Annotated in this window: 45 protein-coding genes (1 of these 45 running past the window's edge); 18 read left to right on the top strand and 27 right to left on the bottom strand. The window is 45.2% G+C overall.

Annotation, left to right across the window (positions count from 1 at the left end; genetic code table 11):
* A protein-coding gene (locus AB4209_RS20185) for an alpha-amylase family glycosyl hydrolase (protein ID WP_372057096.1) crosses the window boundary here: on the bottom strand, window positions 1-483 show its 5' end (the start). 1290 nt of this gene lie to the left of the window's left edge; only the first 483 of its 1773 coding nucleotides appear in the window; its start codon is at window positions 481-483; the stop codon falls past the left edge of the window.
* 156 nt (window positions 484-639) lie between these two features.
* Between AB4209_RS20185 and AB4209_RS20180 the strand changes: the two genes are divergently transcribed.
* On the top strand, window positions 640-1029 hold the full coding sequence (locus AB4209_RS20180; RefSeq protein ID WP_017064222.1) for a DUF1294 domain-containing protein: 390 nt from the start codon (window positions 640-642) through the stop codon (window positions 1027-1029).
* 55 nt (window positions 1030-1084) lie between these two features.
* On the opposite strand, the gene AB4209_RS20175 is transcribed toward AB4209_RS20180, so the two are convergent.
* On the bottom strand, window positions 1085-1669 hold the full coding sequence (locus AB4209_RS20175; protein WP_017064223.1) for a LysE family translocator: 585 nt from the start codon (window positions 1667-1669) through the stop codon (window positions 1085-1087).
* A 140-nt stretch (window positions 1670-1809) separates the two neighbouring features.
* On the opposite strand from AB4209_RS20175, the gene AB4209_RS20170 reads away from it, so the two are divergent.
* Window positions 1810-2250: an Lrp/AsnC family transcriptional regulator gene (locus AB4209_RS20170; RefSeq protein WP_009845852.1), complete on the top strand. Its 441-nt coding sequence runs from the start codon at window positions 1810-1812 to the stop codon at window positions 2248-2250.
* Window positions 2251-2276: 26 nt separating this feature from the next.
* The gene (locus AB4209_RS20165; protein WP_017064224.1) at window positions 2277-3206 is read left to right on the top strand and encodes a LysR family transcriptional regulator; all 930 of its coding nucleotides are present in this window, start codon (window positions 2277-2279) and stop codon (window positions 3204-3206) included.
* A 143-nt stretch (window positions 3207-3349) separates the two neighbouring features.
* On the opposite strand, the gene AB4209_RS20160 is transcribed toward AB4209_RS20165, so the two are convergent.
* The 5 genes from AB4209_RS20160 to dsrO form a co-directional block, all read right to left on the bottom strand.
* Complete coding sequence (locus tag AB4209_RS20160) at window positions 3350-4411, bottom strand: c-type cytochrome (RefSeq protein WP_372057094.1); 1062 nt, start codon at window positions 4409-4411, stop codon at window positions 3350-3352.
* 9 nt (window positions 4412-4420) lie between these two features.
* A complete protein-coding gene (locus tag AB4209_RS20155; protein WP_017058844.1) occupies window positions 4421-5062 on the bottom strand; it encodes a c-type cytochrome in 642 nt (213 codons plus the stop codon).
* Between the two features lie 526 nt (window positions 5063-5588).
* Complete coding sequence (locus tag AB4209_RS20150; RefSeq protein ID WP_372057092.1) at window positions 5589-8669, bottom strand: tetrathionate reductase subunit A; 3081 nt, start codon at window positions 8667-8669, stop codon at window positions 5589-5591.
* Window positions 8670-8683: 14 nt separating this feature from the next.
* Window positions 8684-9832 (bottom strand): NrfD/PsrC family molybdoenzyme membrane anchor subunit, encoded by a 1149-nt coding sequence (gene nrfD / locus AB4209_RS20145; protein ID WP_372057090.1) that lies wholly within the window; start codon window positions 9830-9832, stop codon window positions 8684-8686.
* Window positions 9829-10665, bottom strand: coding sequence for a sulfate reduction electron transfer complex DsrMKJOP subunit DsrO (gene dsrO / locus AB4209_RS20140; protein ID WP_372057088.1), 837 nt, complete (start codon window positions 10663-10665; stop codon window positions 9829-9831). The genes nrfD and dsrO overlap by 4 nt, the downstream gene beginning before the upstream one ends.
* Window positions 10666-10922: 257 nt before the next feature.
* On the opposite strand from dsrO, the gene AB4209_RS20135 reads away from it, so the two are divergent.
* The 3 genes from AB4209_RS20135 to AB4209_RS20125 all read left to right on the top strand — a co-directional run bounded on the left by AB4209_RS20135 (window position 10923) and on the right by AB4209_RS20125 (window position 14972).
* A complete protein-coding gene (locus AB4209_RS20135; RefSeq protein ID WP_372057086.1) occupies window positions 10923-12794 on the top strand; it encodes a PhnD/SsuA/transferrin family substrate-binding protein in 1872 nt (623 codons plus the stop codon).
* Window positions 12795-12805: 11 nt separating this feature from the next.
* A complete protein-coding gene (locus AB4209_RS20130; RefSeq protein WP_372057084.1) occupies window positions 12806-13408 on the top strand; it encodes a response regulator transcription factor in 603 nt (200 codons plus the stop codon).
* Window positions 13409-13751: 343 nt separating this feature from the next.
* Window positions 13752-14972 carry a tetratricopeptide repeat protein gene (locus AB4209_RS20125; RefSeq protein ID WP_372057082.1) on the top strand — a complete coding sequence of 407 codons (1221 nt, stop codon included), beginning with the start codon at window positions 13752-13754 and terminating at the stop codon, window positions 14970-14972.
* Window positions 14973-15164: 192 nt separating this feature from the next.
* Here the strand turns inward: AB4209_RS20125 and sstT are convergent, their stop codons facing one another.
* The 7 genes from sstT to malT all read right to left on the bottom strand — a co-directional run bounded on the left by sstT (window position 15165) and on the right by malT (window position 24392).
* Window positions 15165-16379: a serine/threonine transporter SstT gene (sstT, locus tag AB4209_RS20120; protein WP_004732110.1), complete on the bottom strand. Its 1215-nt coding sequence runs from the start codon at window positions 16377-16379 to the stop codon at window positions 15165-15167.
* A gap of 459 nt (window positions 16380-16838) precedes the next feature.
* Window positions 16839-17903 (bottom strand): ribosome small subunit-dependent GTPase A, encoded by a 1065-nt coding sequence (rsgA, locus tag AB4209_RS20115; RefSeq protein ID WP_151416782.1) that lies wholly within the window; start codon window positions 17901-17903, stop codon window positions 16839-16841.
* A gap of 504 nt (window positions 17904-18407) precedes the next feature.
* Window positions 18408-18866, bottom strand: coding sequence for a copper chaperone PCu(A)C (locus tag AB4209_RS20110; protein ID WP_102541082.1), 459 nt, complete (start codon window positions 18864-18866; stop codon window positions 18408-18410).
* A gap of 82 nt (window positions 18867-18948) precedes the next feature.
* Window positions 18949-19545, bottom strand: coding sequence for an SCO family protein (locus AB4209_RS20105; RefSeq protein WP_004732104.1), 597 nt, complete (start codon window positions 19543-19545; stop codon window positions 18949-18951).
* Window positions 19542-19982 (bottom strand): hypothetical protein, encoded by a 441-nt coding sequence (locus AB4209_RS20100; RefSeq protein ID WP_372057079.1) that lies wholly within the window; start codon window positions 19980-19982, stop codon window positions 19542-19544. The genes AB4209_RS20105 and AB4209_RS20100 overlap by 4 nt, the downstream gene beginning before the upstream one ends.
* Window positions 19983-20185: 203 nt before the next feature.
* Window positions 20186-21106, bottom strand: a complete 921-nt coding sequence (locus AB4209_RS20095) for a DUF368 domain-containing protein (RefSeq protein WP_372057077.1) — start codon at window positions 21104-21106, stop codon at window positions 20186-20188.
* 577 nt (window positions 21107-21683) lie between these two features.
* The gene (gene malT / locus AB4209_RS20090; protein ID WP_017061867.1) at window positions 21684-24392 is read right to left on the bottom strand and encodes an HTH-type transcriptional regulator MalT; all 2709 of its coding nucleotides are present in this window, start codon (window positions 24390-24392) and stop codon (window positions 21684-21686) included.
* 567 nt (window positions 24393-24959) lie between these two features.
* Between malT and AB4209_RS20085 the strand changes: the two genes are divergently transcribed.
* From AB4209_RS20085 to glgB, 3 genes are all read left to right on the top strand, one after another.
* A complete protein-coding gene (locus AB4209_RS20085) occupies window positions 24960-27413 on the top strand; it encodes a glycogen/starch/alpha-glucan phosphorylase (protein ID WP_372057075.1) in 2454 nt (817 codons plus the stop codon).
* A 185-nt stretch (window positions 27414-27598) separates the two neighbouring features.
* Window positions 27599-29779 carry a 4-alpha-glucanotransferase gene (gene malQ / locus AB4209_RS20080; RefSeq protein WP_017067441.1) on the top strand — a complete coding sequence of 727 codons (2181 nt, stop codon included), beginning with the start codon at window positions 27599-27601 and terminating at the stop codon, window positions 29777-29779.
* 174 nt (window positions 29780-29953) lie between these two features.
* The gene (gene glgB, locus AB4209_RS20075; protein WP_372057073.1) at window positions 29954-32134 is read left to right on the top strand and encodes a 1,4-alpha-glucan branching protein GlgB; all 2181 of its coding nucleotides are present in this window, start codon (window positions 29954-29956) and stop codon (window positions 32132-32134) included.
* An 80-nt stretch (window positions 32135-32214) separates the two neighbouring features.
* On the opposite strand, the gene AB4209_RS20070 is transcribed toward glgB, so the two are convergent.
* The 6 genes from AB4209_RS20070 to AB4209_RS20045 all read right to left on the bottom strand — a co-directional run bounded on the left by AB4209_RS20070 (window position 32215) and on the right by AB4209_RS20045 (window position 37822).
* Entirely contained in the window at window positions 32215-32685 is a 471-nt protein-coding gene (locus tag AB4209_RS20070) for a TetR/AcrR family transcriptional regulator (RefSeq protein WP_372057071.1), read from the bottom strand.
* Window positions 32686-32908: 223 nt separating this feature from the next.
* The gene (locus AB4209_RS20065; protein ID WP_372057069.1) at window positions 32909-33748 is read right to left on the bottom strand and encodes an energy-coupling factor transporter transmembrane protein EcfT; all 840 of its coding nucleotides are present in this window, start codon (window positions 33746-33748) and stop codon (window positions 32909-32911) included.
* Complete coding sequence (locus AB4209_RS20060; RefSeq protein ID WP_372057067.1) at window positions 33745-35439, bottom strand: ABC transporter ATP-binding protein; 1695 nt, start codon at window positions 35437-35439, stop codon at window positions 33745-33747. Before AB4209_RS20060 ends, AB4209_RS20065 begins: the two co-directional genes overlap by 4 nt.
* Window positions 35440-35445: 6 nt before the next feature.
* Window positions 35446-35994 (bottom strand): ECF-type riboflavin transporter substrate-binding protein, encoded by a 549-nt coding sequence (locus AB4209_RS20055; protein ID WP_017066579.1) that lies wholly within the window; start codon window positions 35992-35994, stop codon window positions 35446-35448.
* Between the two features lie 302 nt (window positions 35995-36296).
* The gene (locus AB4209_RS20050) at window positions 36297-37427 is read right to left on the bottom strand and encodes an HlyD family secretion protein (RefSeq protein WP_372057065.1); all 1131 of its coding nucleotides are present in this window, start codon (window positions 37425-37427) and stop codon (window positions 36297-36299) included.
* Complete coding sequence (locus AB4209_RS20045) at window positions 37427-37822, bottom strand: DUF3302 domain-containing protein (RefSeq protein WP_017061875.1); 396 nt, start codon at window positions 37820-37822, stop codon at window positions 37427-37429. The genes AB4209_RS20050 and AB4209_RS20045 overlap by 1 nt, the downstream gene beginning before the upstream one ends.
* A gap of 250 nt (window positions 37823-38072) precedes the next feature.
* Here AB4209_RS20045 and AB4209_RS20040 point away from each other — a divergent pair, with 250 nt between their 5' ends.
* Window positions 38073-38975, top strand: coding sequence for a DMT family transporter (locus tag AB4209_RS20040; protein ID WP_017061876.1), 903 nt, complete (start codon window positions 38073-38075; stop codon window positions 38973-38975).
* Between the two features lie 32 nt (window positions 38976-39007).
* Here AB4209_RS20040 and AB4209_RS20035 read toward each other — a convergent pair whose 3' ends face one another.
* The 4 genes from AB4209_RS20035 to deoD all read right to left on the bottom strand — a co-directional run bounded on the left by AB4209_RS20035 (window position 39008) and on the right by deoD (window position 44506).
* Complete coding sequence (locus AB4209_RS20035) at window positions 39008-40588, bottom strand: diguanylate cyclase domain-containing protein (protein WP_372057063.1); 1581 nt, start codon at window positions 40586-40588, stop codon at window positions 39008-39010.
* Window positions 40588-42057 (bottom strand): hypothetical protein, encoded by a 1470-nt coding sequence (locus AB4209_RS20030; RefSeq protein WP_372057061.1) that lies wholly within the window; start codon window positions 42055-42057, stop codon window positions 40588-40590. Before AB4209_RS20030 ends, AB4209_RS20035 begins: the two co-directional genes overlap by 1 nt.
* A gap of 186 nt (window positions 42058-42243) precedes the next feature.
* Window positions 42244-43713, bottom strand: a complete 1470-nt coding sequence (locus AB4209_RS20025) for a lactate dehydrogenase (RefSeq protein ID WP_017061879.1) — start codon at window positions 43711-43713, stop codon at window positions 42244-42246.
* 82 nt (window positions 43714-43795) lie between these two features.
* The gene (deoD, locus tag AB4209_RS20020; protein ID WP_017061880.1) at window positions 43796-44506 is read right to left on the bottom strand and encodes a purine-nucleoside phosphorylase; all 711 of its coding nucleotides are present in this window, start codon (window positions 44504-44506) and stop codon (window positions 43796-43798) included.
* Between the two features lie 346 nt (window positions 44507-44852).
* Between deoD and AB4209_RS20015 the strand changes: the two genes are divergently transcribed.
* The gene (locus AB4209_RS20015; RefSeq protein ID WP_029235199.1) at window positions 44853-45827 is read left to right on the top strand and encodes a L,D-transpeptidase family protein; all 975 of its coding nucleotides are present in this window, start codon (window positions 44853-44855) and stop codon (window positions 45825-45827) included.
* Window positions 45828-45984: 157 nt separating this feature from the next.
* On the opposite strand, the gene AB4209_RS20010 is transcribed toward AB4209_RS20015, so the two are convergent.
* Entirely contained in the window at window positions 45985-46251 is a 267-nt protein-coding gene (locus AB4209_RS20010) for an Lpp/OprI family alanine-zipper lipoprotein (protein ID WP_017061882.1), read from the bottom strand.
* 361 nt (window positions 46252-46612) lie between these two features.
* Here AB4209_RS20010 and AB4209_RS20005 point away from each other — a divergent pair, with 361 nt between their 5' ends.
* Entirely contained in the window at window positions 46613-47944 is a 1332-nt protein-coding gene (locus AB4209_RS20005; RefSeq protein WP_017068928.1) for a DEAD/DEAH box helicase, read from the top strand.
* Window positions 47945-48059: 115 nt separating this feature from the next.
* On the opposite strand, the gene AB4209_RS20000 is transcribed toward AB4209_RS20005, so the two are convergent.
* The gene (locus AB4209_RS20000) at window positions 48060-49307 is read right to left on the bottom strand and encodes an SGNH/GDSL hydrolase family protein (protein WP_372057100.1); all 1248 of its coding nucleotides are present in this window, start codon (window positions 49305-49307) and stop codon (window positions 48060-48062) included.
* Between the two features lie 528 nt (window positions 49308-49835).
* On the opposite strand from AB4209_RS20000, the gene AB4209_RS19995 reads away from it, so the two are divergent.
* Together AB4209_RS19995 and AB4209_RS19990 are read left to right on the top strand one after the other, a co-directional pair.
* Window positions 49836-50777 carry a lipase family alpha/beta hydrolase gene (locus tag AB4209_RS19995; protein WP_372057059.1) on the top strand — a complete coding sequence of 314 codons (942 nt, stop codon included), beginning with the start codon at window positions 49836-49838 and terminating at the stop codon, window positions 50775-50777.
* 38 nt (window positions 50778-50815) lie between these two features.
* Window positions 50816-51703, top strand: coding sequence for a lipase secretion chaperone (locus AB4209_RS19990; protein ID WP_017060037.1), 888 nt, complete (start codon window positions 50816-50818; stop codon window positions 51701-51703).
* A gap of 107 nt (window positions 51704-51810) precedes the next feature.
* Here the strand turns inward: AB4209_RS19990 and AB4209_RS19985 are convergent, their stop codons facing one another.
* Window positions 51811-53454, bottom strand: coding sequence for a methyl-accepting chemotaxis protein (locus AB4209_RS19985; protein ID WP_017064253.1), 1644 nt, complete (start codon window positions 53452-53454; stop codon window positions 51811-51813).
* Window positions 53455-53934: 480 nt separating this feature from the next.
* Here AB4209_RS19985 and AB4209_RS19980 point away from each other — a divergent pair, with 480 nt between their 5' ends.
* The 4 genes from AB4209_RS19980 (at window position 53935) to pstB (ending at window position 57516) form a co-directional block, all read left to right on the top strand.
* On the top strand, window positions 53935-54756 hold the full coding sequence (locus AB4209_RS19980) for a phosphate ABC transporter substrate-binding protein (RefSeq protein ID WP_017064254.1): 822 nt from the start codon (window positions 53935-53937) through the stop codon (window positions 54754-54756).
* Window positions 54757-54867: 111 nt separating this feature from the next.
* Complete coding sequence (pstC, locus tag AB4209_RS19975; protein ID WP_017064255.1) at window positions 54868-55797, top strand: phosphate ABC transporter permease subunit PstC; 930 nt, start codon at window positions 54868-54870, stop codon at window positions 55795-55797.
* Window positions 55798-55812: 15 nt separating this feature from the next.
* A complete protein-coding gene (pstA, locus tag AB4209_RS19970) occupies window positions 55813-56676 on the top strand; it encodes a phosphate ABC transporter permease PstA (RefSeq protein ID WP_017064256.1) in 864 nt (287 codons plus the stop codon).
* Window positions 56677-56766: 90 nt separating this feature from the next.
* A complete protein-coding gene (pstB, locus tag AB4209_RS19965) occupies window positions 56767-57516 on the top strand; it encodes a phosphate ABC transporter ATP-binding protein PstB (RefSeq protein ID WP_004737715.1) in 750 nt (249 codons plus the stop codon).
* Window positions 57517-57671: the final 155 nt, after the last annotated feature.

The raw sequence follows: 57671 nt of genomic DNA, 5'->3' as shown, positions 1-57671 counted from the left end.
CAGTGTAGTGTCATCTTGAGCACCAAAGTCACTGACTCCCTCTGGGTTATTTAAGCCTTGATAATGACGCGCAACGTGATTCGGTACGATATCGAGGATCACTTTTAAACCGTTGTTGTGGCTCCTTTTGATTAGTGCCTCAAATTCTTCTACACGGCGCTCAGGGTTCTCAGCGAGGTCTGGGTTCACTGAGTAATAGTCTTTGACTGCATAAGGTGAGCCTGCGCGTCCCTTTACTACGCTCGGGTGATCGTCTGAAATCCCGATGTGTTTGTAATCATTGATGACGGCGTGATGTGGCACTCCGGTATACCAAATATGCGTAATGCCGAGTTTGCGGATTTCCGATAGCGCTTTGTCTGTAAAGTCATTGAACTTGCCGACGCCATTTTGCTCGATTGTGCCCCACGGAACATGTTGGGTGTTTTTATTGCCAAATAAACGCGTAAAAACTTGGTAGATGGCGTACTTTTGGTTGTACATATTTATAATTCCTTTAACTTCCATCATGTTATGTAGGGATGAAAGGGCTTGTTTATTCTTTACAGGCTAACCGAATTACAATATGCCTTACTCATCCTTATCAAAATCTACAGGGCGTAATTGCTACAGTATGTGAGCTGTTGCTCAAAAGGAGTCATGTTGTCTTCATCTATTCAAATCGTTATCACTTATTTGGTTCTGGTGGCGGTGTCTGTGTTGTTTGCGGAAAGTTCTAAAGCGCTGTTGGTGTGGTATTTGGTTATCGGTTTCGTGACGTTTTTTGTGTACGCTAAGGACAAGCGAGCAGCGATCAATGGCAATTGGCGTGTGCCAGAGAAAACTCTGCATATTTTTTCTGTTGCTGGTGGCTGGCTAGGGGCGTTGATTGCTCAAGATAAGCTGCGTCATAAAACGCAGAAGCAGCCGTTCAGAGCCATATATTGGGTGACAGTGGCAGTGAATGTTGCGGCGTTTGTGTGGACGTTAACGCCGAGCGGGCAGACGATGTTTGGTCGTTGGCTTAGTGAACTTGTGGGTTATTTATAAAGAGAATAACGGTTAGCACAGGAGTACCAACCGTTAAAATACAGAAGTTATTCGACTAGAGCATCGGAATGGTCGATGCTAGAAGCAAGCCAGCCATACCGTAGTTGAAGCTTTTAATGCGGACTGGTGTTGTTAACCAGTGTTGTAGTTGCTTGCCTGCTGCCGTCCAGAAGGTCACAGAAGGCAAGTTGGCTAGCGTGAAGATACCTGCGATGATTGCAAGCTCCCACCATGAACTGCCGCTGCTATAAACTGAAATCGCAGTTAGCGCCATTGACCAACCTTTAGGGTTCACCCACTGAAAACTGGCAGCGCCGAGGAAGGTCATTGGTTTAAAAGCTTCAGTACTTTTCGCTTTGCCGCTCAATGCTATCTTGATTGCAAGGTACACGAGGTAAGCAAGGCTCAGGTATTTCAGTATTTGGTGAGTAACTGGGTACGCGTTGAAAATGCCCATTAAACCGAAGCCAACCAGCAGCAACATGGCTGCAAACCCTAGAGCAATGCCAAGCATGTGTGGAATAGTACGGGCAAAGCCAACATTTGCTCCTGATGTCATGAGCATGATGTTATTTGGACCTGGTGTGAAGGTCGAGACGAACGCAAACAAGGCAAGTGCGCTAAGTTGTTCTAAAGGCATTATGGTTCTCCAGCAAAAAATGAACGAAGTGACTGACCGGTCATGACTTTCACGTGTTGAGAAACATAGTAGGTGGAAAGTGAGGCAATTATGTGCTTTTATTTCCTCTATTATCACTAAATGCACAATAATAAGTACTTATGGATAGATTTGACGAAAGGATATTGCAAGAGCTTAAATTGGACGGCAGAATCTCCAATATTGAGCTCTCTGAACGAATTGGTTTGTCGGCTTCAGCGACCTTAAGGCGAGTACAAGATCTCGAGCGTAAAGGGATCATTCAAGGTTACCGTGCAGTTCTGGATAATGGCCTGATGGGCGTTGGCTTTATTGCTTACGTTTCGATTGGTTTATCGAGCCACAGCAAAGCGGCTCAACTAGAGTTTGAACAGCATGTCAGTATGGAAAAAGAGGTGGTGGAGTGCCACAACATTACCGGTGCCAACGAGTACTTGCTAAGGGTAGAAACCAAAGATCTACCGGGCTATAAGAAGTTTCATGCCGATGTGCTTGGGGAATGTGCTCAGGTGCAATCTATTACGACTATGGTTGTGATGGATACCCCTAAAGACGAACGCTAGTCGAGTTTTATTTCAGGAGAGGCGCAGTGCCAAATACCAATCAGTTGTTATTGTTCTTAGATGTGGTTCAACAAGGGTCGTTTACCAAAGCGGCAACCTTACATGATATGGACAACTCATCACTCTCTAAACAGATCAAAAAGCTCGAGCAAGATTTAGGTGTTCAGCTGCTGAACCGCTCTACACGCTCGTTTTCGTTGACGTCGGCAGGGGAAGATATTCTCGCACAAACCTATGTACTGAAAGACACCATCAATCAGATTCAAGGCATTGCAGATTCATACCAGTCAGAGCCAAAAGGCGTGCTACGAATTACTTCACCGATCTATTTTGGGCAGCAATATCTGCAACCTATCATCACTCAGTTCATGAGAAAGTACCCAGATGTTCAGATCGTACTTTCACTAGACGATAAGATCGCCAATATCATTGCAGGGCAGTTTGATATCGCGTTTCGCTTCAGTAAGCTTGTTGAATCGAATTTGATTGCCAAGAAGATTGCCGACAGTAATTTCATGTTGGTCGCGTCAAACGATTTTGTGAAGCAGCACGGTGAACCGAAAACGCCACAAGATCTACTCGCTCTACCTGCGGTGATTTATACCAATGGTGATATGACGGTCGACCATCTGCGCATTAGTGAAGAGCCGGGAGGTAATACCTTCCAGAGCCTAACGATTCGTGGCAACTATAAGGTGAGTGATGTTCGTACTATGGTGTCTTGTGTGAAAGATGGTCTAGGTTATGGCTTCCTTGATCAATCAAACCTGTATGCCTCAATGAAAGAACTTGGCTTGGTCACTTTACTGCCGGATTATCCGATCTCTACGATTGATACCGCAATCTACGCTGTCTATCCGCACCGTAAGCAAACCAAACTAGTCAAAGAATTCATCACTACGGTTCAAGACTATATTGGCTCTCCGACCATTTGGGAAAAGATGCAGCAAGATTAGCTGAATCTCTAATCGTTCAAACATAAAAAAGGAGCCAGAACGTCGAACGATCTGGCTCCTTTTTAATTGTTCCGGCTATCACTGATTTACAATGTAAAGCTTAGCTATAGCTGGCGTGAACGGCTCATATTCACTAATACCTATTAATGCTCATGAATCACTTCTTTACCACTCGGATAAGCTTTGGTACCTAGTACATGACCATCAACTTCTTTGCCATAGTAACCTTGGTGATTGTGGTAGCGCTTAGCATTGCTAGCAACATCACCCTTGTATCGAGGATCTTGTGGGCGTTCATGACTATTCACAAATGCAGCTACATCCCATGCATCCTGAATTGAAAGCTGTTGGCTCTTTCCAAGCGGCATATTTTCGTAGATGAAGTAAGCTGCTGTATTTACACGGTGCATACCTGCGCCCCAGTTATACGCATTTTCCCCCCACAGTGGTGGGAAGTATGAACGGCCGTCTGATCCTTTAATGCCTTCACCATTTTGACCATGACAGGTTTGGCAGTTGGTTTGGTAAACCTTTTCACCACGCGCTATCGATGGCTCTTGTTCAGGATTATCAATCTTAGGATAGCCACGCCCTGCCAACTTACTGCGGCCATCGATTGGGTATTTGCTTAACAGCTCTTCAGGGAGAGGGAAGCTTTCCGCTTTACCACCGACTTGTAAGTCGGCATCGCTAATCTCAGGAACGGGTGTATCTTGCATGCCGTTCTTGTCTAAGATGCCGCCCATCGCCAGCCAGTATGAATACGCCGTCAGTGCGACCATCTCTTTTGAACCCTCAGCCGGTGGCAGACCATTCATTGAGTAGGTGAAGCAACCTTGGATACGTTCTGCGTAGCTGTTTACCTTGTCATTCTTAGAACGATACGCAGGGTAGGCCATGTACGCACCCCAAAGAGGGGCAGCGTTAGGCTTCATGCCCGCTTGCATGTGGCAGTTGACACAGTTTTGTTCATTGCCGACGAACGTACCACGCATCTGTTGTGAATCGACAAACAGGGAATAGCCCAGTTTTACTTTGTCACCAAATTCCCCATCAGGAATATCTACCAAGTCGCGTGGCACCAGATATTTATTATCTTGTGGTTTTTCAACGGCGGGCAGTTCGGTTTGGCGATCGGGTAACTCACCTTCGGCATAAGCCATTCCAGAGGCAAGGGTTGCGGTAATTAGAAATAATGTTTTCATGCGAGCCCTTTAGTATCGGAAAGATGCGAAGTAGTAAGAGAGGTTTTTGATCTCATCGTCGGTCAACTTGCCGGCGATATTGCCCATCATGTTTAAATTATCACCCTTACGAGTGCCGTTTTTCCAAGCGTTGAGCTGAGTCTGAATGTAGTCGGCATGCTGGCTTGCTAGGCGAGGAAATTTGTCTACGCCCATACCACTTGGTCCATGACAGGTAGCACAAGCAGGAATGTTTCGATCCCAATCACCTTGGAATACAAGTTTACGATACGGGTTATCGATATCGGCTTGTGAGCCGCGCTGCTCTAAATCGGTAAATTCGTATGAAGGTAGTGATGCAAAGTATTCTGCGACCTCACGACGAACAGCGGGATCAGATACACCGTCAGCCATTCCCTTCATGATCGCGCTTTGACGCTCACCACTTGAGAACAGAACCAGTTGATGTTCTAGATAGTCAGCATTGAGCCCTGCAAGCATAGGGGCAATGTTGGGCATGCCTTTACCGTCGGCTTGATGGCAGCCGCTACAAGTTTCTGCGGCTTCTGGCATTGGATTGGGTGCTGCTTGTGCAAAAGCGGATAAAGAAAGGCTTCCTAGAGCAGCGATGCAAAGCGTTAGAGTTTGAGTTTTAATTGTCAGCTTAGTCATGAGGCGTCGCTATTGGTTGTAATGCACGCATTTTCGACATAATTGGTTGTTCGCGCTATTGTGGATTTCCACATTAATTCACTTGGAACTTGAGGTGAGTCTCACATTAATAACCTCAGTTACCATAATGGTATTGATGTGAACTTCTATAGGTTGATCCAATTGCCGTTTATGAAATGCAAGGGAACTGCCATGTTCGCCTCGGTATAACTGCTTGTTAAGGCTCTTTTATGGCACCGATTGTATAAGCATAGCTGCTTTATGGATGCGGGCTAAAAAAGTTGTGGTGAAATGAAGATTACCTAATGGCTTTGGGTTGATTACTCTATCTAGAGCGGATGCTTTATCTAGATTGGGTACTTTATGTAGATTGGACGTTTATCCAAATAGGCTGCTTTTCTAGATCAAGGGGACGAAAAAGCAGAGCAACTTCGAATGACGAAGTTGCCCTGTTGTGTTCTCATCTGCAAATCAGATAAGGAAGTGTTTTGAATCAGTGATTAAGTTATAGCTTGCTGAGTTTAAGCTAGACCTTGTAGATCTTAGCCGGAAGCGCTTGTCTGGCTGCTGCTCCTACAACCCAATCTAACATGACGCCTTTGCCTTCTCTCGTCGGGTCAATCAAGCCTATATCATTGATGTTAACGCCATCGTTCGACTTCATCTTCACTGGTTGTTGTGCGTCACCAATCCAGTGTGCGCGTTCACCGAGCTCTTTGTGTCCAAAGCCTAATGTGCCTTGTTTGATGCCATCAATCACCATCGCCAACGCGTGTGTGGTTGAACTCGGTGTTTCAATGGCAAATACGTCGCCTGTTTTGATACCAGCAGAAGAGGCGTCTTGCGGGTGAATGTAAACTGGGTTCACTCCTTTGATCGACTCTAAGCGTGGTGATAAGTTAGACACCGCACTGTGAATGTTGGATTTAAAGTTGGTCAGAGTAAATGGCCAATCTTTGGTCGGGAACTGCTCTGCTAAAGGTGTGCCGTCTGCGAGTTTTTGTGGATACCATGTAGGGCAACCCATGTACTGCTCGCCACTGATGGTGTTGCGAGAGGTACCAAGCTTTTCATTCCAAATAGCCAGTGGTTTGGTCCATTTGTACTTCATGGTTTCATTGGTGTAGGCATTGGTTGCGTCTTCGAAACGACCGCCACGCGCAAAGATATACGCCACTTTGAGCATCTCTTCTGGTTTAAGCGTTTTGTTCATCACAGGCACTAGGCGTTCTAGACCAGACCAAACGATATCTTCGGCGTCTACATTCGGCACGCCACCTTTTACGAACGCCAAGTTAGCAGCCGAGCGCAGGTAGAAGTCTTCAGCGCTATGAATACCGTGCCAGTTACCTTGGTTGTCTTTGATTACGTTATCGCCAAAGCCACCTAAGCCCAGAGTTTTCGCCACATCAATAAAGAAGTTCTCTAGGTTGATGGCGCGCCCGTCTTGAGTGCGTGAGGTTTTAGGCTCAACAATCGGCCAGCGAGCAGTGATCGCTTTGGTCGCGACGCCATGCCACGGGGTTGCCATGCCCCAGCTTTCGTAGGTCACCGTGTCTGGCACTAGGTAATCCGATAAGGCAGTCGTTTCATTGATGAAGGCATCGATAGAGACGATCAAGCCAAGCTGTTTTGGATCCTTAAGCTTTTCACCCAGCAAGTTGTTTAAACCCGGAACACCATAAAGTGGGTTCGCCATGTGGTTGATCCATGCCTTTGCGCGGTAAGGATAGCCATCAATAGCAGCTGATAAGTGCTCGGTTAACAGCGGCGCTGAGATTGGGTACCACGGAGCGCGTGTCGGGTAAGGTGACTCACCTGCGGCAACGCGACGTTTGTATTCGCTGGTTTTTTGATACGGGAACTTGCTGCGGGACAAGAATACACCTTGAGGCTTAGTCTTACCCTTGAACTTGGTAAAGTCGTAACGTGGACCTGCAACCGAAGTTGGGTAGCCGCCCGCTTTCGCCATCGCGCCACCTTTCGCGTTGATGTTACCGATCAGCGCGTTTAGCATCAGAATAGAGAACGAGTTGTAGAAGCCGTTGGTGTGCATGTTGCCACCGTGAGTATCCACGACTGCTTTTGTACCGTAGCTGGTGAAGCGTTTTGCCAACGCAATAATCTGGTCTTGTGGGATTTCACACTGCCCGCTGTAGTAAGCAAGGTCATATTTGAAGGCTTCTTCTTTCAATCTTTGTAGGGAAGACTTAACACGAACAGTCTGACCATTGATTTCTACGTCTTGATCGACGAACAAAGCCGCTTCATTCACCTGAATATGTGATGATAACAGTGACGTTGTCACATTAAGTGCGATAAATCCGTCATCGTCAGACATCGGTTCGCCTGTTTCTAGCAACCCTATATCCGATGCACGAAGCATACGCCCATTTTGTGGGTGCGACTCGTCACTGATCACTAGGTGTGAAGCATTACACCAATGCGTGGTGCCTGCTTTTTGCATCGCTTGTGCGCTTGGGCGAGACAAGAAGTCGTGATTGTAGCGTTGGTTTTCGATGATCCATTGGATCATGCCAAGAACTAATGCTGAATCGGTGCCCGGTTTGATCGGTAGCCAGTTGTTGCGGTCGCCCGCTGCAAGGCTTGATGATCCTGCAGGAAGGCTCGGCGTCACTATGGTGTAGCTCAGTTTTCCGTTGGTACGAGCCTCAGCCAGTTGTCTTGCTTGGCGCTTAAACGGGTTACCCGCTTGAGCCGGAGACATACCGATGAAAAGAATGAACTCTGCGTTATTGAAGTCAGGCTTTAAGTGCGAAAATTTGTCTAGATCATTCATGATCGCACCTGAACCTGCGCGGAACGCGTAGCCACAGTAAGAACCGTGATGACCAAAGTTGCGAGTGCCGTAGCTGTTAAATGCAAAGCGCTTCAAGATATCGTCACGCCCTTCATTACCGGCATTGGTCACAAGCAGTTGGTTGGCTTTTGGTCCGTATTCAGGGTTGTTTGGATCGAGTGGTGTTTCGATGTCGCGAATCGATCGTAAGCCTTCCACTTCGCCCTCTCCGAATAAGTCACCGCCTTCGGTGATCTCAGAGATAAGTTGTTCGTAGCTGATTGGCTCCCACTTACCTTCACCACGTTTACCAACGCGTTTGAGCGGTTGAGTGATTCGGTATGGACTGTTTTGAATCTCTAACATGCCGTTACCGCGTGCGCAGGCTGTCGAACGGTTATGGATACCGGATTCACCAGACAAGCCAATGTAGGCGTCTTTTACCGGTGTTTTGAACGGGATCTGTTGGTCGCTTGATAGTGGGTGATACGGGTTGCCCGAGATACGTAAGATCTCGTCATTGCGATTATCGATACGTACACGCAAGCCACACAGTGTCCAGCAACCAAAACACATTGATGGTGCCACGCGTTGGTTCGGATTCGGTGAGATCTTACCTTGCTCATCGACTCTGTATTCCGTCTCTAACGAATTACCGTGATGGATGTGATTGGTTTTCTTACCTGCGGTGCCATCGATAGCACCGTGAACCATGTGCTTTGTGGTTGTCGCATAACCTGCGGCAAAAGCTCCAACACCACCGGCAGCAAGGCCTGTTTTCAAAAATTGACGACGTTTGTTATCCATGATGATTCCTCAGACTACAAGCTATGTGAGCGGTTAAGTGGTGATGATGTGTTTTGGTTTGGCTTAGATGCTGTCTTTGTCGCAGAGCCAGTTGTTCTTGACGATCCAGCAGACACGATTTCAGAGGTGAACAACGCAAGTGCTAGCCAAAGGCCGCACATGCCAACGATGCCAAGTAACCCAGCACTACCCATTGGTAATTCATAAGGGAATGGACCCACATCAAAACGGGGAATGGTTTGAACTTCCATCATGGTGACCCAACGTACCGCCCATGCTGAAACGATGGTCGCAAGCGCAACACAGACAATTCCTAGCTTACTTTGCGATAGGCGTTGCAGTGGTAGAACCAAGATCATGCACAGCAAAATGCTGGTGGTCATGATGCCTAAATTGATGCCCCAAGCGTCGTTCTCATACAGGCTGAAGTGACCATGGTTAGATGCCCAAATCGACGTAAGAATGATGGCAAGGCCACCCGTTAAGGTAATGGTTCTTTGTACTAGAGCGAGGTCTGTTGGTTTTAAGCTTGGCTTGCTTGAAGGCAGTAGAGCCCAAATCAATAGGGTTAAACCCGTTGCAGCAAAGAACGCTGTCGTAAACCAAAGCAGCGGAGAAGCCGGTTGATGCCAAAGCGGTCGGCTCGCCAAAATCGCAATCTCTGCACCTGTATAAAGCGCGATGCTTAGCCCTGATAACGCAGTTGCAGCGGCTAATGCAATCATCACTTTTTTCGATACCTGCCAATGACCCAGTGTTAACCAAGACAGGCGTTTTAGAAGTGGGTTTTCACTCTCTTTGAGCTGTGCGATGTCGTCACGCAGGTAAACCCAAGCTGTCGCAACAGCCAGACCAGAGAACAAAGGTAGGAATAGAGAGCCTAACGACATCCATGACCAAGGCGTAATGTGAGCATAGAAGTGCCAAGCACGTCCCGGTTGGTGCAAATCACCGGTTAATGCTAATGGCCCAACAATCGCGCCGATGGCCATCACAAGCACAAGGGCAGAACGGAATTGATGGCTGGTTGAGTTTTTGAATATAAGTGAAATCAAGAACAGAATAGCCGCTGCGTAAGCTGAACCAATGTAGAAGAAATATTGAACCGCCCACGGTAGCCAAGCGATCTCTTGAGCGGGAACTAACACCTCAGTGATATTCATGCTGTCTCTCCTTGTTTGCCTTGTGTCGCGATTGCCAATTCTTGTTGGCTAGAGGATGAGTTATCGATGGCGGCGGGATCATAAATCGCAGGCTGACCTTCAATGTGGCTAACGAATCGCTCGTTCATGCCGATATAGAAAACATGGGGGTTGGTGTTCTGCTCTGGTTTAAGCACCTTGATGTCGTCTTGGTTTTCATTGAGCAGGCGGTTAATTTCGCTGTTTGGATCTTTAAGGTCACCAATGACACGCGCACCACCAACACAGGTTTCTACACAGGCGGGCAGCAAGCCGTCTTCAAGGCGGTGTGCACAGAAGGTGCATTTGTCTGCGGTAAGGGTGTCGTTATTAATGAAACGAGCATCGTAAGGACAAGCTTGAACACAGTAAGCACAGGCTACGCAGCGTTCATTGTCGACCATGACAATGCCGTCTTCGCGTTGGAAGGTCGCTTGAACTGGACAAACCTTGATGCAGGGAGCGTTGTCACAGTGATTACAGAGGCGAGGTAACATGAAAGATTTCACGTCTTGTTGAGCCGTCGAACCATCATCAAGGGAGACTTCATACTGTTTTACGGTGGTTCTGAACTGGCCAATTGGTACTTGGTTTTCAACGCTACAGCCAACAGTGCACGCCTGACAGCCAACGCACTTACGTAAATCAATCGCCATGGCGTAGCGTTTACCTATTTCGCCTTTGCGGTCAGGTTGGTTGTTATTGCGAATGGCTGTGCTTGCGACTGCGGTGTTGATCCCGGCAATGGGAATGAGCGCAGCACCAGCGGAAACCTTGCCGAATTGGCTGAGAAACCGTCTTTTCAATGAGTCCATGTTGGTACCTATAAATGGGTATTCTATCTGTTGGGCTTATTGTCAGATTTTGACTGTTCACGGGGTATTGTGGATTTCCACATACCCAGATCAAAGTTGATCTAGAACAAATGTGGTTTTACCAATCTAGCTGTTATGCTTTGTTTTAGAGGCTTATTTAAGGCGCTCACGCATGAGCTAAGCGCGAAACACGCCGCTGACATAAAATGAATCGAGAATAAATTGAATAAACAGTCCGTTTGGAGAAAGAGATTTCAGTGACAGTCAGAAACCTAATGACAATCGTTGGCCTTTGTTGGTTGAGCCTAACCGCAGGCGCGTGTTTAGCGGCTCAATCGGAGCAAGAGATTGCAACGACAAACACTGTTGAGTCTGAGCAAATCATAGAGGTTGGCGTGTTGGCGACTCGAGGTAAGCTTTCCGCTCAACAGCGTTGGCAGCCGACAATGGATTGGTTGTCTGAGCGCACTCCCGGAAAACACTTTGTTCTCAAGCCTTTCAACTTGGAAGAGATGGCCGAAGCGGTAAAAGATGTGACTGTTGATTTTGTTATCACCAACCCCGGTCAGGCGGTTCGATTAGGACGCCAGTATGCGCTTTCTTGGATGGCAACCATGACCAGTCATAACTTTGAAGCTCAAGGCACCAGTAATACACGCAGCATTGGTTCCGCCTTGGTGGTGAGAAGAATGTCGCCTTATATCTCTCTCGAACAACTTAGCGGTAAGCCGATTGCGGCAGTCTCTGAAAATGCTTTTGGTGGTTACCTCACTATGCGTTACCAAGTGATGCAACAAGGGCTTAATCCCAACCACTTTTTCTCTAATACTCAGTTCTTAGGTTTCCCTATTGATGCTAGCTTGTATCAACTGCGTGAAGGACACATTGAAGCTGCGGTGGTGCCTGCGTGTTTGGTCGAGAGCATGATCAGCGAAGGTTTGCTGGTGGCGGGTCAATATCGTGTTATCGAGAATCAAGCACCAGAAGGGTTCCAATGTCAGGTGTCTACGCCGTTGTACCCTAACTGGTCGTTTGCCAAAACAGAGCGAGCGTCTTCGGCACTGGCGAAACAAATGAGTCAGGTGTTATTTGCTATGCCAAAAAGCAGTGCGCCAGCCATTGCAGCGAATGCATCGGGCTGGACGTCACCGACAAGCCTGCTGTCGATCGATAAGCTATATCAACAACTCGACATGCATCCACTACAACAACCTTGGTGGAAAGAAGCGTTAATCTGGCTCAAGTACAATCAACAGTGGGCATGGGCGTTCTTTATTCTTGTCGTGTCTCTAAATGCTTACCATTTCTGGCTAGAATACAAATTCAGTCGCAGCAAAAAGCAACTAGAAGCGACGCTGTATAAGCTGAAAAGTAAGAGTGAACAACTAGAGCACTCACAGCGTATCGCGGTAGTTGGTGAACTAGGGAGTAGCTTGGCACACGAGATCAATCAGCCTCTGGCAGCCATTAGGAATTATAGCGAAGGTGGTTTACTGCGGATTTCGAAGAACAAACCGCTGACTGACATAGAGCCTGTATTTGAGAAGATCCAGTCGCAAGTGGACCGTGCTGATGCGATTATCCAACGCTTAAGAAACATGATCAAAAAGCGCTCATCAGATAAATCTCAAATTGATATAGAAGCGCTTCTTACAGATACCATCGAGCTACTGCAATTTCGATTACATAAACACAAGATAACCATTGAACGTTATGTTGTGGGTACACCTATCAAGCTACATGTTGACCCTGTCGGACTGCAGCAGGTGGTTGTAAATTTGATCAACAATGCGACTGATGCGTGTAATGCTCAGATGCATCGCGAACAAAGCGCTACGTCTGATATTGGTAACAAAAACAACGAACCATCGACAATTAAAGTGATTACCGAGTATCAACCGGATAAAATGATGCTGTCGGTTATCGATAACGGCACCGGTTTAGATTTTACCGAGCAACAAGTCACTCAAGCCTTTGTGAGTAGCAAAGAAAACGGCTTGGGGTTAGGGCTTGCGATTTGCCAAGATGTGATTGAAGACCACAGTGGCAAAATGAGCATCACTTCACTGACTCCTCATGGTTGTCATGTCGCGGTGACACTGCCTTCCTCTATTTCAAATGACTCATAAGGAATCTTGTTATGCCTGAACTTCATCAAACGTTGCCGGTCTATGTGGTTGATGACGATGAGTCGATGCGTGACTCATTGGTGTTCTTATTGGAAGAGCACGATTTCAAGGTGACAGCCTATGAAGATGGCCCGAGCTTTTTGGATGCCGTGGATCTGAGTGTTCCAGGATGCGTGGTATTGGATAGTAGAATGCCCGAAATGAGAGGGCAGCAAGTTCATGAGTTGATGGTGAAGGCGCAGAGCCCACTGTCGGTGATCTATCTGACGGGTCACGGTGATGTACCAATGGCGGTCGAGGCATTGCAAGCCGGTGCGGTGAACTTCTTTCAAAAGCCAGTTAAAGGTAATGAGTTAGCTGAGGCGATCAAGCAAGGTTTGGACGCTTCAGAAAAGCACTTACACATGAATGTGTATCGCCAAGCGTACGCGTCGTTAACCGAGCGTGAGATAGACATCCTCAAACAAATTATCGACGGTAAGCGTAACCAGAAAATAGCCGATGAATTGTGCATTGCCATGAGAACAGTGGAAGTACACCGAGCAAGCTTGATGAAGAAATTCTCAGCGAAGACGGTTGCCGAGTTGGCTTACATATACGGTCAATTGACCTAGGTATAGAGCTATTCCTGTAAGAGAGTTGTACGGCAGTTGCACGAAATTGTTGATGGGAAAAACATCAATTTCGTCACCAAGCTTTAGGACTTTCCTGATGAAAGGCAGCCTTCATAATTTATCTATATTGAAGCAAGATCACATCGTCTATGGACTGCATACGGATTGAACCTCCTAGGCTTCTTATCGCAATGTAATCCTGAGATACTGAACTAAGTTCATTTTAAGGCGGAACGTGCCAGTAACTGCACTTTTCCCTGTAATTCGAAACATAACATTCACTATGGGTAGAACACACTCTCAACGTCGAGTCTTGTATCTGCCGAGTTAGGTTAAATATTTTATGAGTACAATGGGAATCGCAATTGGTGCGACCGCTCTTTCGTTAATACTTGTTGCTGTGTGGCTGATTTCTTTATCACTAAGAAAGCAGCGCTTGGAACAAGAACGTAAAGCGCGAGCTGTCGCTTACCGAAAGGCGATTGAAAAAGCACGTATCCAAGAGCAAAAAGAGCGCCACTTTAAAGCAGAAACAGGGCATGTCCCGTCGATTCTATATTTAGCGAAAGAGGCTGAACGTAACAATATCAAGGAAGCGTTATATTGGTACGATAAAGCGGCGCATTTGGATAACGTCAACGGCATGTACGGCATTGTTCGCTTAAGTATGAAGCGCAAAGAAGATCTGATCTTGAGAGAACAAGCCAACTTTTGGCAGCTTGCGATCTCTGCCTTAGATAACGATATGTCGGCGAAATTTGAGATGGGTAAAGCCCTGGTTCATGGACGTGGGACCGTGAAGAACATCCCCAAAGGCTACACCTATATTGAAGAGTCTGCCGCTGGTGGTAATACCGAAGCGATGCTATTCATGGGTGACTGGTGCCTAGACAAAGAGAATCCAGATTACTCGGCTGAAAGCTCTGTCGAGTGGTACCAAAAGGCCGCTGAAAAAAACAACCTAGACGGCAAGATCAAACTGGGTATGAGCTATTTGAACGGTGTTGGTGTTGAACCGAATCACGGCGAAGCGGTGTACTGGTTTGAAACTGCCGCAGAAAAGAACAGTGCAGAAGCCATGTTTAGAGCTGGCGAAGCTTGGATTGACCATGGTGAACACGGCAACGCGATTGCTTATATCTGGCTATTTTTGTCTGCTCATTTTGGCTACTCAGAAGCGAAGCATTTGCGGGATAAAGTTGGTGGTGAACTGGGTGTCGATGCCGTCGTGGGCTTACAAGCTCTGACTAAGCCGATCATGACTAAGTTGACTCAAGAAGCGATCACTAAGCATTCAATCATTAAAGCGCTCAATAAGCTCTACAAGCGCAATATACCGATCCCTAAGAAAGTGAAAGAAGCGTCTGATGAAGAAGGTGAGGCATTAAAAGTAGATGCGAGCCATCTAGATACTCAAACGGCGAGTGCTCAAGATACGAATGTTGATTACAGCCAACAACCTAATTCCGAGCAAGCATCAACAGAGAGACAAGCGACCCCAAATAGTGACCCTCTAGACTTCAGTCAGGCAGCCGTGGATCCAAGCTGGAAAAGCAACCACTAAAACGTGTTGGTTAGCTTTGATGAGTTAGACAAAAATGACTGAAGCTATAAATCTATAAACCTATATAGCTTCTAACCGTAATCTAGAAAACCAAGACAACAAAAAAGGGAAGCGAATGCTTCCCTTTTTATTTGTGTGCTATTTGCTTTTAGAGCTTAGAGCTTAGAGCTAAAGCCTAATACCCAAGAGCTGTTAAGCTTTGTTTTGCTCAGCTTTACATACAGCCGCAGTGAACACTACGTCAGTTGAGCTGTTAAGTGCTGTTTCAGCCGAATCTTGAATCACACCAATGATGAAACCAACCGCTACAACCTGCATCGCTACATCGTTTGATATACCGAATAGGCCACAAGCTAGAGGAATCAGTAGCAGTGAACCACCGGCAACGCCTGATGCGCCACATGCTGAAATTGCAGCAACAAGGCTTAGTAGAATCGCAGTGAAGATATCAATCTCAATACCCATTGTGTGTACAGCTGCAAGCGTTAACACAGTGATGGTGATTGCAGCACCCGCCATGTTGATGGTTGCGCCTAGAGGGATTGATACAGAGTAAGTATCTTCATCTAGCTCTAGCTTCTTACAAAGGTTCATGTTCACTGGGATGTTTGCAGCGCTTGAACGAGTGAAGAATGCCGTTACACCAGATTCACGAATACATTGCAGTACAAGTGGGTATGGGTTCTGTTTTGTCTTTACAAAGACAAGCAGTGGGTTAACGACAAGAGCAATGATCAGCATTGAGCTTAGTAGAACCGCTAGCAGTTGACCGTAGCTTGCTAGTGCATCGAAGCCCGTTGTTGCGAATGTAGTCGAAACAAGGCCGAAGATACCGAATGGCGCAAGACGAATAATGAAGCGAACAATGTGTGAAACACTGTGGCTAAGGTCTTCGAAAACCGCTTTGGTTGTTGCAGATGCGTGGTGCAGTGCAAGACCAAGGCCGATAGCCCAAGCAAGAATACCGATGTAGTTAGCGTTCATTAGTGCGCTAACTGGGTTATCTACAAGCTTGAATAGAAGCGTATGAAGAACTTCTGCAATACCTTGAGGAGGGTTAGCACCTTCAGCGCCAGCAACCAGTGTCAAAGTGGTTGGGAACATGAAGCTCAGTACTACAGCAGTCAGTGCTGCAGAGAACGTACCAATCAGGTAAAGCACAATGATTGGACGCATATGAGTATGCTGACCTTTCTTTTGGTTTGCGATAGAAGCTGCAACAAGAATGAATACTAAAATTGGGGCAACAGCTTTCAGAGCACCAACAAACAGACTACCTAATAGGCCTGCATCTTGAGCTGCTGAAGGAGAAACCATGGCGAGAACGACACCGAAAACAATACCAGCAAGGATCTGTAGAACGAGATTTCCACGAGCGATGCGGGCGAGCATGTTGTGATTTTGCATAAAATACCTGCAATTGTTAATTTATTATAGTGATGTATTTTTTTATAAAGTTGTACCAAATCCAACTATACACTAGTGGAATGGGCGGTCATATTAGCGGGATCTAAGAGGGTGTCTAGGAATAGTTTACTTTTAGGGTGATTGTTTGCGCTACGTGGTGTTTTTAGAGCTAAATGTTAAATTTTTGTACTCTTGTTGAGATATAAATCTGCATGATAATACTCATTCGGGTCAATGTTCTGGCTCTGGTGTCGTCAGAGTCGATTAGCAAGATCATTGTGTGCAGAAATGATCTCATCGAATTCCTATTGATACAAAGAAGACCTGTTAATACAAAGAAGCCTCGCTGATACAAAAAAGCCCCAGCCCAATGCATTAAAGAGCTCATGAATTAATGAGCTAATACGCGATAGGGACATAGGGCTTATTTACGTGTTGTAAACCTAATCCAATAATCGGCTATTTAGACGATTTCTTGATATTACGGCTCTCTGACTGCACGGTTTTGTACATTTTAGAAAGCTGTTTACTGTTCGCTCTCTGCTCTGCCAATGAGGCTCCATTTCTTGCTTGCTCTCTGAGTAGCTTCTCATAGTTAGAGAATCGTCTTTCAGAAAGCTCACCGCTTTCAATGGCCTTGCGTATTGTGCATCCTGGTTCTGACTCATGGCTGCAATCAGAAAAGCGACAATGCATCGCTAACTCTTCCACATCAGAAAAAGTTTCACTTACTCCTTCAGCACAATCGGCGAGTTGTAACTCTCGCATACCGGGAGTATCGAGCAATAAACCGCCCGACGTTAGCAAGTGGAGCGATCGTGACGTGGTTGTATGACGGCCTTTGCTGTCGTCTTCACGAATACCGCCCGTTTCTTGTTGAGTCTCCCCAAGCAGCGAGTTGACCAGCGTCGATTTCCCGACACCAGACGAACCCATCAAAGCCACCGTTTTGCCCGTTTTACACCAAGGTGACAATACTTGAGTAGAGTCTTGATCTAGGCTATTAACGGCTTCGATCATCAGCATTGGGTCTAAGCTTTGCACTTGCTGTACTTTGTCTTGGTAGTCGTCACACAAGTCTTTCTTGGTAAGTACGATAACCGCTTCAACCTGTGCTTCATTGGCGAGTGCTAGATAGCGCTCGATGCGGCTTAGATTAAAGTCGTTATTTAACGAAACCACGATAAATACGGTGTCAATATTGGCTGAAATGTACTGTTCTGCCACACGACTGCCTGCTGCTTTACGGCTGAAGAGAGACTGACGCTCAAGTAAGCGGTCGAATTGTAAATCAGCGTTTAATATCACCCAGTCGCCAACCGTCATTGCGGGTTGGTTTTGATGAACGGGTAGAACGATTTCGCCTTGTTCTGACGCAAGCGTATAGCCGCTGCGATGGTGCGCGGTAATGCGAGCAATGACGGAATGATCATAGTCTTCGAGTGTCAGTTGTTGTTGAAATACAGGTTGCCATCCAAGCTGTTGGAGTGACATTGGATGAGAAAATGCGTTTTGTGAATTCATGTCTATTTACCCAGACGTGCGAGCTTTCTTTTTTATAAGAGCATTAAAGTCTTATGAGAGCATTAACTTCTTGTGAGCTCTCTTATTGTTGATGAGATCAAAAGAGTTAATGAGACCAAAAAGAGTTGCTGAGATTAAAAAGCGTCGAGACGTCAAAAATGTTTTGAGCTTGGGTCGAATTCAAATAGATAGGACCCCGGATTTAGTCATGCGCTATTGGGCATGCAGATATTGATCACTTGCGATCAATCGTAAACCGGGTAAAAGTGTGCGGTCGTCACGGATGACGAGATGTCGGTCGATCGGTATTTCAGTTTGATTAACCAAACAAATTAACGCGTTACTTTTACTGCCAGTTTTAGTGTTTTCATTACAATCATCTTCTATTCTCCTTGGGTTATTTATGTGTTCAGGCTTTGAATAAAAAGCGAGCTCAGTTTAGCAAAAAGCCACGATGGCGAGAAGTCATCGTGGCTTAAATTATTTTATCAATTGTGAATACGATTAATGATGATCGTGATTCATCTTCTTCATGCCGCTCATCACTTTCTTAACCGGCGCATCGAAGGTCTGCGTTTCACCATTGGCGAAAGTCAGTGTCATCTCGATTTTATCACCTTCTTTTAGGCTGCTTGCTAGGTCGAACAACATGATGTGTAGGCTACCAGGTTTAAGTACCGCTTCACCGTTTGCAGGGATGGTGATCTCTTGAACTTGGCGCATTTTCATAACATCGCCATCCATGATTACATCATGAAGTTCTACTTTACCTGCTGCAGGTGTTGTTGCAGAAACAATAGCGCGATCTTTATCGCTGTGGTTCATCAGAGTCGTGAACACCGCGCTGTTCACTGCTGAAGGCGGGGTTGCACGAGCGTACGCGTCATGAACCATAATATCGCTACTAGCCTGAGCAAAAGGGGTGAGCAATAAGCCTGCTAGAGCAAGTGCTTTTAACTTCATGTTGTTGTCCTTAATTTTTATGTTTTTGGTCTGGGACCTGACTTTTTTGAACTTTATTGAGTAAGTTCTTTGTTTTTACGTTTTACTGCGTCAGCTTGTTGATAGCCTCAACAATTGGCGCTGGCGTCAACGTGTGCGGTACTTTGGTAATCAAGGTACCGTCGGGCTTTAAAAAATAAAAATATGAGCTGTGGTCTAGGGTGTATTCCAACTCTGAACCTTCAAGCTTGGTCTTTCTGAAAATAACGCCGTAGTTATGAGCCAGAGTCGTGGTGACATCCAATGGACCACTTAGTCCTTCCATCATCGGGTGGAAGTATTGCGCGTATTCATACGAGGCTTCAGCGGCATCACGTTCAGGATCGAGAGAAACAAACATTGGGCGAATCTTGGCTTTTGCTTCATCAGAGACTTGGTTAAGTGCTCCGGCCAACATAGCCAAAGAAGTGGGGCATACATCCGGGCAACGTGTGAAACCGAAGTAAACGATACGAATTCTGTCATCGGTTTGGTCAAAGATTTCCGTTGGTTGGTTGTCTTTGCCGAAAAGAGTCGTTGCGGAGAACTCTTGTTTTGCAGCGTGTTGTTCTTGAACTTCGTTTTGCCCATCAAGATAGCTTTTGACACCAAAGCCAAGTACAAAAGCGACAACCAATGCTAACGACCAATTTCTACTCATCTTGCCATCCTTATTGCAGGGTTTACAGTATCGACACCATCAGTGAGTTCACCGACCCATGTCATTTTATCTAAAGTACATACAGGTAAAATCACATCACCTTCATAGGTATTGTTGCCAATGCTCTTTAATTGAAAACGCGCTGATCCCATTTCCATTTCTAAACCTGTGAGCGATAACACCAGTGTCTCAGATGCAGCACCTTCCCAAACTACCTTTATCTTTGTGGGTAGAAGAGGTTGCGCGGTTTCTCGGTCAAGCGACATTGAAATGGATTCCTGCTCACACGATGTGGTTGAAAGCATGCAGTAATCATCCAAGCTGACGTCGGCAGTTGAGTGCTCCATCGCTGATTTAAATTGCTGAATTGCTTGCGGCCCATAAAAGCCTGCCACGAGAGCGATCCCAACAGCAGCAACCTTTAATGCAGAGTGCATGTCGTGTTCTCATTTAATTTTATAAGAGCGGCGATGTTATCACACCCCTCAATACGTGCTTGTATCAAAAAGCAATTTTGTGCGTATGGTAGAACTAAAAAAGCGAAGCCATTGGCTTCGCTTTTGTCTGTTTAATAGATATGTGAGCTTAGTATTTCTAAGTTCTATCCATTTTGAACATGTTCCAGAAATACGTTGAATGATTAGTCAGCGTTACGCTCTGCGAACTTCTCCAGGCCTAAAACCAATGCAATCGCAGCAAACATCATCACAATCGCCATGACCAACTGAGAAGGCTGAGAGGTTACCGCTTCAAAATCAAACGGTGATAGGTTTTCTTGAATCAGAGGAACTTGTTCACCTTTTGAGTTTGTGCGCCAGCTGATGGTCTCTTTCCAAGGCCAGATCTTAGGCAGCGTACCGATCATCAAACCGGTTAAGAATACCAATGTGAAGTCGCGGAATGAACGCAATAGCCAAGACAGTACATGTGAGAAAGTCAGCAGTCCGATCACACAGCCCGCAAGGAATAGCGCAAGTACATCGACTTGAAATGATTTAACGGCGCCAAGCACGGGGCCATACATGCCAATCAGGAGCAGAATAAAGCTGCCTGAAATACCGGGTAAAATCATCGCGCAGATAGCAATCGCACCCGCAATCAATACGTTGATGCTGGTTGGTTCCATTTGCAGCGGTTTAAGCACGGTAATGCTATAAGCGAAAGCAACGCCAAGCAGCAAAAACACGAAGCGAATCATATCGCGTTTCTCTACTTGCTTAAGAATATGGAAAACCGAGACCAAGATCAGGCCGAAGAAGAAAGACCACAGTGGAACAGGGTGGGTGACTAATAACCAAGAAATCAATTTTGCGAATGTCGCAATGCTCGTGAATACGCCCGCGAACAGTGAAACTAGGAAGAAACCATTGATGTGATTAAACGCGGCTTTGAAGCCTTCGCGTTTCCATAAGCCAAGTACGCTAGGGTTAATTCTGCGAATGCTTTCTAGCAGCGTATCGTAGATACCAGTGATGAATGCGATGGTTCCGCCCGACACGCCAGGAACAACGTCTGCTGCGCCCATAGCCATGCCTTTGAAAAAAGTACTTAAGTAGTTCATTGCTTCATAGAGTTGAGGATGATTTTGTGCAGTATACAAGCTTTAGTGTAAAAAAAGTATGAATATGCTTTTGGGGAAGGGCTTTTATTACTCTATTAATTGTAAGGCAATAAGTTGAATTGAATATTTGCCTAACATTTAGATAACAACCACTTAGTGATTTGTCATTAAGAGCAGCGATGAAACTGATCTCTTATCGATATTGCATCTTGGTTGCATTATGCAAATGCACTTTGCAATTCGCATGACAAATTCATGATTTTTATGCGATGCAGGGCTTATAAAACGTCGAATAAAAGTTGGCACGCTAACTGCATTATATACATTGACCCTTCTTAAGCCGAGGGTCACCTAGCCAACTGACGTTGTTAGTGAACCTATGATTTGTTCACAAATATATAGAGCCAATCGCGATTATTGCGGTTGGCTATTTTTTTGCCTGTCGTTTGGTGATCGTCTTTTTACTTTTCCCATTCCTACATTTTTAGGTTCTAAACTTCAGATGAAAAAAGCCAGCCACCATCGGTGACTAGCTTATGTTTTCTCGAATCAATCTCGAATCAATCTCGAATCCGTTTTAGTACCCCATCAACTGCAGCAAGTTTTCCGCTGTGCTGATTGCTTCTTTACGGTTAGCAATATTGAGTTTTTGGTAAAGGTTACGGATGTGAGTCTTGATCGTGGTACCCGCTACATCGAGTTCTTGAGCGATCTGCTCATTACTGAATCCTGAGTAGATCAGACCAAGTACTTGCCATTCACGCTGGGTGAGTGGGCTAGTACGCACAAGCTCAGGAATGTTCGGGTGATTAACCAAGTTCTCAACAAAGTCTTCATCGAAGTGAACCGAGCGGCTGCGTTGGGTCGCGGAAATATCTTTCATGATTTGTTGTGCGCGGTGACGTTCTAAATCACCTAAGCCTGGCTTGTTGCTCAACTTATCCAAGATATGCCCGATAGTCCCACCGTCTACCAAGAAGTTACCGACCATACCGGTTTGGTTAGTCATATGAAGCGCTTCTTCGAGTAGTATTCGGGCGCTGTCTTCATCGTTAATTTGTGTACGTAACACGGCTTCAACGATCAAGTTGCGGTTGGTGTCTGTAATCAGGTGCGAACGCTGGGCTTCACTCTTAAGGAAAGTCAGCGCTTCTTCTGCGTCTTCATACTGCTCAAGGATGATGTGAGCACGAACGATGTTTCGCCACTGAAGCTGGCAGAAGTGGTTACTTGCCGATTCAGGTCGAACAGCCACACTCAGCCAATCACGGATAGCTTCTTTATCGCCTTTTACTTGCCAGAACAGAATCAAAGAAAGAGAAGCATTTGCCGTCCAATCTACGTGGTAAGTCGATTGACGCAATAGGTGCTGAATCTGGTCGATAAATTTCGACGCTTTATCAATCTCACCACGGCTCAATGAAATACGAGCCAACATAGAATAGCTGTGCAGGTGTTTACTCGGAGAGTGGTGACCAAGGATATCTAAGCCTTTGTAGCAACACTCTTCCGCTTCATCTAGTCGGTTCCAACACCAGAAGATCTGAGCGCGAACACGCAGCAAGAATTCGTGCAGAGGTACGTATTGCAGCTGATGTTCTTCAATCAATTTGAATGCACTGTCTTGTAGCTCAAATGCAGCTTGAACATAACCTTGAGCAATCAAGATTTCGCTTTGTTGCAGAATCGCCCACAGGGCCTGATGGTAAACCTGATACTGACGTGCCAGTTTTTCTGTTTGTTGCATCATCGGTAGCGCACGGCTTAGGTTACCCATTACGTGATTCACTTCGCCCACAACCGAGGTTGCGACAATGCGGCTACGATAAACGGTGGTGTTCAACTGACTCAACGAAAGCTCAGCCAATTCCAATGCTTTCTCAGGCTCATTGCTGTTGATGGCAACTTGTGCGCGTAAGGCGTTGTATTGGCCTTGCTGCTGAGTATCGAGTTCAATGTTTCGCGCTTGATATTGAGTCTCAGCCTCTTCCAACAAAGTACCCACTTGGTCATAACGGTGCTGACTTTGTGCAAGCCAAGCGCGCAACATCGAAAGCTTTGGCTCACTGTATAGTTGATCTGTGGTTAGCTGTTTGATCGCCATTTCTAATGACGAAAGCTCACCTTGGTTGAACATCGGCCAACCGTGCTCAGTCAGGATTTGAATGATCAGTTCTGGATCTTCAGCGCGCTGTGCGTGACGTAGTGCTTGGTGTGGTGTGTTTTGCTTGATCCACGCTTTTGCAGCACTTCGATGCAGTTCAGCTTCTTGCTGAGGAATTCGAGCTTGGCGCTCATGTGCGAGGAATTCACCAAACAAGTTATGGAAGCGATACCAGTTCTTTTCACCTTCAAGCGGGTAGATGAACAAACCAAAACGGTTGAGTGATTCGATCATACCTAACGCATCTTCACGCTGTGTAAGTGCACACACAAGCTCATCGTTGAAGTGATCAAGCACAGAACATTGCATCAAGAACTGTCGGGTTTCTTTGTCTAGCAGGTCGAATACTTCTTCAACCAAGTAGTCCCAAAGATGGGCGTGGTTAAAGTGAGAGAATGACTCTGCGGACTGTGCAAGAGTGCGTTTTTGGTGTTGTGCTTGTAGCGCGATAAGTTGTAGTGCAGAAGGCCAACCTTCTACATAACTACAAATGCTATCTGCCGTGGTGTCATCAATGCCGTCGGCTACGCGTTGGTTGAAAAAGCGTGTGGTTTCTTCGGTATCAAACGCCAACGAGTCATTACCTAATTCGATCATTAAGTCACGAACGCGCAGGTTTGCTGTACCAAGTGGTGGCGTACCACGACTGGTGACAACCAACGTTAGGTTATCGGGCATGTGTTTGAGGAAGAAGCGCATGGCTTCGTGGATGTCGTCATTGTTGACCAAGTGATAGTCATCCAACACCAGAAAGCACTCGTGATGGAATTCTGACATCTCGGCAAATACTTCACTTAATAAAGAATGCAGCGATGAAAACTGTCGCTTTTCTGCCAGTTTTTGGGCATTCGGACAGGCATTTTGAGTCGCTTTATTAAGTGATTGAAGTAGGTAGTTGATAAAGCGGAAGGCATCATTGTCGCTATCATCAATGCTGTACCAACCCACATTAGGTTTATCTACCAACCATTGTGCAGCCATGGTGGTTTTGCCGTAGCCCGCTGGAGAGCGGAACAACACAAGCTTATAGCAATCTGCATTGTGAAGCAGATCGAGAACCCTAGGTCGTAGGATTGCATTATGTAAGCGGCCGGGACGAGTCAGTTTCGAAGGGATCCACATATCGAAGTTTTACACCTATTCCGTGGCTATGTTCTGGAATATCCCAATCTATCGTTGAGTGCACTCCAATGACATGAGCCTAATTACTTAAGTCTTTACTCATATTACGTGAAGCCAAACGTTACCGACTACGATCCTCCTCAGAAACCTTGCACTCCTGCATGTTTTTGGGTGTCTACGCCCTTTATTTGAGACTTTGCTCACGTTGCGGGTTGGTTTGTGAATGTGACTTCGTTCATCCCTACACGGGAATCAATGCAAAAGATGAGAGTTGGAAATTATTTTCGTGATCTGAAACTCAGATTTGGCAATGACTTTAAATGGGTTAAATAAAAGTCACATCAATTGAAGTTAAGTTATCGAACGGGAGCTTGTGATCTTAGTCACTCCAAGTTTTTGTTCGCAGTCAGAACATGAGAGTCAGATCACTAACCCTAAGTCGGTACGCCCCCTACGCCCTCCCATCTACTCCTAGTCAGTTGCATTAGCGGGAGGATGTTTAGTTTATGGTGACCATGCACGATATGTCACAGATGAATTAGAACTATTAAAAGCGAGATTTCTGAAATGAAACCAACTCAGCAAAAAACTTTCGATAAAGTGTCATTCCAAGAGAGTGTTAAGAAACATTTATCTGCAACCTACGCAACAACGATTGAAAACGCAGATAGCCGCGCATGGTACCTAGCAATGGGGCGTGCGCTAGCAGAACTCACAACATTTGATCTGTTAGAAACTGAAAATGACGAAAAAATTAAGAATGCGAAGAGCGTTAACTACCTTTCATTAGAGTTTTTGATTGGTCGTTTAACCGGTAATAACCTGATCAGCATGGGTCTGTATGAACAGATCACTCATGCAATGGAAGAGCTAGGTCAAAACCTAACTGATCTTCTAGAAGAAGAGCGCGACCCATCACTAGGTAATGGTGGTCTTGGTCGTCTAGCCGCTTGTTTTATGGATTCTTGTGCCGCTCAAGAATACCCAACAGTAGGCTACGGTCTTCACTACGAATACGGTCTATTCAAACAGTCTTTCCAAGACGGTCGTCAGCAAGAAGCACCTGACGCATGGCGTGGTGTTGAAGGTTACCCATGGGAAGTAGCTCGTCCAGAACTAGCACAACACATTGGTTTTTACGGTCATGTAGACGTTGAATTCATCGACGGTAAAGAAGTACGTACTTGGGTTCCAGGTATGGAAGTAAAAGCAATGCCTTGGGATCTACCAATCGTAGGTTACGAGTCAAGCACGGTTTACCCGCTGCGTCTTTGGGAATGTCAGGCAATTGCACCATTCTCACTAGCAAGCTTCAACAACGGTGATTACTTCGAAGCGCAACACTCGCTAATCGATGCAGGTAACATCACTAAGGTTCTTTACCCGAACGATAACCACGAGAAAGGTAAGACACTGCGTCTAATGCAGCAGTACTTCCATTCAGCAGCATCGGTTCGCGATATTCTACGTCGCCACGAAGCAGCAGGTTTCTCTCTAGAAGATCTGCCTAAGCAAGAAACGATTCAGCTTAACGATACGCACCCAACGATTGCGATTCCTGAGCTAATGCGCATCTTGATTGACGAGAAAGGTCTATCTTGGGACCAAGCATGGGAAATCAGTGCTCATACGTTCGCATACACGAACCACACACTACTTCCTGAAGCACTAGAGACTTGGTCTGAATCACTGATCAACCGTCTTCTTCCACGTCACATGGAAATCATTTTTGAAATCAACCACCGCTTCATGCAAGAAGTTCGCAAGATGTGGCCTGGTGACGGTGAGAAGCAAGCGAAGCTTTCTATCATCCAAGAAGGTTTCCACCGCATGGTTCGCATGGCAAACCTATGTGTGATTGGTTCTTACAAAGTAAACGGTGTAGCTGCGCTTCACTCACAACTGGTTAAGAAAGACTTGTTCCCTGAGTTCAACGAAATCTTCCCAGGTAAACTGACTAACGTAACGAACGGCATCACGCCACGTCGTTGGTTGAAGTTCTGTAACCCAGGTCTATCTACGCTAATCACGGGTAAGATCGGCACTGAATGGCCAGCAAAACTTGAGCAGCTAGAAGGCATCGCTAAGTTTGCAACAGACGCGAAATTCCAAAAAGAATTCATGGCTGTTAAGAAAGAAAACAAACAGCGCCTAGCTGATTGGGTTCAAGAGAACATGGGTATCGAGCTAGATACTAACGCTATCTTTGACGTTCAAATCAAACGTCTTCACGAATACAAGCGTCAGCACCTAGATTTGCTACACATTCTATCTCTGTACCACCGTATTCTTAACGAACCTGGTTTCGAGTGTGAGCCACGCGTATGTTTCTTCGCAGCGAAAGCAGCACCGGGTTACCACCTAGCGAAAGAGATCATCTTCGCGGTTAACAAGATTGCAGAGAAGATCAACAACGACCCTCGCATCGGTAACAAACTGAAAGTGGTATTCATTCCTGACTACCGTGTAAGCATGGCTGAAATCATCATCCCTGCAGCAGACGTTTCTCAGCAAATCTCACTAGCGGGTAAAGAAGCATCTGGTACGGGCAACATGAAGATGGCTCTAAACGGCGCGCTAACTATCGGTACGATGGATGGTGCAAACGTTGAGATTCGTGAAGAAGTGGGTGATGAAAACATCTACATCTTCGGCCTAGAAGTGGATGGTGTTCAAGCTCTGAAAGCTCAAGGCTACAACCCATACGACTACTACAATGCAGACCCACTACTGAAAGCATCTCTAGACCTACTGACTGGCGATGAGTTCACTCCAGGTCAACCAGGCCTTCTACGTGCAACGTTTGATAGCCTGCTAGACGGTGGTGACCCTTACCTATGTCTTGCTGACTTCGCATCTTACGTGAAAGCGCACGAAGACATGGGCACGCAATACAAAGACCAAGCAGGTTGGGCTAAGAAAGCAATTCTTAACACAGCATTGGTTGGTAAGTTCACATCAGACCGCTCTATCCGCGACTACGTGAACAACATCTGGAAACTTGAAGCGGTTAACCGTTAATACTTCCAAAGTAGCCAAGGCAGTTTCTGCCTTGGCTCAATTAGCTTGTGAGCAAACGAAAGGCTTAAAGGTTTCGTTTATAAACAAGCTGCTTACAAACCGATTGTCACAAGCTAATTGATTAGTAAAAATTAAATTAACAACCCTACAAAATAGAAAGCGTCAGAACGTTTTCGGAGAGAGCGATGAAAGAACAGACCGTATTAAAACAAGTCGCAGAAATGGCAAACATTGCCGACAGTTACGTTAGTGCGTGGGGCGATGAAGCACAAGTATCAGACGAGACGATCACGTCTCTATTGGCTTCGTTGGGCTACGATACAAGCAGCGATGATGCACTGCTTAAGTCAGCAGAAAGAAAACACAAAAAAGATGTACTAGACCCAGTTCTTGTCTTGCGTGACGGTGAGCCAGTAGAAGTGGCGCTTAATCTAGGTGTAAGTGCTCGTGAAAGTGAGTTCAGCTGGCGCTTAGAAACCGAGCAAGGAGAGGTACTTGAAGGCTATCTTCAATCTCAAGTCATTCGTGACGAGCGTGCCGAGGGTGGCCCTTTAGTGTTTGCATTGCCAAGTGATTTGGCATGGGGTTATCACAAGCTCATTGTGAGCCGTAAGCGCCGTAAGAAGCCTTACGAGATGACACTGATTATTACGCCAAAAGCGTGTTTCAAGCAGTCACCAATCGAGCAAGGCAAAAAGCTTTGGGGACCCAGTGTTCAACTTTATACCCTAAGAACTCAGCATAACTGGGGTATTGGTGATTTCGGAGACCTAAAACAGCTTGTTGCGGATATCGCTTCTCGTGGTGGTGACTTCGTTGGTCTAAACCCAATTCACTCATTGTTCCCTGCGAACCCTGAAGGTGCGAGCCCATATAGCCCATCTTCTCGTCGCTGGTTGAACATCTTATACATTGATGTGAGTTCAGTTCCTGAATTTGCACTAAGTGCAGAAGCACAACAAACAGTCGGCAGCGCAGAGTTCCAACAGCGTCTACAAAAAGCGCGTGAAGCACACTGGGTAAACTACACCGAAGTGTCTGAGCTTAAGATGAGCATCTTGCCTCTGCTATTCGCAGAATTTAAGACTCGTCATCTAGACAAAAACAGCGACCGTGCACAAGCGTTCTTAGCCTTCGTAGAAGAGGGTGGCGATAGCCTGATGCATCAAGCGGCGTTTGATGCTCTACATGGTGAACTGCATGCAGAAGATTCTGGCATGTGGGGATGGCCGGTATTCCCTGAGAAGTACCGTACATTCGACAGCCCAGCGACACAGAAATACATCAAAGAGAACTTAGAAAACGTTCATCTGTACATGTACCTGCAATGGCTAGCAGATTGCCAGATCAACGATGCACAGTCTCTTGCAGAAGAGAAGGGCATGGCTGTTGGCCTGTACCGTGACTTAGCGGTAGGTGTTGCAGATTCAGGCAGCGAGACTTGGGCTGACGAAGGCAACCTAGTGATGGATGCGAGCATTGGTGCTCCACCTGATATTCTTGGTCCTTTGGGTCAGAACTGGGGTCTACCTCCGTTAAACCCAGAAGTGCTTCAAGAAACAAGCTACGACGCTTACATCAAGCTACTTCGTGCGAACATGAAGCACTGTGGTGCACTGCGTATCGACCACGTTTTAGGTCTACTGCGCTTGTGGTGGATTCCAAAGGGTGAGAACGCAACTAAGGGCGCGTACATCTACTACCCAGTACAAGATATGCTGTCTATTCTGGCGCTTGAATCTCACCGTTACCAATGTAGCGTTATCGGTGAAGATTTAGGAACGGTACCGGATGAGATTGTCGACATCCTTGCAGATGCTGGCGTGCACTCTTACAAAGTGTTCTTCTTCGAAACATCAGAAGATGACGGTGGTTTCATCTCACCAAAACACTACGCATCACAATCGATGGCGGCACTGTGTACTCACGATATGCCAACGCTTCGTGGCTTCTGGCACTGTGATGACCTGAAAATGGGCCAAGAGATTGGCTTATACCCAGATGCAGAACAATTGGAAACCTTGTTCGATGACCGCCTAGAGTGCAAGCAAGGTATCTTAGATTCAGTAGCATGGCATGGTTTCCTACCAGAAGGTGTGGGCCGCGATGCGAGCCAAGTACCGATGGACTCTTACCTTGCTGAGGCACTTCAACTGCACGTAGCGGCTGGTGGTTCAACACTACTGAGCGTTCAGCTAGAAGATTGGCTAGAGATGGACAAGCCAGTAAACATTCCTGGCACGGTTGATGAATACCCTAACTGGCGTCGTAAACTATCAATGAACTTGGACGAAATATTTGCTCACGAAGGCGTTAATCGTATCGCTTCTAAGCTGACTGACGTTCGAGAAAAAGCCGGTAAGTAATGACGTGAGTGACTTGAAATTAGGTGGTTTTTTGCTTACGCCGTACGAAACTACAACCTCGGTCACTCAATAATGAATGCTCATCTGGTAGAATAAACCGTCGTTATATTGCCCGCACTAATAGCGGGCATTTTTGTATTATGTTTTTTGGATGTTTGGTTAGGGAGAAACGTTTTGGAACTAAGTTCGATTTCAAAGCAAAAACAAATATATACCCAACTATCACAGGCTTGTTTCACAGACCCATTCGCGTTTTTAGGGCCATACCTACCTTCTGAGCAAGGTGCATTACGTGTGTGGATTCCTGGGGCAGATAAAGTCGAGTTGATTGTTGGAAAGGAACCTCGTATTGAGTTAGCGCGAGAGGGTGAAAGTGGTTTCATTCTTAAGCAAGAGAGAGACTTACGTTTTACTCACTATAAGCTTGCGGTTGATTGGGCTGGCGTAGAACAGATCATCGATGATCCTTACCAGTACCACGATCTGTACGCGAGTTATGAAGATCTTCATACACCGAAAGATATGTATCATCACATGGGGGCTCAGTTTATTACGCTAGAGCGTGATGGACAGACGATTTCAGGTACGCGTTTCTTGGTGTACGCACCGCATGCAACTGCGGTAAGCTTGGTGGGTAACTTCAACGCTTGGGATGGTCGCCGCCACCCAATGCAACGCCTAGATTACGGTATGTGGGGCTTATTCATTCCTGAACTGGAAGAAGGCGCTCAATACAAGTTTGAATTAAAAGGACCAAATGGCGAAGGCTTACCACACAAAGCTGACCCATGGGGTTTCTACTCTGAGCAATACCCATCGTTCTCATCTGTAACTTACGATCACGCTCGTTACCAGTGGCAAGATACTCAATGGCAAAATCGCCCGGTAACGCAAAAGCGCAAAGAAGCGCTTTCGTTCTATGAATTGCATGCAGGTTCTTGGAAGCGTAACGCTGAAGGTGAATTCTTAAATTATCGCGAGCTTGCGGCAGAGCTGATCCCATACCTAACGGATCTTGGCTACACGCACGTTGAACTAATGCCAGTTTCAGAACATCCATTCTACGGTTCTTGGGGCTATCAGCCTGTAGGTCTATTTGCACCGACTAGCCGTTTTGGCTCTCCAGATGATTTCAAATACTTCGTCGATCAATGTCACCAAGCGGGTCTTGGCGTTGTTCTGGACTGGGTTCCTGCTCACTTCCCAAGTGATGATCACGGCCTAGCAAACTTCGATGGTACGCCATTATTCCATGATCCAGATCCACGTCGTGGTTGGCATCAAGATTGGAACTCGTACATTTACGATTTAGGCAAAGAGCATGTTCGTCGTTTCTTAGTTTCTAATGCACTGTACTGGTTCGAGCAATTCCACATTGATGGCATCCGTGTTGATGCGGTTGCTTCGATGTTGTACCTCGACTATTCGCGTAGCCATGATCAGTGGATTCCGAACGTGGATGGTGGCAACGAGAACTATGATGCTATTGCTACCCTTAAGTGGATGAACGAAGAAGTGTACAAGCACTTCCCGAATGCGATGACGATTGCGGAAGAATCGACGGCGTTCCCTGGTGTTTCAGCACCGACCTTTATGGGCGGCTTAGGCTTCGGCTTTAAGTGGAACATGGGTTGGATGCACGATAGCCTGTCTTACATTCAAGAAGATCCAATCAACCGTAAGTACCACCACGATACGATTACGTTCCCGCTGGTTTACGCACACAGTGAGAACTATGTATTGTCTCTGTCTCACGATGAGGTGGTTTACGGTAAAGGTTCTATCCACAACAAGATGCCTGGTGATGAATGGCAGCAAACGGCAAACCTACGTGCTTATATGGGTTACATGTATGCGCAACCAGGTAAGAAGCTGAACTTCATGGGTGCAGAATTTGGTCAGACGGCTGAATGGAACCATGACGACCAGCTGCAATGGTTTTTGCTGGATTACGAGCGTCATCAAGGTGTTCAGCGTTTAACGAAAGACCTGAACAATCTGTACCGCTCTGAAGCTGCAATGCACGATCTTGATTTTGATCCGAAAGGCTTTGAATGGCGTCTACAGGACTCTGCTGAAGCGAGCATCTTAGCTCATGAGCGTATCAGTGAATCAGGCGAGCGTGTATTGGTGGTTTCTAACTTTACCCCCGTTCCTCATGAGCACTTCCGCTTAGGTGTTCCAGCACAAGGTCAGTACTCTTTGTTATTGAATACAGACTCTGCGGATTATGCAGGCAGTGGCTTTGAAGTGAAGCCGGTTGCTGAGGTTGAATCAGTAGAAAGCGAAGGCTTAGACACATCGATTGAGCTGCGTTTACCACCGTTATCGACCGTTTTTTACAAGCTAAATTAGGTCTATTAGTTGAAGTAAGCGATAACTAAAAAGAAAATGGGAGCCGAAAGGCTCCCATTTTTGTATTTATAACGTTTGGTCTAATGCTGCTTGAAGTTCGTGAGATAGAACATTGAACGTCCTACGACAGTCTCAAGGATTCGAACGGAATCAAGCCCAAAGCTATTAAACATTATCTCGCGTAATTGACCATCTGAACTGATGTTAAACTGTTCAGGGCTCTTGACCTGGGAGGCATGGAAAAACATCAATTTGATCACGAATCGAAATTGATCATTATCTAGAGCGTTTTGCCAAGATTGAATGAATACTTCTTCCGATGAGAACTCTAGATTCTCTATAACAATTGATAGCATGTGTTGGTGTAACGCTGATCGGATAGCGCGGGTCGATGGATAATAGCCCTGAAGCGTCGTCAAACTAATGCCAATTTCTTGAGCAATCCTTGCATAAGTTAGTGCTTCATGTCCTTCAGCCAGAAAAAGGTTTAGTACGATCTCATCGTAGTGCTTTTGATTTTCTAGTTTCTGTACTTGAGTAATTCGAGCCATTACAAATCTCTATTGATTGTAACATTCTGTAAAAGAGTATATTAAGAGCTTATGAATTAAATCTCAAACTCCAAGGGTAAATAACTGGTCAATTTATCGTTAAATATAGTCAGTATTGTGTCATTGGTTCAATTATCAATCAGATTTTGGCATAAACAAAAACACCGCCCTATTGAGCGGTGTGTTATTTAAAGTCTTTGTTTATCTATGCTAATTCAGATGACTAGAACGGATACCAAAATAACTGCGGCTCTAGAATGCGTTTCGCAATGGCTAACACCACGATAAAAGCGATGACACCTAAACAAACAAAGTCGATACGTTTCAAAGGTGCATAGCTATACCAAGTGCGAGCTTTGTGTCGGCCAAAACCTCGTAACGTCATTGCGTTAGAGATCTCGTCTGCTCGGTCCAAGCTAGAGAAAATGAGCGGGCCTAGAACCTTAGCCACATTTTTGATTCGAGTAATTAGAGGCGCTTTCTTTGAGAGCTCTACACCACGAGCCTGTTGAGCATGCATGATATTGATGAAGTCTTTCTTAACTTCTGGCAAGTAACGCAGTGTTAAGCTGACCGCATAGGCGATCTTGTAAGGAACACCGATACGGTTGAGGCTAGCTGCAAACTCAGTCGGATGCGTTGTGAAGACAAAAATCAACGCTATCGGGAACATGCTCATGTATTTGAGCGTCACAGTAACCAAGTAAAACAGAGTCTCTTGGCTCAACGAGTAGTTACCCGGCAATGTCAGCAATAAGGTTTTGCTGCCGATGAGCTCAGTACCTTGCTGTGGAGCCAGCAGATACATGAACAAAGCATTTAGGCTCAATACACTCGCCGTACCCAATAACAGAGGCTTATATACGCGTACAGGCACATTGGTGAGCTTTAGCAGGTATAAACCAGTCACAATAAGCAGCGTAATCAATCTTAGGTCGAACGTAGTCAATACCACGGTTACCCAAGCTAAGAAGAGCGCAAATTTGGTGATGCCGTTAAGTGCATGAAGCGGTGATTTTGTATCAATGTAATTGATGCCGAATTTTACGTTTGATGCGTTCATTGAGCGCTTCTCTCGTAGTCGATGAAGTACTGCATAAACGCATTGGTGTCGTCGATTTTCATCATAGTCGCGAGTTCATAAATGCTGGTGGTACAAAGATTTGCACGTTCTAGAAGTGATGGTTGGCTAAATACTTCCGTCATCGCGGCATTGGCAATCAACTTGCTGTCTGCGATTACGATTGAACGTGTGGTGTACTCGAGAACGAGGTGCATGTCGTGTGAGATGATCACAACGGTAATACCCAAATCACGATTAAGCTTTTGGATGAATGCCAGCATGGATGTGTAGTTACGGTAGTCTTGACCTGCTGTCGGCTCATCCAAGATAAGAAGCTCAGGCTCCAGCACCAAAATAGAAGCGATGGTTACTCGTTTTTTCTGACCGTAGCTCAGTGCTTCGATCGGCCAGTGGCGGAACTTACTCAGCCCACACAACTCAAGAGCATGCTCTACTTTTTCTGTGATCAGCTCTTCTGCAATGTTGCGGTTACGAAGACCAAAAGCAATCTCATCAAAAATCATATGATGAGAGATCATATGATTTGGGTTCTGCATCACGACACCGACTTTCTGGCTTCTTTCAAAGATAGAAAGCTCAGATAGGTCTTCACCATTTAGATAGGAAGAGCCTGAATCGGCATCGATCACACCCATGATGAGTTTAGTGATGGTAGATTTGCCTGAACCGTTTTTGCCTAAGATTGAAACGAACTCACCCTTACCAATCTTAAAGCTGACATCTTCGAGAGCGTTCTTTTCACCATCGTAAGAGTAAGTCAGGCCGTGGACCTCAAGCAAAGGTTGGTACTGCTTCTCGGCAACTGGAGTCGGGCGCTCTGCAAACCAAGCCTGAACCGCAGGGCGGAATCTTTTGTAATCGAGAGCTTTGAGGTTTGATAGCTTATCTTCACTGGTCAAAAGTGCTTTCGCTGCCTTCAGAGCAGATAAATAAAGTGGTTCACGAATACCGTGTGTTTCAAGCAGTTCAGAAGCTAAGATTTCATCGGGTGTCATGTCCGCGACAATTTCACCGCGCTCCATCAAGATCACTCGATCGATATCGCGATGTAGTACATCTTCAAGGCGATGCTCGATGATGACTATAGTCTTGTTGGTTTCTTTATGAAGTTGGTCGATGATTTCGATAGTCGCTTTACCCGTTTTCGGGTCAAGGCTAGCCAAAGGTTCATCAAACAACAGGATGTCAACGTCATCAACTAAGATGCCCGCTAATGACACGCGTTGTTTCTGGCCGCCGGATAAATCATGTGGCGAGCGATCAAGCATATCTGCTAAGTCGACCATTTTTGCTGTCGACTTAACCAGAGGGTACATATCAATGTTCGACACTAACTGATTTTCCAGTGCGAATGCGATGTCTTCGCCAATACTCAAACCGACAAATTGGCTATCAGTATCTTGTAATACTGTGCCAACCTGCTCGGTATAGTCGTGCATAGAAAAATCAGAAATGTTCTTACCGTTGATCTCTAGAGAGCCAGTCACCTCACCTTTGATAGCATGAGGAATCAGACCGTTAAGGCATTGACCTAGGGTAGATTTACCACTACCGCTTGGTCCAATAATGACGATTTTCTCTCCTTTCTCTATCCTTAGATTGATATTTTTTAGCGTCGGTTTATCCAGCGACTCATATCTAAAAGAGAAGTTCGAAAATGCTATAGTCATTATCGCTTATGCCTCAGTCAGGTTACGGCTTTGTTTGTTGCGTTTAGCGACTGATTTTAGGATCAGTAAGCCAACAACAGCGATCAGAACGGTGTTACCCGCAGCAATGATAGAGAGTTGAGTGAAGACTTTAGTAAACGGTTCTGCATAAAGGATGGTATCTAGGAATGCAGAGCAGCCGTAACCAACCACATTACCGGCAAGGGCAAGTACCACAAACAGCGCGAAGTCCTTCATAGGCAACTCACCTTGCTGAAGGCGGTTCTTGGTCAACATCGGGAATAAGCCGATAACCATGCCTACGATACCTGAGCCTAAAACCCAAGTTAACCACACACCCCAGCCTGCGAACAGATCCGTTACCCAGTGACCGATAAAGCCAACTAAGAAGCCAACAATAGGGCCGAACAAAACAGAAAACAGTGCTAGAACTGCCATTGCTGGTTTCAATGTCGTGTTAGCAAACACTGGGACACCAAACATAGGTAAACCACCAATGCCGTACAGTGCCGCGCCAATGGCGATAACGACCACTGTTTTAGCTGAAAAGTTCATAGATAACCTCGAATTCTGAAAAATAAAGCAAAATAAAGAATAAATATTCGCCATTATTAATATGCGTCTCAATGAGAACGTTTTTTGGGCAAATATAAAAAATAAGGCGCGCATTATACAGTAGAACCCTTCCATAAGGGAAGGTAAGTGTCTAGATGTCTAAAATTCCATCTGAACACCTAAATATCGTGTAAAAAGCGTAATTTTACGGTTAATCCAGCAACAAAAAAGCCAGAGCGAGTCTGACTTTTTCATTCGTCTTAACAATGTGTTAAGCGGGTTCGTCACGTACCTTTGACCGTTTAGTGGTCTAGGTATAGATAGTTTTGCCAACTCTTCATGCGAATAAGGACCTTGCGCATGATTGAAACGTGGGTGAAGCTGTCAGAATAAACGGCAACTTCAACCGCGGTACCCATAGGTAAATGGTAGTCAGACAGGTCATCAGTGATGGTCATTTTAGCAAATACGCGTCCATTAGTACGAAGTGCATTGGTACCAATAAGTGTCCCGCGCGCTTGAATTTGACTCTCACCAATAGCTGGGATTATTTCATCAATGCGTCCTTTGAAAATCTTGCCTGGTAGTGCTCTGAATAAAAATTCAGCTTCGAAACCAGGATGCAGTCGTTGCAATGAGTTTTGTCTGAATGCTGCGATGTAGTATTTTTCTTCCGTATGGACAAATGTCATCACAGGAGCAAGAGGTAGCGGTACAGCCATTACGCCTGGACGCAGTGCTAGTTGTGTAACATATCCATCCGTTGGTGCTCTCACGACCGTTTGGTCAAGGTTGAATTGAGCCTTACGTAAGTCTGCAAGTAATCCTGCCACTGCGGTGTTCTCGCCACCAATTTCAGAATTTAGAGCGATCTGAGCTTGTTGTTGACTTGCTTCTGCTACTTTTACTGCTGCTTCCGATGCCTTATAAGCTTGTCTACGAGTATCCAATTGTTGTTCGGTAAACGCACCACTTTCAAAGCCACGCTTATAACGAGAAAATTCGCGTTGCGCTTTGTCTCTTTCTGCAATCGCTTTGATTTTAGCAGCTTCAGCTTCAGCAACTTGAGATTCAAGCCCAAGTGCTCCTTGGCTTGCTTCTTTTACTTTCGCTTCGAGCTTAGCGACTTCTGCTTCAAAAGGGATAGGGTCAATTTTAAAGAGGATGTCTCCTTTCTTTAAAGGAGAATTCGCCTCAACAGGAACCTCAATGACTTTACCTTTAACGCCTGAAACAATTGGAGTCGTTGAGTAAACTTGGTTGCCAAGTTGTGTGAAAGGATGGTTGTAGTTCATTAATAGGATCAATGTTCCTACGATGACCACACCACCGAGCACTGCGGTAGGCACTGTCCATTTGTTTAGTGGGATATTAAATACTTTGAAAATAGTGATACAAAGTGCCGCGTAGGTCATTATCAGTAGTAAATCCATTACTTAGCCTCCTGATCTTGAACGTTGTTTGACTCTTTTTTTGTGCTGCTTTGTTTAGTATTTGCTTGTTTGAGCTGTGCGATCTCTTCTTGAAGGGTGCTAACTTGATCGATTAAAACATCCACTCGGTGATGAATATCGTGCTGCTCTTCTTCGAGTTTTTCGAAGCCCCAGCCTCGGTCTTTCCGCCATAATGTTGCCCAAATCCATAGAAAGGGCCAAATTGTGTGCAAAGTGAATAGGCTAACCCAGCCTGAGACGTGAATTGCGTCTTGGTGAGGATGATTACGTTCTTTGGCTATTTCATAAGGGATATCGTGAATAACGATGATGCCGTAAAAGATGACTAGAGCAACGAAAATGAGTAAGCCGAGTGCAAAGTAGTCTAAAAACATAACAGATCCTTGTAATGTTAGATGTTAGTTATAAATATAGTACGCTATCATCCAAGTAATTGTTATAAAAATGATTTGCTGAGTTATAAATGATGAGTGTTCGCTTCTAATGTGAGCAAAATTATTGACGAATCTTATAAAATCTCATCGCGTTTGAAGAGGCTATTTCGGCTTTCTGGTTGGTATTTTAGCTGAAATGATGACAGCTACGATTCTAAATGACGTGCACAACCACAAAGGATAAACACGGATGTATATAGGTGAATTGGCGGCTATTGGTGCTGCGATTGTGTGGGCGTGTGCGACATGGATTTATGGACAGTTTGGTCATCGCTTCTCTGCGATGCAATTGAACATTGTTAAGGGTGTAGTGGCGTCAGGGATGATGTTGCTGGTGATGCCTCTTATTCCGATGCCGGAGTTTGAACTGAGTACCAACCATTTTCTGATATTGGCAATTTCAGGTGTGATTGGCATTGCGATTGGAGATAGCGCCTATTTTGCGGCGTTGAAAAGAATCGGTGCCAATAAGACGCTGTTACTGGAATCTTTAGCCCCGCCTCTTTCTGGTGTGCTGGCATTAATGTTCCTGGGCGCTGTATTGACAGTGCAAAGTTGGCTCGGTGTCGTGATTACAACACTAGCGGTGACCTTCGTTGTCTTCCAGCCATCAAAATCGGCGAGCGGTGAATCGAATAACAAAGCGCAGTGGGGTGGCATTGGTTATGGGCTTGTGGCGAGTGTCTGTCAGGCATCTGGTGTGGTTATTTCTCATTACGCGTTAGTGGCGGGTGATATTCCACCATTGTTAGGTGCTTTGATTCGCCTGACGATTGGCGTGTTTGCTGTGATGCTGATTATCCCTTTCGTTGAAAAGAAGCCGTATTCATCGATAAAAAGAGATTTATGGGAAATGACCAAGCTCGATAAACTGTGGTTATTAGGAGCAATCTTTGTCGGGACGTTTCTCGCTCTATGGCTTCAACAAGTGGCGTTGAAGAATGCTAACCCTGCGATTGCACAAACGTTGATAGCGACCAGCCCGGTCTTTATTTTGGTGATTTATGCGCTGAAAGGAGAGAAGGTGTCAAAGCAAAGTATCATAGGCACACTTGCCGCCCTTGCTGGTATTTCTCTGTTCTTTTATCAATAAGCAGTTGGCCTAAGCTACAGAGCTATATGCCACTACTCTGTACACACTTGATTACGGCCGTTGGCTTTAGCTCGGTATAGCGCTTTATCCGCACGGTAGAAGGTGCGTTGAGTATTCTCTCCGTCACGATGCAAAGTGATACCAATACTCACGGTCAAACCACGCTCCCCAAGTATTTCATGCCATCCAAATTGGAAAATGCGCTCTCGATAATTTTCAGAGTGCATTTCTGCCTTCGGAAGATCAGTGTTCTCTAGAATGACGAGGAACTCTTCTCCACCAAATCTGACACATGACGCGCCTCTAAACTTAAAGTATGAACGTAGCTCTTGAGACACACTAACAATCGCTTTATCGCCCACTAAGTGACTCAGTTCATCATTGATAGACTTGAAGTGGTCAATATCAATAACCATCAGCGCGAAAGAGGTATCGTGCAGCAGCATGTCTTTCAGTTTCACATCTAACCAGCGGCGGTTGTGCAACCCTGTTAATGGATCTGTGAATACGTCTTGTTGAAGCTGAGCCACCGCATTCTTGTGTTGTTCGGTTGTCTCTTTGAGCTCTTTGTTTTCTTGTTCAGAGAGAATGAGTTTGAGTTGTAATTCAAAACGGGACAGGCGGCGTAGTTGGCTTGCACCGAGTTCACTGATCGGGATCTGCTTCATCAGATCGGTTTCAATTCGGTAGCCTTTTTTCTCATAGCTTAGCGCTTCTTGAAAACGCCCTTGATTCATACACACATCACTCAGCGAATCGTAGAATCGTTTTGCAAGTACTGGCGACGAGTAGGCTTTCACGCGTTTGTCTGTGCTCGACAAAATCATGCTCGCGTAGTCTTGCTTGCCGGTTGCACTTAGGCAATGTGCGAGCTCTAGACGAGTCATGGTTGCAAGCCAGCTTGCTTGAGTGCTGTTGGCTGGGTATTGAATCTTAGACAGACAGCGTAGCGCTTCATGGTGTTTTTTCTTAGCGCGCAGCACCTTTGCTTGGTAAAGCAGTATTTGAGCTGTGAGCAACTTGTCACTGACCAAAATACTCAGTTCTTCGCACTCATTCAGTAAATCGCTGGCTGCTGTAATGCGATTGAGTAGAAGTAGGCTTGCTACCATATGCAGCTTGAATTTGAGGCGAAGTGAGCGACTGCTTATCGCGTGGTCTATGCTGCTGATTTTTTGATAGTAGCGAAGAGCTCTGTTGTGATCGCCATAGGAGTCACACAGGTTGCCCATGCCTAAAATGGCTAATACATACTCATCGATATGGCCGTGTTCAACCGCGATAGTCGATGAACTGACGAATTCATTGAGTGCTGACGTGTAATCACCGATTTCAACTAAGCGGTCACTTAGGCTGGTTTTGACTGTCAGTATGTCTTCGATATCGGCAGGAAGGTGGAGCAGATCGAGTGCTCGTCTCAACTCTTCGATGCTGGTTTGATTTTGTTGTAACTCAGCACGGTACTCAGAGCTAATGATATAGCAGTGTGCTTGCTCTGTTTGCGTCGTCGAAACGTGCTGACGAATGTGGTTCCAGAAGATGATCGCTTCTTCACCTGATACTGATGAAGGGTCTAAACCGGCGTCTGTGATCTTGCTTAATAGAGTTTCCATTATTCTATTACCTCAGCATCGTCTTCTTCTAATTGTTCAAGCGTGAACGGGAACGTCAAAATATCATTGAGGCTGACGGTCGGTTTCGAACCCTTTAGTCCTTTTCTATGCCATGGATAGATATCAAGCATGGTGCTGAGAGTTTGGAAGGTTTGCTCTGCGGCTTCGCCTTTTTCGGAAAGCATAAGGGCCACACGTTCAGAACTTAGCCTTGCGATGAAGTCATTCTGGTTACATAAAGCATGAGCAATCTCGGTACAGACATCTAAGTAATCAGTATCGACATGATGGAACATAATGATGCTGTGGTTTGAACGTTTAAGCTCTGTCTTGAACAGCACCAACTTTTCCCACCAAAAGGTTTCAGAGACAACGTAAGAGAGGTGCTTTTCAGGATCGTACTCGTGCTGACCGCGAATACGATTAATCAGTTTTCGTGCTCTCTGTTCAAGTTGGCGTTTTGAACTGCGTGCTTTGTCCAAACCGACACGTGTCGTTTGCTCTTTGAGCATGCCGATAGAATATTGACGGTACTTTTTAAAGGCGACGAGCGCGGCTTGGAAGTCTTGGTTTTCTTCCGCCACCAAGGATTGTTGGTAACAGATTTGGCTCAGCAACTCGCCATTATCGAACTCGTTTGCGGATTGTTCTGCGAGCCTCAGTAATTCCGCCGCTTGTTCTGGTCTTTTTCTCAGGAGCTCCAATCTAGCTCGGCTGATGTATGAGTGCGCCTTCATCCAAACTAGGTTGTGTTCAACTGCCAGATTGTGCGCTTTGGCCGTGGCGCGCTCCGCGTCATCTAAGCGTTCAAGACCAAGTAGGGCAAGGCCTCGAAAGTCCCATACCTCTGCATGCCAAGTGTTATCTTTATGGTCTTTTAATGCTTCTTCTGCACCGTCCAATACCGACAGCATTTCAACATAGTTGTTGAGCAGGTAGTAATCCCACGCAAGCAGTATTCTGGCTTTACCCTCTAACCAACCAATGCGGTTGTCGTTAGCAACTTTAACGGCAAGCTGGTGGGTAGAACGTGCAAGTTTATATTCGTGGGTCATCCGCCAAATATTGCCAAGGCCAATGAGGCATTCAATTTGAATTTCGACTTCATCAACCAACGCGGACTGCTCTAAAGCATTGATCCAGAACTGTTGGGCGGAATAGTACTTGGCTTGTCCCCAGAACTGGAGCGCGTGTAAATGGAGGATTTCAGGGAGAAAAAGGTCGGTATCTAATCGGCTTTGGCGCTTGTAGGCTTCCTTGATGTATTTTAAACCTTTTTGGTAATCCATCAGGTTCCAGCTACATCTTGCCATTAACATTAATGACTGGATGGCACCCTCTTCAAACAGAACTTGCTCTGATCGGACTAGGCACTGTTGGGCAATCTCTAGGATCACCGATGGCTCAGAGTCGACACGAGTTTTGAGTTTTTCTAATTCTGTTTCAAGAAGGTACTGATTTTTGTCCAAGACTTACATCCATGATTATCGAACATATTGATAACACAATCATTATAAGAGTGTAATTTGAGATAAGCACCAATTATCTTTCGTAGAGCGTCAAAGGAACATCGATCTTTTCTAATTATGGGTGTTACCTCATGTTGTCGCTTTAAAATCAATGAGTTCCCGAATAATTACCTAGAGGCTTTGTTGCTATGAAAGTAGTTGCTTTAGAGTTAATGGCAGCTCCCCTACGCCTAAGCGTTGTGCTGCCGTGAGCCCTTGCTTATCTTGGTAGCACAGATTGTGCCAAGCTCTAAATATGTCGAGCAATGGAAGAATGCCCCCAGGACGAAGCTTACGTCTGGGCTCATTAATAAAGCTATCAAATAACAACTGAAAGCGCTGTTGATAGAACTTAGTTTGTTGAATTGAGGCTGTGTTAAACCACTGTTTTGGTTCTGGATTGTTACCGGTTAGGTAGCAGATACCTTTCTGGTTATCACCCTGATTGGCAATAGCCCAGCGATCTCGCCACCAACTCATGTGAACGATGTCGATCTTTTCAAAACTTTGGTCGTCTTGCCAGCCTGAATCTTCTTCGACATACATGAGGTCAATATTTTGACTCTGAATGCGCGGCAAACATACACTTAAAGCGGCAGATCTTAGTAATGGATCTTGTGGCATATAGATGGCGACATGCTTGTCTTCGTTACACATATCCAACACATGTAAGAAGTGAGCATAAGAGGTATAAGGCGGTCGAATGAGAGCGCCTTTTGAAGGGTAACTAAATGTGGTGAGGTTACCCATAGGGTCCTCAACGTTACCTCTCGCAAGAATCACTTGGTACTGCTGTTCAATGCGCTCTTTTAGTTTGTCAGAGGGCTGAGGCAGTTCGAGATTTGCTTCTGAAGAGTGCTCTTTGGATACAAATCGTGCCACATCATCATAAGGGTTATGGTCGACGTTTCCTGATGGTTCTTCATTTTGAGAGTAGTTAACGTGTTGGCAAAGTATATAGCCAGAATGCGCCTCGCCCGTCGCTATCCACACCACACCGTTGTTACTTTGTGGTTGCAGACGCTGGTAGTGAGATGCGAACTCGTAATCTTTCGCATGGTTAACCCATCGTGCATCGATCATCGCTAATTTACGACGACAACGGCTCGCGATATGGTCAACATGATCATAGAAAGTCTTTGGGTTGATCTCTAATTTTCGGCAGATTTCACGTACGGAATAGCCCATGAACAGTAAGCCCATGAGGTTCTCTTGAAATTGGAGTTTTTTATTGGATCCAGACCATTTATCAACGAAGGTTGTTTGGCAGTCTTTGCATCGATAACGCTGCCTGTCGCCACTGTAGCCGAAGGCATGATAAAGATGTTTATGGGTATGAACCGATAAGCCGAAGTTATCGCAATCATCATTACGACAAGCAGGGAGCCCGTCGCTGTGAAGTTGTCTTAGGCGATGAAGTTCGCTTAACACTTCACGATTGTTAAGTAAGGGGGGGAAAGCTCCACATTCACGACAAACCATCGCTGGACGCTTAGGGTTCGCGTGTTGCAAAACATACCGTTTTGCATCGCTCAAGCCAAAGTTGTCACACGCCAATGTTTTACAAAAGTTGAGTTGCAAACCATCCGCATCTTTTGGCAGCTTGTCGTTAGACACGATCTCCCCCTCGGGATTATTTGAGCAGCCAAGCGAGCCTGGCTGCGGGGTAACGCTTTTCAATGTATCTTTTATCAAATCGTTAGATGTTGATTGCTGTCTCTAGAGCAACTTTCATCATGTCGTTGAAAGACTTTTGACGCTCTTCAGAACTTAGTTTTTCACCACGGATGATGTGGTCAGATACTGTTAGGATAGTTAGTGCTTTAGCACCAAGGTCTGCAGCAACGCCGTAGATACCAGCCGCTTCCATATCAACACCTAGGATGCCTAGCTTTTCCATTTTTTCGAAAAGGTCAGCTTCTGGAGTGTAGAAAAGGTCTGCAGAGAATACGTTACCAACTTTAACTGGAACTTCTTGTGCACGAGCTTGGTTTACTGCTTCTTCTAGAAGACCGAAATCAGCGATAGCAGCGAAGTCGTGGTTGTTGAAACGAATGCGGTTTACTTTTGAGTCAGTAGATGCACCCATGCCGATAACAACGTCCATTAGTTTAACGTCGTCACGTACCGCGCCACAGCTACCTACACGAATAACGTTTTTCACGCCGAACTCAGCGATTAGCTCGTGTACGTAGATGCAGCATGATGGGATACCCATACCGTGGCCCATTACAGAAACTTTCTTACCTTTGTAAGTGCCTGTGTAGCCAAACATGTTGCGAACGTCACAAACTTGCTTCACGTCATCAAGGAATGTTTCTGCAATGTATTTTGCGCGAAGCGGGTCGCCCGGCATAAGTACTGTTTCTGCGAAATCACCAGCTTGAGCATTAATATGAGGTGTAGCCATGGTCGTTCTCCAAAGTTTAAACGGTAATTATAGGAACAGGATTTAATCAATTACCGATTCTGTTGAATTGAATTCGTTTTGTTGAGGCAATATTAGCGAGTTAGAACGTGGCTCCATGAGACTTTAGTCACAAAATAGGTCTGCCATTATAGTTTTATTAATATTGATAACCAAATATGTTGAAAGCGTAAAGGCAATCGATTTTGTATGGGTAAATTGCAAGTGAATGAGAAGAAAAGGCTTACATATAAACTTGTTGCCTATTAGTTTCGAGACAACAATACGTTGTAGAGACGTTTGATCAGAGATAATCTAAACTTTGATAAAAGACAAACCAAGGATTTGTATGTCGTATTGCGTTAACTCGACGCCTTTGCAGTCAATGAAAACACGACTCCACAGGGCGGCGTCGCTTGTTGTAAGAACTACTTTGCTTGCCAGCGGGATAGCTTCATCGTGGGTGTCTGCTGCAACCTTTGAATTGCCACCAACGGAAAGCCGCATTGTGGGCAGAATCCAGCAGCATGAAGTGGCGGCGGGCGAAACCTTGGCCATCATTGCCAAGCAATACGATATTGGTTTTCTCTCTTTAATGGCAGCCAACAAAGGGGTGGATCCTTTTCTTCCCGCGGAAGGCTATGTGTTAAGCATTCCAAGCCGCTTGATTTTGCCTGACACCCCAAGAAAGGGGATTGTCATCAATCTTGCTGAGTTAAGGTTGTATTACTTTGAGCCTGAGAAAAATCAGGTGCATGTTTTCCCTGTCGGCATCGGTCGAGTGGGGCGTGATACTCCCGAGATGATCACCAAGATAAGCCAAAAAAGACCGAATCCAACATGGACGCCACCAAATTCAATCCGCAACGAGTATCTTGAAAAGGGCATTGAATTACCGAGAGTGGTTCCTGCCGGGCCGGAAAATCCATTGGGAGAGTACGCTTTGAGGCTTGCTTATGGCGCTGGCGACTATTTGATCCATGGTACAAACAAGGATTTCGGGATAGGTTTACGAGTTAGCTCTGGTTGTATCCGAATGGAACCTAAAGACATTGAGTGGCTGTTTGAGCAAGTGAACCGTGGTGAACAGGTCACCATTATAAATGAGCCGATTAAGGTGTCATTAGAGCCTGATAGAAGTGTGTTTGTAGAAGCGCACGAGCCATTAACTCGAAGTGATGGTTCAAAGAAATCATTACAGATCCCTGTGGAACTAAAATGGTGGCTTGAAGACGCAGAACTGCCAAATTCAAAGGCGAAAGCGGTTATCTTTGCTCAAAACGGCGTACCTGTAGAGATAGCACCACCTGTGATTGAGTTTTAATTCGATTGCCTCTTCTGCAACAAGGGGCGGTTTTATCTTGTTTACTCGCATTAGTGTCACCCAAAAAAAGCACCACATCCGATAAGAAGTGGTGCTGTCTATATACTGCTTTTTGCGACTTATTTAATCTACAGCTTAATCGCGATTAGATCTCAAACTACTTAGTGTAAGACTCAGCGATGTTGTCGATGCGTTCGTTAGCACGATCCGCTTCTTCTTTCGCTGCCATAGCGGCTGCTTCTGCTTCTTGAGCCTTCATTTCTGCGGCTGCTTTGTCACTCTTAAGTGCTTCAACTTCGCTTGTAAGTTGAGCCACTTGGTTAGTTAGTTGATCCATTTCTGACACTGCAGCTTCTTCTGGTTCTGAAGAACAACCGGCTAAAATGAAAACTGATGCTGCAGCTGCGATTAACGTCTTATTCATAAGAACTCCTTGCTTATTTATCATCAAAAGATGCGCTATACATTCTTTATCATATAGTCGCTTCATTAATGATTGTAGCGACTAATTTTTTAACTGCAAAAACAATAACTAAAGAAATTGCTAAATTTTTGAGGTAATTAGCTAAGTATCACGTTGTGTCTCATTTATGAGATGAAGGATTTAGAGACGACTTGAAGGTGTTTTTGGAGAGCTATCCCTTTGCTAGCAATGCATACGTTGTTCTAGCTAAAGATAGATAAAGGGATAAATTTACTGTGATCTCTATCCTTATAAAGTACTTTCGCGGTATCATGTCACGTTAAATTAATTTTATTCAATACCATCATGACTGGAGAGTCCTTTGCACTTTAAAGATTTAGGCTTAGATAACCGCTTACTGAAGAACTTAAAACATTACGACTTCAAGAAGGCGACAGAGATCCAATCAAAAGCGATCCCTGTTGCTATTGCTGGTAAGGATCTATTGGCTTCATCAAAAACGGGATCAGGAAAAACATTGGCGTTTGTGTTGCCAATGATACATAAAGCATTAAAAACAAAAGCGTTTTCTGCTAAAGATCCTCGTGGTGTAATTTTGGCTCCTACTCGTGAGCTAGCGAAGCAAGTTTACGGCGAACTGCGTAGCATGCTTGGTGGTCTGTCTTATGAAGCGGCGCTTATCTTAGGTGGTGAGAACTTTAACGACCAAGTTAAAGCACTGCGTAAGTACCCTCGTTTTATCGTTGCGACTCCAGGCCGTCTTGCTGACCACCTAGAACATCGTTCATTGTTCCTAGATGGTGTTGAAACGCTAATCCTTGATGAAGCGGACCGTATGCTTGATCTGGGTTTCGCTCCAGAACTTCGTCGCATTGCCAATGCAGCTAAACACCGTCGTCGTCAAACGTTGATGTTCTCTGCAACGTTAGATCACGCTGAAGTAAATGGCATTGCAAATGAAATGCTAGACGCACCTAAGCGTATCTCTGTTGGTGTTTCTAACGAGCAACACTTAGATATCACACAGAAATTCTACTTATGTGATCACCTAGATCACAAAGAAGCGATTTTAGACCGTGTACTGGAAGAAGCTGAATACCGTCAGGTAATGATCTTCACAGCAACACGCGCTGATACTGACCGTTTAACAGATAAGTTGAACGAGAAGAAGCTTAAAGCGGTAGCACTGAGTGGTAACCTAAACCAAACGCAACGTAATGCTATTATGAGCCAGTTCGAGCGTGCGGTTTACAAGATCTTGGTAACTACCGATGTTGCTTCACGTGGTATTGATATTCCAAACGTGAGCCACGTTATCAACTTTGATATGCCTAAGCATACGGAAGAGTACGTGCACCGTGTAGGTCGTACTGGCCGTGCGGGTAACAAAGGCGATGCGATTTCTTTGGTTGGTCCAAAAGACTGGGACAGCTTCAAGCGTGTTGAACTTTACCTTCAACAAGATTTGATCTTCTCTGTACTTGAAGGCCTAAAAGGTAAATTCAAAGGCATTAAGCCACGTAAACCTGCGTTTGCTAAAGGCGGTCCTGCTAAGAAGAAGACCAACACTCAAGCGAAGAAAACGCCGAAGAAACCAGTTAAGCGCGATAAGAGCTTCCACCAAAATGTGGCCGTGGGTGATACCGTGTTTATCCCTAAGAAGAAAGTCGCACCAAAAGTGGACGACGAGTAATCACCAGCCAGTTTTAAAGCGTTTGCTAGTAAAACTGACATAAATAAAAACCGCCAATATTAGGCGGTTTTTTTGTATCTCGACCTTGGCTCAGCCATTACTTTTCGATATTTAGTTAGAAATTGAACGTCGAGAACGAATACGCCAAGATGTGGTCGGCAATGTATTTGTGTGTGGCGGTGGTTGGGTGCGTCACGCCCCAGAATACATAACTGTCTGAACCATAGGTCGCACAATCATTAGTTAAGCTGTGGCTTCTTAAATAGTCCGCGGCTGAGCTTCGATTGATATTAAGACAAGCATCACTCGCGTTTCGAAAGCCATGTTGTTCTGGGTTATCGGTAATGCTGGCGAACAACGCACTTGCATCGAACAACACCACGTTTTTCCCTATACCTTGGTAATACTCGGCTTGAGCTTTGATGAACTGGTTGAATTCTAAGATCTTGCCACGAACTTTTATTATCTCTTGTTCGGTAGAGTATTTGAATTGAGGGGCTTTGGTTGCATCGGGTAAGGTGAACAGCAGGATATTGTTCGCACCAGATTCTGTTAAGCGGATCAGCGCGCTGCTAAAGTCAGCCTTTACATCGGCGACTTCTCGGTTGTAATTCATGAAGTCATTGAGGCCAAACTCTAAAGTAAACAGTGAGTTTTCCGGACGATAGTTTTTGGCGACTTTCATGTAGGTCAGATAAGAGGTGACTTGATCATATACACCAGTCAATGCCACGTATTGGTTGGTACCTGCGGCGCCACCCACAGCCCAGTTATACAGAGGGACATCTTTCGCTTTTGCTAAATACTCCGTCCAGACTAAACCATTCGAAAAGTGCCCTAAAAACCACGAATCTGCGTTCGGAAAAACCCATTGTGAGCCATTAAATAGATTACCAGTGTCGGACAGGCTATCACCAAAGGTGACAATACGATTGATGCTACTGGCTTGAAAAGCGTTGTCGTTGGTCCAGATTGAGTGGTTGTAAGAGAAGCGATTATCTGCGGCAAAGTAGGTGATGTCAGCGGCGTCATTTTGGATGTCGAGCGTCTGTTCGCAACGTTGTTTAATTTCCGATTGCGGGGCATCGCTGTAGAACATGTTTTTGAATGAAACGGAAGACCACCAATATCCGTTGATCGTGTAGTAATCACCATTCTCTTTCTTTGCCCACTTCCAGTCGGTGGCTGGGGAGTCATGAGAGGCATCGGTTCGATACCAACATCTAACATATGAATAGGTCTCTGAGCCTTGTGCACTGAGTACTTGTGCAGATGTAATCGATTCAGGTGTTGGTATTGAGTCTTCAGCGGCATAAGCGCCAAAAGGCAGGGCTAACGTGAGTATTAAAGCCGTATTTTTCATCACTGTATTCTCTTTTATATTTAGATGAGCCAAACAGAAACGCTGTTGCTTGTTGCTTGTTGCTTGTTTCTTGATAAGTGGATAAGTGGATAAGTGGATAAGTGGATAAGTGGATAAGTGGATAAGTAAATAACTGGTACGACCTATATCTAAAATCAATAATTAGCGTCAATATATTCATGGTTGTGGTGTGTCGTTAATGGAATAAACCTCAAGTTATCAACGAGTTTTTGGTTGAAAAATACCTGTTTCCAAACGGTTATTTGTCGAATAATTTTGGTTTATTGAGAATGTTGAATTGATATTTGAGTCGGGATATTGAAAGAACAATCTCATCAACCTTAGTTAAATGTTAATTTAATCAATTGCTTATGTTTTGTTCTCCTGATTCTGTTTGCTTGATGTTCATCGCACCTGTTTAATTCAAGTTCGCCATCACAAATATGAAGTCGTTACTTTCTGTTTTATAAAATCATCATCTACGGTTCTTTTACTCATCAGAGGTCTAATCTGTTTAAGGAAAGAGCATTGAAAAAGATATTAATTTGGACGATAGCCTGCCTATCCAGTTTTGGCGTATATGCCGGAACGAGCGCATCAGCATTAGAAGCCAGGGGATACACTGAAACGAAATACCCCATTATGTTGGTACATGGTCTGTTTGGTTTCGATACATTAGCGGGCGTTGACTATTTCTATGGCGTACCTGAATCCCTAACCAAAGATGGCGCGAACGTATATGTCGCTCACGTCTCTGCAACCAACAGTTCAGAGGTCCGTGGTGAACAGTTACTCAGCCAAGTTGAAACGCTGTTAGCTGCAACAGGAGCAAGTAAGGTGAATCTGGTTGGTCATAGCCACGGTGGGCCTACGGCTCGTTATGTTGCGTCAGTTCGACCTGATCTTGTTGCTTCAGTGACCAGTATTGGCGGTGTGCATAAAGGTTCTAAGGTCGCTGATCTCGTTCGAGGGAACGTATCTGAAGGCTCTGTCACAGAAGGTATCGCGGTTAAATTAGCAGGTGGATTAACGACACTGATTAACCTTTTATCTGGTGGAACGGATCTCGACCAAGACGGCCTCGCTTCTCTTGAAGCATTGACCACAGAAGGCTCGCTAGCCTTCAACCAGTTTTACCCTGAGGGCGTTCCGACGTCTGAGTGTGGCGATGGTGAGTGGCAAGCAAGTAACGGCGTTTATTACTATTCATGGACAGGGTCTTCCACTTTTACCAACCTTCTTGATCCTACCGACGGAGCGATGACAATCCTAGGCTTAGCCTTCAACGAACCTAATGATGGCTTAGTAGGAGCATGCAGCGCGCATTTGGGCAAAGTGATTGGTGATGATTACAAAATGAACCACCTAGATGAGATTAATGGGTTATTGGGAATTCACCACTTGTTTGAGACAGATCCTGTAACTCTATATCGTCAGCATGCCAATCGATTGAAGTTGGCTGGCTTGTAGTCTGCAAAGCCGTTTAACAAGAAAACAAGGGAAGTATGATGAAAAAGACCGCCATTTTGTCGATAACCACGATAGCCCTGATGAGCACAGCGGCGGTCTTTTTATATCTAAATAATCAAGATACACATACTGACGACGAACAACGCGTCTCCTCATTGAAAGTCACCTCTCAGCAAGATACCGACATCGATAACGCATCAGCAAAAGACATGATGGAATATTTCGTGTCAGGTAATGCAGAATTAACCCTTGAAGATATTCGAGACAACGTGGCGAAACACCACGAACAAGCATCAACAACCGTGGTTGATGAAGCACTGTTTGCCAAATATCTTGAGTATAAGTCGGCACTGACATCGTTGGACGTGCAGTTCGGTACCACATCCATTTCCGCTGATGATCTACGTGCACTCAATCAAGCGCTCCTTGACCTCCAAGCTCAGTTTTTCAGTGAGAGCGAGATAAGTATTCTGTTTACGCACGACAACAGAATGAGAGAAATCGCCTTAGAAAAGTTACTTCTGAAACAGGAGGGATTAGAGGATGAAGAATACCAACAAAGACTCGAATCCTATCTATCTGAGCAACCTGATTATGTTCAGTCGAGTCACCAGAATCAGGTGTTACTCCAACAGCTCTCTAGCTCTGAAGGTCTCGATGAACAGGGTAAATACTTAAAGAGAAGCGAACTTGTCGGTGAAGAAGCAACCCAGAGACTTGAAGCACTTGATAAACAAAGAGCGGCCTTTGAAGACTCGTTAGAGGTCTACTTCGCAGAACGAAATGATGTCTTGAAAGATTCATTCCTATCAAAAACCGAACAACAAGAGAAGATTGCGCAACTTAGGACTGAACATTTCCTACCAGAACAGCTTAGAAGGGTAGAAGCGATTGAAAGAATTCGAGCGGCTGAATCTCGCCAGTAGTGTCTAAAAGCGAAAAACCAGCCATGATGGCTGGCTTTTTGTTTATCGGCGAGTTCTAAAGAGCATACAGCCTGAATCTGTTTGCCTTGAACTTCGTACCTTGAAGCCTATACCTTAAAGTAATCCAACTGCTGCTTCTGTTGTTCTGCTAGGTTAGAAAGCTCGTGGCTTGCTGCAGCGGCTTGAGTAATGCCGGTAACGTTTTGGCTTACTAGGCTGTAGATGTTTGAGATGTTACGGTTGATGTCTGAGGTTACTTGGCTTTGCTCTTCGGCGGCAGAGGCAACCTGAGTGTTAATCTCAGTCATGTCCGTTACCGAGTTAGCAATGCCTGAAAGCGCCGCGCTTACTTCACCTGCAAGAGTTTGGTTGTGTTCCAGCATAGATAATGAGCTGCTCATGCTTTCATTCGCGTTACCGGATTGAACCTGCAAACCTTCTATGATGGTTTGGATCTCTTTGGTTGAATCTTGTGTACGTGCCGCTAGCATTCGAACTTCATCAGCAACCACTGCGAAACCACGACCGCTTTCACCTGCACGAGCGGCTTCGATTGCTGCGTTAAGCGCCAGCAGGTTAGTTTGTTCAGAGATACTTTGAATTACCTCAATCACTTTACCAATCTGTTCAGAGTGCTCTTTTAGCGTGCCCACAACATTTGCGGCTTCGCTTAGCTGAATCGCCATCTGTTCGTTAGCTTTGTTGCTTTCATTAAACAAGCTCATGCTGTGTGTCGCCATTTCGTCAGCTTGCTTAGACGCTGAGTCGGCTTGTACTGCGTTCTCATTAACGTGTGCTGCTGTGCTTTCCAATTGGTTCACAGCAGAAGCAACTTGCTCCACCTCTTGCTTCTCTTGGTCTGAGTTAACGCTGGACTGTGTCATTACAGCCGCTAGCTCTGTCGACGCAGAAGCCACTTCGATACTGATTCGAGACAGCGAGCTTACCGTGTCACGCAGCTGTTCAACAGACTGGTTTACGTCTTGCGCTAGGCGTGAGATTTCGTTGTCGCCATACTCTTCTGCTTTAACTAACAAGTTACCTTTTGCTACTTCCCGCATCGTTTCTTGAATGTTGCTGATCGGCTTAACAATGATACCAGCCAGCGTCCAACTGATAATTAGAGCTACAGACAGGATCACCAACAGTGCAATGGTCGCAGTAGTCAGCGTGCTAGCGTGTTGCTGGCCGTTGATGTCGACCTCTTGAGTGGCAAGCAAGTTCAGCTTTTTAGACAGAGTATTGATCGCTTGCACCATTTCATTACCCGCATGTCGGTATTGGTCGATTGCGATCTGGTAGCGGTTTTCAAAATCTGAAGATAGTGATGCATCGCCGTGTTTCGCTCTTAATAGCGGAAGCATGGTGGTACGAGAAAAATCGACATAGTGATTCATCGCTTTGTTCATCGCGGCCACTTCATCTTGCATGCCTGGCACTGTGTCTAATGAATTCAGTAGGCGAGTATTCTGATCGCGTTTTTGGTTTAGTGTTTCAACCAATGTTTTTACGTCATCAGCATTGAATAGACTGTAAATCGCTTTGATGCGCATGCCATAGCTGTTGTCGACGATTTCGCTAAGTTCTTCTTTATGTAAGATTAACTGGTCGGTTGCTACTGACACATCTTTGAATGCACTTTCTAGTTTTTCACCACCGATAATGACACCGGCTAAAAGTAAGACAACGGAAAATAGTACGGGTATAAGAATTTGTATTTTGATTGATAAGCCACTGAGAAGTTGGCGCATGTAATGTCCTTCTTTGAATAAAATAAAAAGATGAGAATTATTATTATTAGAATTAGTTGGCGATTCTAACTAATGAGACTGACAATTCAATCAGTAAAGGCTTTGATTTCGTTATATGCGATAGGTATTTGATATAGATGGTTGTTTATTGTTCTAAATGGCGATAAAGGTGGATCTTTTTATCCATCGTGTTAGGGCTACTTGATTGATAAATAGAGAAATATATTGGTTAGTATTCGATATAAATAGGGAAGGAAATCTAGCTTTTTGGTGCTCAAACGATGGTGAGACCTGCATTCACTAACTGCATCTGATGGGGGCGCGACTATCAATTCATCGAGTAGGAGAGAAATTAGCCATTAATTTGTAGTTGTCATATAGGCTTCAATTAAGTGAAACACAACTGTCACATTCGGATTCTAAAGTAGGCCTCGTTCAAGCAAAACATTACGGCAATAACGCCACTAAAGGAAATTTGTGATGAAAAAGACAGTTATCGGTGCAATCGCACTACTAGGCGCTCTAACAGTGAATACAGCTTCAGCTAAAGAAACTATCTCTGTAGTTGGCTCTAACAGTGCTTCTCCACTGGTTGAAGTTTTTGCAGAAACCTACATGAATAAAGGCGAACCAGTGTTCATCGAAATTCAAGCACCAGGTTCTTCTGCAGGCATCAAAGCAGCAAAAAATGGAAGTGCTGACCTTGGTATCTCTTCTCGTGACCTAAAAGAAGAAGAGAAAACAGCTGACCTGAAAGAGCTAGTTATCGCTCGTGACGGTATCGCAGTTGTTGTTAACCCGAACAACGAAGTATCTGCTCTTACTGCTGAGCAAATCACTTCAATCTACAAAGGCGACATCACTAACTGGAAAGATGTTGGCGGTGCTGACAAGCCAATCGTAGCAATCACTCGTGATACTGCATCAGGTACACGTGGTGCATTCGAAGACATCATGAAGCTTAAGAAGAAGATTGGCGATAAGAAAGTATCGGCTATCTCTCAACGTGCTCAAGTTGCAAACGGTAACGGCGCACTTAAAGTTTCTGTAGCAAGCAACCCATACGCTATCGGCTTTATCTCTCTAGGTACAGTTGACGAATCTGTTCAAGCTCTAACTATCGACGGCGCTGCTGCGACTGTAGACAACGTTAAGAACGGTTCTTACAAAGTTGCTCGTCCATTCCTAGTTCTTTACAAAGCAGGCGCTCCAACAGCTGAAACTCAACAATTCCTAGATTGGATGGTTGCAGATGAAGCTCAAGCTATCGCTGGTAAGAAAGGCTACATCACAGTTAACTAATCTTAACTGACTCAATCTTAATTATTGCTCAGCCTGCTTTAGGCTGAGCCTTTTCTTTCAACTTTGTTTATTTCGAGCTCTTATTGAGCCACAAAGTTTGAGATTTTATATATGACCATCGCAAATAGTGAAAAGCTTATGAATACTGAAGCGACTCAAATCAACAAGCCAAGTCTACGTGCTAAGAAGCGCATCGACTGGAGAGAAAGAATCTTCCACGGCTTGTTCTTATCGAGTGCTGTAATCGGCATCGTATCACTAGCCGTTATCGCTTACTTTATCGTTGCAGAGAGTATCCCTGCATTCCAAGAGGCCGGTGTTTCTGGCATCGTTCTGGGTGTTGACTGGTTACCTCCAGCTCTATTCGGTGTTGCAACTATGATTGTTGCATCGATTGTTTCGACACTTGGAGCTGTAGTTGTTGGTGTACCAGTTGGTGTATTAACCGCTATTTTTATTGCTGAGATTGCTCCAAAGCGTCTTGCAGATATTATTCGACCAGCAGTTGAGCTTCTAGCGGGTATCCCGTCGGTAGTTTACGGCTTCTTCGGTCTAGTAATTATCGTTCCAATGATTCAGAACGTTTTCCAAGTACCAGCGGGTAACACTATCCTGGCGGGTATCATTGTTCTGGGTATCATGATTCTTCCTACCGTTATCACGGTTTCTGAAACTTCGATTCGTGCTGTACCTCGCACATACAAAGAAGGTTCACTTGCACTGGGTGCTTCGAAAATCTACACGATTTTTAAGCTACTCGTTCCTGCTGCACGTTCAGGCATTATGACTGGTGTGATTTTGGGTATCGGCCGCGCACTTGGCGAAACGATGGCAATCATCATGGTTATGGGTAACGCGCCAGCAATGCCAGAAGGCATTTTGGACTCTGCTCGTACGCTAACAGCAAACATTGCAATTGAAATGTCTTACGCAAGTGGCGTTCACGCTAACGCACTGTACGCAACAGGTGTTGTACTTCTAGTGTTCATCATGATGTTAAATGGTGCTCTACTTTATCTTAACCGTGAAAAAGCGAAGTAGGCGAGGATAAGTAATATGGATCGCGTAAAACTAAAACAAGCACGTCAAACCAAAGATAACATCCTAAAAGGTTTTATCTGGGCAGCTGCAGCTGTAACCGTTGGTTTCTTATTCTGGATTATTTGGTACATCCTATCGAACGGTCTGCAATACGTAGATTGGAACTTCATCACTGACGATTACACTCGTACTGGTGAAGAACGTGGTATTTTCCCAATGATCATTGCCACGATCTACATGGTAATCGCATCGATTGCGGTAGCCGCGCCACTGGGCATCATGACGGCGATATACTTAACTGAATATGCGAAAGTAGGTAGCCGATTGGTGAAAGTGATTCGATTCTGTACTGAGTCGTTAGCTGGTATCCCATCGATCATCTTTGGTCTGTTCGGTATGACCTTCTTTGTTTCGATTCTTGGTCTTGGCTTCTCGATTCTGTCGGGCGCACTAACGCTAAGTATCTTGATTCTTCCTGTAATTATCCGTACTACAGAAGAAGCATTGATGGCAGTACCACAAACTTACCGTGAAGGCTCATACGGCCTTGGCGCTTCAAAAATCTACACTATCTGGCGTTTGATATTACCAAGCGCAATGCCAGGTATCTTAACTTCGGTCATTCTTAGTATTGGTCGTGTAATTGGTGAATCAGCGCCTGTGTTCTTAACAGCAGGTATGGTGGCACGTGTTCCTGAGTCGGTATTCGATTCTGGCCGTACACTAACGGTTCACCTATATAAGCTGACAACAGAGCTATTTACTATCGATGAGTGGAACCAAGCCTACGGCACGGCGACAGTCCTAATCGTATTGGTTCTCTTGATCAACATGGTTACAAAACTGATTGCGAGACGCTTCAACACGGCAACTTACTAAGCTCATTAGCTGGCTCAACAATAGAGAGAGCCCCCGTGATAAAGAAAGCATCAAGTTAGACACGAATTTAAGAATTTAGAGATTACGAACATGAACAAATTTGATATTGAGAACCTAGACCTGTTTTACGGCGACAACCAAGCGCTTAAATCTATCAACCTGCCAATTCCTACTCGTCAGGTTACGGCACTGATTGGCCCATCTGGTTGTGGTAAGTCAACGCTACTACGTTGCTTGAACCGCATGAATGACCTAATTGAAGGCGTTACGATTAAGGGTAAGCTGGATATGGATGGCACTGACATCTACGGTAATATCGATGTCGCTGACCTACGTATCCGCGTAGGCATGGTATTCCAAAAGCCAAACCCGTTCCCAATGAGCATCTACGAGAACGTGGCATACGGCCTACGTGCTCAAGGTATCAAAGACAAAAAACACATCGATGAAGTGGTTGAGCGCTCGCTACGCAGTGCTGCACTGTGGGATGAAGTAAAAGACCGTCTTAAAGCGCATGCATTTGGTCTGTCTGGTGGTCAACAACAGCGTCTATGTATAGCACGTACCATTGCAATGGAACCAGATGTAATCCTGATGGATGAACCAACATCGGCTCTAGACCCAATCGCGACACACAAGATTGAAGAATTGATGGAAGATCTGAAGAAAGACTTCACTATCGTTATCGTAACGCACTCAATGCAGCAAGCGCGTCGTATCTCAGACCGCACGGCTTTCTTCCTAATGGGAGAGCTTGTAGAGCATAACGAAACCAGCGTTATCTTCAGTGAACCAAAAGATGATCGTACTAAAGGTTACGTAAACGGTGACTTCGGTTAATCGACGATTTACGTGTGGTATTTAAGCGATTAGATACCTTTACACACTAACTGAAACGCAGGTTAGATAATCGAATAGAACAACAGAATTATCACTATAACTATAAGCGATGGAAGTTTTGCCCCACTATAGGTGGGGCTTTTTTATGGTGCGCC

Source organism: Vibrio sp. 10N.286.48.C11 (genome assembly GCF_041469805.1).
Classification (GTDB): domain Bacteria; phylum Pseudomonadota; class Gammaproteobacteria; order Enterobacterales; family Vibrionaceae; genus Vibrio; species Vibrio crassostreae_C.
The sequence above is the reverse complement of the archived record's forward strand: the minus strand, read 5'-3'. Positions and strand labels throughout refer to the sequence as shown.

Excerpts from the sequence above, each read along its gene's own strand:
- AB4209_RS20180 (WP_017064222.1), top strand. The coding sequence starts at position 640 with ATGTTGTCTTCATCTATTCAAATCGTTATCACTTATTTGGTTCTGGTG.
- AB4209_RS20175 (WP_017064223.1), bottom strand. The coding sequence starts at position 1,669 with ATGCCTTTAGAACAACTTAGCGCACTTGCCTTGTTTGCGTTCGTCTCG.
- AB4209_RS20170 (WP_009845852.1), top strand. The coding sequence starts at position 1,810 with ATGGATAGATTTGACGAAAGGATATTGCAAGAGCTTAAATTGGACGGC.
- AB4209_RS20160 (WP_372057094.1), bottom strand. The coding sequence starts at position 4,411 with ATGAAAACATTATTTCTAATTACCGCAACCCTTGCCTCTGGAATGGCT.
- AB4209_RS20155 (WP_017058844.1), bottom strand. The coding sequence starts at position 5,062 with ATGACTAAGCTGACAATTAAAACTCAAACTCTAACGCTTTGCATCGCT.
- AB4209_RS20150 (WP_372057092.1), bottom strand. The coding sequence starts at position 8,669 with ATGGATAACAAACGTCGTCAATTTTTGAAAACAGGCCTTGCTGCCGGT.
- nrfD (WP_372057090.1), bottom strand. The coding sequence starts at position 9,832 with ATGAATATCACTGAGGTGTTAGTTCCCGCTCAAGAGATCGCTTGGCTA.
- dsrO (WP_372057088.1), bottom strand. The coding sequence starts at position 10,665 with ATGGACTCATTGAAAAGACGGTTTCTCAGCCAATTCGGCAAGGTTTCC.
- AB4209_RS20130 (WP_372057084.1), top strand. The coding sequence starts at position 12,806 with ATGCCTGAACTTCATCAAACGTTGCCGGTCTATGTGGTTGATGACGAT.
- AB4209_RS20125 (WP_372057082.1), top strand. The coding sequence starts at position 13,752 with ATGAGTACAATGGGAATCGCAATTGGTGCGACCGCTCTTTCGTTAATA.
- sstT (WP_004732110.1), bottom strand. The coding sequence starts at position 16,379 with ATGCAAAATCACAACATGCTCGCCCGCATCGCTCGTGGAAATCTCGTT.
- rsgA (WP_151416782.1), bottom strand. The coding sequence starts at position 17,903 with ATGAATTCACAAAACGCATTTTCTCATCCAATGTCACTCCAACAGCTT.
- AB4209_RS20110 (WP_102541082.1), bottom strand. The coding sequence starts at position 18,866 with ATGAAGTTAAAAGCACTTGCTCTAGCAGGCTTATTGCTCACCCCTTTT.
- AB4209_RS20105 (WP_004732104.1), bottom strand. The coding sequence starts at position 19,545 with ATGAGTAGAAATTGGTCGTTAGCATTGGTTGTCGCTTTTGTACTTGGC.
- AB4209_RS20100 (WP_372057079.1), bottom strand. The coding sequence starts at position 19,982 with ATGCACTCTGCATTAAAGGTTGCTGCTGTTGGGATCGCTCTCGTGGCA.
- AB4209_RS20095 (WP_372057077.1), bottom strand. The coding sequence starts at position 21,106 with ATGAACTACTTAAGTACTTTTTTCAAAGGCATGGCTATGGGCGCAGCA.
- malT (WP_017061867.1), bottom strand. The coding sequence starts at position 24,392 with ATGTGGATCCCTTCGAAACTGACTCGTCCCGGCCGCTTACATAATGCA.
- AB4209_RS20085 (WP_372057075.1), top strand. The coding sequence starts at position 24,960 with ATGAAACCAACTCAGCAAAAAACTTTCGATAAAGTGTCATTCCAAGAG.
- malQ (WP_017067441.1), top strand. The coding sequence starts at position 27,599 with ATGAAAGAACAGACCGTATTAAAACAAGTCGCAGAAATGGCAAACATT.
- AB4209_RS20070 (WP_372057071.1), bottom strand. The coding sequence starts at position 32,685 with ATGGCTCGAATTACTCAAGTACAGAAACTAGAAAATCAAAAGCACTAC.
- AB4209_RS20065 (WP_372057069.1), bottom strand. The coding sequence starts at position 33,748 with ATGAACGCATCAAACGTAAAATTCGGCATCAATTACATTGATACAAAA.
- AB4209_RS20060 (WP_372057067.1), bottom strand. The coding sequence starts at position 35,439 with ATGACTATAGCATTTTCGAACTTCTCTTTTAGATATGAGTCGCTGGAT.
- AB4209_RS20055 (WP_017066579.1), bottom strand. The coding sequence starts at position 35,994 with ATGAACTTTTCAGCTAAAACAGTGGTCGTTATCGCCATTGGCGCGGCA.
- AB4209_RS20050 (WP_372057065.1), bottom strand. The coding sequence starts at position 37,427 with ATGGATTTACTACTGATAATGACCTACGCGGCACTTTGTATCACTATT.
- AB4209_RS20045 (WP_017061875.1), bottom strand. The coding sequence starts at position 37,822 with ATGTTTTTAGACTACTTTGCACTCGGCTTACTCATTTTCGTTGCTCTA.
- AB4209_RS20040 (WP_017061876.1), top strand. The coding sequence starts at position 38,073 with ATGTATATAGGTGAATTGGCGGCTATTGGTGCTGCGATTGTGTGGGCG.
- AB4209_RS20035 (WP_372057063.1), bottom strand. The coding sequence starts at position 40,588 with ATGGAAACTCTATTAAGCAAGATCACAGACGCCGGTTTAGACCCTTCA.
- deoD (WP_017061880.1), bottom strand. The coding sequence starts at position 44,506 with ATGGCTACACCTCATATTAATGCTCAAGCTGGTGATTTCGCAGAAACA.
- AB4209_RS20015 (WP_029235199.1), top strand. The coding sequence starts at position 44,853 with ATGTCGTATTGCGTTAACTCGACGCCTTTGCAGTCAATGAAAACACGA.
- AB4209_RS20010 (WP_017061882.1), bottom strand. The coding sequence starts at position 46,251 with ATGAATAAGACGTTAATCGCAGCTGCAGCATCAGTTTTCATTTTAGCC.
- AB4209_RS20000 (WP_372057100.1), bottom strand. The coding sequence starts at position 49,307 with ATGAAAAATACGGCTTTAATACTCACGTTAGCCCTGCCTTTTGGCGCT.
- AB4209_RS19990 (WP_017060037.1), top strand. The coding sequence starts at position 50,816 with ATGAAAAAGACCGCCATTTTGTCGATAACCACGATAGCCCTGATGAGC.
- AB4209_RS19985 (WP_017064253.1), bottom strand. The coding sequence starts at position 53,454 with ATGCGCCAACTTCTCAGTGGCTTATCAATCAAAATACAAATTCTTATA.
- AB4209_RS19980 (WP_017064254.1), top strand. The coding sequence starts at position 53,935 with ATGAAAAAGACAGTTATCGGTGCAATCGCACTACTAGGCGCTCTAACA.
- pstC (WP_017064255.1), top strand. The coding sequence starts at position 54,868 with ATGACCATCGCAAATAGTGAAAAGCTTATGAATACTGAAGCGACTCAA.
- pstA (WP_017064256.1), top strand. The coding sequence starts at position 55,813 with ATGGATCGCGTAAAACTAAAACAAGCACGTCAAACCAAAGATAACATC.
- pstB (WP_004737715.1), top strand. The coding sequence starts at position 56,767 with ATGAACAAATTTGATATTGAGAACCTAGACCTGTTTTACGGCGACAAC.